Below are 56548 nucleotides of genomic sequence, written 5' to 3' on the forward strand. Positions count from 1 at the left end.
GGCCAGGAGGATGCAGCCATCCCCCTCGACCTCGCAGCCGCCCTCGCCGACACCGACGGTTCCGAAGTGCTCACGGTGGTGATCGGCAACCTGCCCGAGGGCGCCCGCCTCTCGGCCGGCCTCAACAACGGCAATGGATCCTGGACCCTTACGCCCGGGCAACTGATCAACCTGGAGCTGATCCCGCCTGCCAACTGGAGCGGCACCGCAACCCTCACCGTGCAGGCTCACGCACGCGAGACCTCCAACGGCAGCGTCGCCACCACCGAAGCCACTCTGCAGGTTCAGATCGCCGCCGTGGCCGATGCACCGCGCATAGAGGCGAGGGATGTGACAGGTCGGGAGGACACGACCATCACGCTCGACTTGTCGGCGGCCCTTACAGACGCCGATGGATCGGAGACCATGATCGTGAGCATCCTCGGCATTCCGGACGGCTTCACGCTGTCCGCCGGCACCGCACGCGGCGAAGGCGAGTGGCGTGTGCCGGCCGGAGATCTGCAGGGCCTGAAACTGATGCCTCCGGAGGACTGGAATGGCACGTTGAACCTGACGATCCAGGCCACCAGCACCGAGACGGGTTCCTCAGGCTCCGCCATGGGCAGCAAGCCGTTCACGGTGACGATCGATCCGGTGAACGATGGGCCGGAGCTGACCCTGACCGCCGCGGAGCATGCGGAGTCCGGTGACCACCAGGCGGAGGCCATCGGCATTGCGCATGCACAGGATATCGACAGCACGCAGCTCAAGGGCGCCGTCATCACGCTCTCCGGAGCGCAGCCGGGCGACAGGCTCGATCTCGAAGGCTTCACCCTGCACAGCGAGAACGGACACACGATGATCGGTGGCACCGGGATCGAGCTGATTGGGGGAGCCTATGCGGACGGGTCGGGGACCCTGACCCTCAGCGGTCATGCCTCCCCCGAGACCTACGCGGCCGTGCTGCAGTCCCTGATGCTCGAGAGCGGGGATCGATCAGGACTGGCCGCCGGCACCCGCAGCATCGGGGTCGTGCTGTTCGACAGCGATGGCGCTTCTTCGGCGCCGCAATCCGTGGATGTGGTGGTCGACGAGGCGAAACCTGTGGAAGCGCAAGGGCAGGACATCGCCGCCCCGGGCTTCGAGACGACGCAGAACGGTGCCGGATCGGACATCATCCTCCTGATGGCCGATGAAGGCACCGACATGAGCCAGGGCGCGAACGGTTCATGGACGGAGCAGATCGACAGCGATCACTCCTCGGGTGCCTCCCACTCCGTGGCCAGCTTCGACCAGCCAACTGCGGACGGCATCCAGGGGATCGATGATCTCCAAGCCGACGCATCTCGGATACACTGGGCCTGATCATCGGCAGGCGGAGCGGCGCATGCGAGGGCGCCACTCCGCCGAAGCAGCCTCATTGGGTGCCTGGGGTCGGCACGATTGGCACATCCGCAGGTGCGGTTTTGTCGTCGGAGGGCGTGTCGTCCTCCAAAGGTTCGAGAGGATCCAGCGAAGGCAGCTCGGGCAGGGGCCCCGGAACATCGGGCGGTTGCTCTGAAGGCTTTGGCGTATCGGACATGGGATCTCCATTCACGGGGTTGCTCCCTTGGGAAAGCGCAGGCGCCCGACGCGTTCCCCTTGAAAGGCATATTGTCGCCGATCGAGGGCACTGGCGTGTCATGCAAGGCGTGCCGGAACCCTGGTCGGACTGAGCCGTTGCCTCACGTTCACTGCCGAACAATGCACCCGTGTGCCCGCTGCGTTGATGCTCTGTGCGGCGGTCGTGTCACCTTAGCCTGATTGCTCTCAAGCGGGGCGGTCGGTCTCTGCCGTGCCGAGGGAGGTCCCGATTGAGTGCAAGCCAGAATCAGCCATCGCCCGCGCTCGAGAAGATCCCGATCACCCTCACGGTCAATGGTGAGGCCAGGACTGTGGAGGTTCTGCCCTGGACTGTCCTTCTCGATCTCCTGCGCGATCATTTCGGTCTGACTGGGACCAAGAAGGGTTGCGATCATGGGCAATGCGGCGCCTGCACGGTGCTGGTCGACGGCAAGCGGATCAATTCCTGCATGGCGCTTGCGGTGATGAAGGATGGAGCGAGCATCACGACCATCGAGGGGCTCGCCGCAAACGGAGAGCTGCATCCCCTGCAGCAGGCTTTCGTCGATCATGATGCGTTCCAGTGCGGCTATTGCACACCAGGCCAGATCTGTTCCGGCGTTGCTCTCATCCAGGAGGGGAGGGCGCGCACGCGGGACGAAATCCGCGAATGGATGAGCGGCAATCTCTGCCGATGCGGCGCCTACAGCAACATCGTCGATGCCATCGAGCAGGTGTTGGGCTCGAACACGGAGGCCGCGCGATGAACCGCTTTTCCTACCTGCGGGCCGCCAGTGTCGAGGAAGCCGTGAAGGCGGCAGCCGCCGATGCGTCCGCCCGCTTCATCGCCGGCGGCACGAACCTCGTCGATCTGATGAAGTACAATGTGGAGCGCCCGACCCGTCTCATCGACATCACGCGCCTTCCCCTGAACAGCATCGAGGAGACCGAGAGCGGCGGGCTGCGCCTCGGCGCCATGACGACCAACGACGAGGTGGCTCACGATGCCCGCGTGCAGAGCCGCTATCCGCTGCTCGCCAGCGCGATCCTCGCCGGCGCCTCGCCGCAGCTGCGCAATGCGGCGACGACCGGCGGCAATCTTCTCCAGCGCACCCGGTGCTATTATTTCTATGACACGGGCACGCCCTGCAACAAGCGCGAGCCCGGCGCGGGCTGTCCGGCAACCTTCGGGCGCAATCGCATCCATGCGATCCTCGGCACGAGCGACCACTGTATCGCGACGCATCCCTCCGACATGTGCGTGGCCCTTGCCGCTCTGGAGGCTGTCGTCCACGTCACAGGACCGGACGGCGAGCGCGCCATCCCCATATCCGAGTTCCATCGTCTGCCGGGCGACAGGCCCGACATCGACACGACCCTGCGGCATGGGGAAATCATCACGGCTGTCGAGCTCCCGCCGGCGGATTTCGGACCCCATCACACCTATCTGAAACTGCGCGACCGGCTGTCCTATGCTTTCGCGCTGGTCTCCGTCGCGGCCGCGCTCCGCCTGGATGGCGACACCATCGGTGAGGCGCGGCTCGCCCTCGGCGGCGTAGCCCACAAGCCGTGGCGCGACAGGGATGCGGAGGCCATGCTGCACGGGCATCCTGCCGAGGCTGGAAGGTTTGCGGCTGTCGCCGATCACATCCTGCGCCATGCCAGGGGCTTTGAGGACAACGCCTTCAAGATCGATCTGGCCCGGCGCGGGATCGTCCGTGCGCTCTCGCAGGCTGCTGCGGGAACGCCGCAATCCCAGACCGACAAGAGGATCAGGTAAGGACGAAGCGGATGCTGAAAGCTCAGGGTTACGTTGGCTCCCCGCAGAACCGGGTCGACGGGCACGCCAAGGTCACGGGCGAGGCACGCTATGCGGCGGAGTTCGATGCGCCGGACCTCGCCTTCGGGATCGTCATTTCGAGCGCCATCGCCAAGGGGCGCATCAAGTCGATCGATGCCTCTGCCGCCCTGGCCGTTCCGGGCGTGGTCCAGGTCTTCACCCACGTGAACCGGCCCCGCACCGCCTGGTTCGATCACAGCTATCGCGACGACGTCGCTCCGCCCGGTTCCCCCTTTCGTCCGCTCTATGACGATCAGGTGATCTATAGCGGCCAGCCGATCGCCCTCGTTGTCGCGGACGAATTCGAGATTGCGGCCCACGCTGCTTCCCTCGTGCGCGTTGAGTACGAGACCGACACGCACATGACCGACCTCGAGATCAAGCAGAGCGAAGCCTACGTACCGCCCAAAAAGCGGTCAGGCGTCACGCCGCCGCCTAGTCCGCGCGGCGATGCCGAACAGGCCTTCGCGCAGGCGCCTGTGAGGATTCAGGCTGAGTACCGGATTGCCATCGAGCACCATAACCCGATGGAGCCGCATGCCTCGACGGTCGTCTATGAGGATGGTAAGCTCACCGTCCACGACAAGACGCAAGGCGTGCAGAACAGCCAGCGTTACATTTCAAGCGTGTTCGGCCTCTCCAGCGACCAGGTGCGCGTTGTCTCACCGTTCGTCGGCGGGGCTTTCGGCTCGGGCTTGCGTCCGCAATATCAGCTCTTTCTCGCCGTCATGGCAGCCCTGCAGCTCGAGCGCTCGGTCAGGGTGGTGCTGACCCGCGATCAGATGTTCAGCTTCGGCTATCGGCCGGAGGCCATCCAGACCATTTCGCTGGGCGCAAATCCTGACGGGACTCTCTGCTCCATCATGCATGATGCCGTCCAGGCGACCTCTTCCTTCGAGGATTACCAGGAGGTCGTCGTCAACTGGTCGAACCTTCTCTACCATTGCGACCACGTCAAGCTGACATACAGGCTGGCCCAAGTCGACACCTATACACCCAGCGACATGCGTGCGCCCGGAGCGGCGACCGGCGTCACCGCCATCGAGACGGCGATGGACGAGCTTGCCTATGCTGTCGGCATCGATCCTGTCGAGCTGCGCCTCAGGAACTACACCGAGGTGGACGAGGCCAACAAAAGGGATTTCACCAGCAAGGAACTGAGAGCCTGCTACCAGCTCGGCGCGGAGCGCTTCGGCTGGTCCAAGCGCAATCCGCAGCCGCGTTCCATGCGGGAGGGGCGGGAACTCGTCGGATGGGGCATGGCGACCGGCGTTTGGGAGGCATTCATGCAGAAGACGGCCGCTCGTGCGGTGCTGACCGCCGACGGCCATCTCGATGTCTCGACTGCCACGTCCGATATCGGAACGGGTACCTACACGATCCTGACGCAGGTTGCCGCCGATACTTTGGGGCTGCCCATGGATCAGGTAACGACGCGCATCGGCGACTCGAGCCTGCCGAAGTCCCCGGTCCAAGGCGGGTCCTGGACAGCGGCCTCCGCCGGGACGGCGGTGCAGGTCGCCTGCCGGAGCGTACGGGAGACTCTGTTCAAGTACGCCCGTGAGATGGATGGTTCGCCGCTGGCGAATGCCAGCCTCGAGCATGTCAGCTTTTCAGATGGTCGGATCGTGCTGACGAACGATCCGCAGACGGGAATCTCATTCGCCGACATCATGCGCGCGCGGGGCATCGACAAGGTCGAAGCGGAGGAGAAGGCGAGCCCTGGCATGATGACCAGCATGCGCTATTCCGGCTACTCGCATTCCGCCGTCTTCGCCGAGGTGAGGGTGGACGAGGACCTCGGCATCGTCCGGGTGACGCGGATCGTCAACGCGGTGGCCGCCGGCACCATTCTCAACCCGAAGACGGCGCGCAGCCAGATCATCGGCGGAGTCGTGTTCGGGATCGGCATGGCTCTGGAGGAGGAGTCGCTGCTCGATCACAACCTCGGACGGTTCATGAACCACAACTTCGCCGAGTATCACGTGCCGGTGAATGCGGACATTCACGACATCGACGTGATCTTCGTGTCCGAGCACGACAACAAGCTCAATCCCATGGGGATCAAGGGGCTGGGCGAGATCGGCGTCGTCGGCACTGCCGCGGCGATCGGAAATGCGATCTTTCATGCCACGGGCAAGCGGATCCGCCACTATCCGATCACCGTCGACAAGCTCCTCGGATAGAGAGGGATCACCGGCCGGGCAGCGACGCGCGCTGAGCGCCCTCACACTTGCGTTACGCCGTTGAGGTCGTCCAGACCTGTCCTGGTCGCATGGCCGTGAACCGCCGCGCAGGGATGCTCTTCGTCTGCAGCGCCCGGGCGAGGTCCCGAGGGGGCTGGTCAGCCCCCTCGTCGGTGAGCCTGAAGGTTCCCCAGTGATAGCCCAAGGCCGACTTGGCCCTGAGAATTCCGAACGCCCGAACCGCATCCTCGGGATTCATGTGGTTGGGCGCCATGAACCAGCGCGGCTCATAGGCGCCGATGGGCAGCAGGGCCACATCCGGGCCGGCATGCCGCGATGCGATGGACTGGAAGTGTCTGCCGCCGGCAAAGCCCGTATCGCCGCCGAAGTAGACGGAGCGGCCGCCGCCTCGCAGCATGAAGGAGGCCCAGAGCGCATGATTGCGGTCGTTCGTGGCGCGGGCCGACCAATGGTGCGCCGGCTCGGCGAACAGCTGAAGATCGCGCGCGAGCGAAAGGCGGTCGCCCCAATCCATAACCGTGACGGCGATGCCCGGATCGTGCGCCCGGATGATCGCGTCGTTGCCGAGTGGCGCCACGATCCGCGGGCGGTCGCGCTGCCACAGGCGCGCGAGGGTGGGCAGGTCCATGTGGTCGTAGTGGTTGTGCGAGACGAGCACCGCATCGATCCGGGGCAGCTGATCGAAGGGAATGCCTGGCGGATTGTAGCGTCGTGGTCCGGCGAACGGCACGGGGCTCGCCCGCTCCGACCAGATCGGGTCCGTGAGAACGTTGTGGCCGGCGATCTGGATCAGGAAGGTGGCATGCCCGACGAAGCTGATGCGCAGGTCACGCCCTCCGACACGGGCCGGAGGCGCGTCCTGGAACGGGCTCGGATAAGGATCGGGCCACGGCGCCGCGCTCTTGGTGAGCCGCCAGCGCAGGAAGTCGCCAAAGCCGCGGGAGGGCTCGCCGCCGGGATTGAAGAAGCGCTGGCCGTCGAAGTGATCGCTCGGAGGACCGCTGTAGTAGAAGCCGCCTTCCCGGGCCTTTGCTCCCGAGGCGGTGCCGATGACCGGGAGGGATCCGATCAGGTGTACGACTTGTCTGCGCGACAGCACGTCCTGCTCCAGCGGGAATGCGACGGTGACAGGAGCTTACGGTCTGGCGGTGGCTTGCACAATCACAAGGAGGAGAGCGAGATCGTCCGCTCCTGGACCTGTCCGATCATGCACTGAAGAGTTCCGGGTGCTCCGCTTCGACCCGCGGCAGGGCCCGCAGGATCTCCGTGAGATGGCGGCGCATGGCGTCCGCGGCGGCATCCTCGTCGCGGACGTCGATCGCAGCCATGATGGCGCGGTGCTGGTCGATCAGGGGCAGCATCGCCTCGGGGCCCGGAAGGGTGAGCTGGCACACCCGGTCCATATGCGCCTTGATGTCCTGAACCGCCTCCCAGGCTAGGGGGCAGCCAGCCCCTTCCGCAAGGGCAATGTGGAAGAGTTCGTCATAGCGCTGGAAGGCCGCGTGGTCGTCCCGGCGGGCCGCCTGATCCTGGAGTTCCAGAAGGTCGTCGATCCTTTCCCGGCTCTGCGTATCGAACGACGAGCAGGCCCGGCGCACGACCGCTGTCTCGATCGCCTCCCGAACGAAGCGCGACTCCATCATCTTCCGAACCGAGATCTTCACGACCGTCGTGCCGCGCTGGGGCTGTATTTCCACGAGCCGGGTCTTGGCCAGGCCGATCAGGGCCTCGCGGACGGGCTGACGGGAGACGCCATGGCGTTCGGCGATGTCCTGCTCTGAGAGACGGCTGCCCGGGGGGAGCTCCAGGGCGATAATGAGGCGGCGCAACTCGTTTTCGATGCGCTGGGCTGCAGAGCCATGGCCGACAGGGAAGGGGCTATTCACGATCGATCTCATTCTAATGTCGAGTTGCTACATATATTAGTGTATACTACCATACAATCGTCGACCAGAGGGCTGCGATAGACAGCTGCTGGCTCCATCCCGAGGGCCAAGGAGGCTCCCAGGATGGGTGACGATCCGGCCGAAGGTTGGGTCTGAAACAAGAAAACATCAGAGGAAGCTCAAGGAGAAGGACGATGCTGACGAAAAGGACATTCGCCGCTGCTGCGCTTGGTCTGTTCACCGCGCTGCTGAGCGGCACGGCCAGCGCTCAGACCACGCTGCGTTCGGCTGACATTCATCCGGATGGATACCCAACGGTCGAGGCAGTCAAGCATTTTGGCTCCCTGCTGGAGAAGAAAACCAACGGCCGGTACAAGGTCCAGGTCTTCCACTCCGCCCAGCTGGGTCAGGAAAAAGACACCATAGAGCAGACCCGCTTCGGCGTCATTGACCTGAACAGGATCAATATGGGTCCGTTCAACAACCTGATTCCTGAGACCCTAGTCCCTAGTCTGCCCTTCATCTTCCGGTCCGTCGACCATATGCGCAAGACCATGGACGGGCCGATCGGCGAGCAGATCCTCAAGGCCTTCGAGCCCCACGGCCTCGTGGCGCTGGCCTTCTACGATTCGGGCGCCCGGTCCTTCTACAACTCCAAGCGTGCCATCAACACGCCGGCCGATCTGAAGGGCATGAAGGTCCGGGTGATCCAGTCCGACCTCTTCCTCGACATGGTCAATGCCCTGGGCGCCAATGCGACGCCGATGCCTCCGGGAGAGGTCTACTCTGCACTGCAGACGGGTGTGGTCGACGGGGCCGAGAACAACTGGCCGAGCTATGATTCCTTCCGTCACTTCGAGGTGGCGAAGTATTACTCCCTGACTCAGCATTCCATGTCGCCGGAAGTGCTCGTGATGTCGAAACGATCCTTCGACAAGCTCTCGCCCGAGGACCAGAAAGCCGTGCGCGAGACCGCCAAGGAATCCGTGGCGAAGATGCGTGAGCTCTGGGAGGCTCGTGAGAAGGAAGCCGAGAAGAAGATCCGGGCGAGCGGCAGCCAGATCAACGATGTGGACAAGCAGCCCTTCATCGACGCGATGAAGCCCGTCTATGAAAAGTACGCCAAGGACGCGAAGGTGAAAGACCTCGTTTCCCGCATCCAGGCGATGAACTGAGTTCGGTCCTCCCGAACCAACCTGGGCCGGCTTCGGCCGGCCCTTTTTTCCCGCTGGAGATTTTGATCGATGCGCGATGGTCTTGCCGCGCTGTCCCGGATTCTCGCTGCCATAAACCGAGCGGCGCTTTGGATTTCCGGGGCCGGGCTCATTTTGATGACGGTCTTCGTCGGATGGCAGGTGTTCGGACGCTATGTGCTGAACCAGTCCCCGAGCTGGACCGAGCCCGCCTCACTGCTGCTGATGAGCTGGTTCATCCTTCTCGGCTCTGCCGTAGGCGTGCGCGACGGAAATCATCTCGGCTTCGAGATTGGTCTCCACTATGCTCCGCAAGGATTGCGGCGCATCATGCTCGGCATTACCGAGATTCTGGTTTTTATTTTCGGCGTGGCCATGGCCTGGTACGGCACTGAGCTTGCCGTGGAGACCTGGTCTGCGGCCATGCCCGGTTTGCCGATCCCACAGGGCTTGGACTATGTCCCTCTTGCGGTCGGCGGTGCTCTGATTGCTGTCTTCTCATTGGAAAAGTTCGTTCGCCTCCTCGCTCTGGGAGAGGATGTGCCCCTGGTGCGCGTGGACGAGCCTCATCTTGTTGCCGTGAAGGATTGACGCCATGGAGATGTGGGTTCTGTTCGGCGTCTTCACGCTGCTGCTTCTCATCGGCACGCCGGTCGCGTTCTGCTTGGGCATCGCTTCGCTCGCGACCATTCTCTACATGGAATTGCCGCCCGTCGTGGTGTTTCAGCAGATCAATTCCGGCATGAACGCCTTTGCCATGATGGCGATTCCGTTCTTCATCTACGCCGGTGATCTCATGATGCGGGGCGGCATCGCTGACCGCCTGATCCGTCTTGCCGCGGGCTTCGTCGGACATCTGCGTGGTGGGCTGGGCCAAGTCAACGTTGTGGCGTCGACCCTTTTTGGCGGCATCTCCGGTTCCGCCATTGCAGACGCGTCTGCCATCGGCGGCATCATGATCCCGCAGATGGAGAAGCGCGGATACGCAAAGGATTACAGCGTCAACGTGACGGTGAACGCCGCCATCATCGCGCTCCTGATCCCGCCGTCGCACAACATGATCATCTACTCGATCGCAGCCGGCGGCACGATCTCGGTGGCAGATCTCTTCACGGCAGGCGTCGTGCCCGGCTTCCTGCTCGCGGCTGCCCTGATGGTCACGGCCTATATCGTGGCGGTCCGCCGCGGCTATCCCGCCGATCCCTTCCCTGGCTTTCGGATGCTGGCCTACTTCTTCGTCTCCGCGGTGCCGGGAATCCTGCTGATCTTCATCATCTTCGGGGGGGTGCGCTCCGGTGTGTTCACCGCAACGGAGAGTTCGTGCATCGCGGTGGTGTATGCCCTGCTCGTGACGCTCTTCGTCTATCGCGAGATGAACTGGGAGAACTTCGTCGAGGCGACCCTCGGGGCCGTGCGCACCACCGCGATGGTTCTACTCGTCATCGGCACCGCCAGCGCCTTCGGCTGGCTCATGGCCTTCCTGCAGGTGCCGCAGGCGACGATCGCCCTGATGAAGGCGGTATCGGACAACCCGATTGTCGTCCTGCTCCTCATCAACGTCATCCTGCTGGTGCTCGGCACCTTCATGGACATGGCGCCGATGATCATTATCTGCACGCCGATCTTCCTGCCGGTGATCAAGGCGTTCGGGATCGACCCGGTCCATTTCGGCGTGATCCTGATCCTCAACGCGGGCATCGGGCTCAACACGCCGCCCGTCGGCTCCGTTCTGTTCGTCGGCTGCGCGGTCGGCAAGATCTCCATCGGCGAAGCCATGAAGACCATCTGGCCGTTCCTGGGGGCAAGCGTCTTCGTGCTGCTCCTCGTCACCTATATCCCGGGCTTGTCGCTCTGGCTGCCGGCCCTGTTCCGCTGATCCATTTACTGAAAGAGGCAATGATGACCATCGAAGTCCGGCAGGTATGCCATCCCGAGGCCGTGCGCCACTTCAGTTCGGCCGAACTGCGCCGCCACTTCCTGATCGAGACGCTCTTCGTTCCGGGCGAAGTGAAGCTGACCTACAGCCATATCGATCGCCTGGTGGTCGGCGGCGCCACTCCGGTGTCCGGGGCCATCAAGCTGGAGTCGCACAAGCAGATCGGCTCTCCGAATTTCCTGGACCGGCGCGAACTCGGCGTGGTCAACCTCGGTGGTGCGGGCCGCGTCCAGACGGATGGAGACGTTCACGATCTCGGCCCCCGGGATGCCCTCTACATCGCCATGGGCACGAAGGACGTCCGCTTCGAGAGCCTCGACGCCGCCAACCCGGCCAAGTTCTATCTCGTCAGCACCCCGGCGCATGCGCGCTTCGAGACGGTGAAGATCGGCCTCGACCGTGCCCGGCGCGTGGATCTGGGTGATGCGGCGAACGGCAATGTCCGCACGATCTTCCAGATGATCCATCCGGAGGTCTGCCGCTCCGCTCAGCTCGTTCTCGGCATGACGCAGCTCAAGCCGGGCAGCATGTGGAACACCATGCCGGCCCACCTCCATGACCGCCGCTCCGAGGTCTATGTCTATTTCGACATGCAGCCCGAGACCCGCGTGTTCCACTTCATGGGCGAGCCTGACGAGACCAAGCATCTTGTCGTGTCCAACGAGCAGGCGATCCTCTCGCCCGGCTGGTCGATTCATTCCGGCGTCGGCACGAGCAACTACACCTTCGTCTGGGCCATGGGCGGCGACAACCAGGACTTCACCGACATGGACATGGTGCCCATGGACGCCCTGCGCTGAGGACATGGCGATGACGTTCTCCTTCGATCTGACCGGCAAGACCGCTCTCGTCACCGGTGCCAACACGGGCCTCGGCCAGGGCATCGCAGTGGCGATGGCCCAGGCCGGCGCCTCCATCGTGGCGGTCGGCCGCTCGAGCATGGACGAGACGGAGCGCCTGTGCCGCGAGGCGGGCGCCGCGTTCCACAGCGTGCAGGCGGACCTGTCCTCCCTCGAGCCGATCGAGCGCATCGTCGGTGAGGCCGTCACCCTCAACGGCCGGATCGACATCCTGGTCAACAACGCCGGGATCATCCGCCGGGCCGATGCCATTGCGTTTACGGAGAAGGATTGGGACGACGTCATGAACGTCAATCTCAAGTCCACCTTCTTCCTGTCCCAGGCGGTGGCGCGGACGATGATGGGCGACGAGCAGGGCGGCAAGATCATCAACATCGCCTCGCTCCTGTCGTTCCAAGGCGGGATCCGGATTCCCTCCTACACCGCGAGCAAGAGCGGGCTTGCCGGCCTCACGCGGCTGCTGGCCTGCGAATGGGCGTCGAAGGGCATCAACGTTAACGCCATCGCACCGGGCTATTTCGTCACCAATAACACCGAGGCTCTGCGCAACGACCCGAAGCGGAGCAGTGAAATTCTCGGGCGCATTCCCGCAGGACGTTGGGGCGACCCGGCGGATCTCGGTGGCGCTGCCGTCTTCCTGGCCTCGCCTGCAGCAGACTATATCCATGGCATCGTTCTGCCCGTCGATGGCGGATGGCTCGCCCGGTAAATCATTTCGGAGACGCTCATGACTCGCAAAGGTTTGGCCTTCGCTTTCGACCGTGAGACCGCCTGGGAGGCCGCAGGCGAGGGGATCCGCCGCAAGGTTCTGACCTACGATTCCGGCGTGATGATGGTCCGTGTAGCATTCGAGGCGGGAGCCGTCGGCGCCGCCCATTCGCACCCGCATGTTCAGTGCAGCCTCGTCGAGCAGGGTGTTTTCGACATCACGATCGACGGCCGCACCGAGCGGCTGCGGCAGGGAGACAGCTTCCTCGTTCCGCCGGATGCCGTGCATGGAGCGGTCGCCATCGAAGCCGGCATTCTCCTCGATGTCTTCACCCCCATGCGAGACGACTTCGTCGCATCAGGCGCGTGAGCAGGTGTATGTCCCGGCAGCCGGACAGTTGAGTGCTGCTGCCGGTCTTTGCTCACGGTCCTTCGGATAGCTCCAAAAGCCAGCCCAATCCGTCCTCGGTGCGGCCCCGCGGCCTGTACTCGGCACCGATCCAGCCTTGGTATCCCAAGCTGTCGAGTGTTCGGAAAATCTCCCGATAGTTCACCTCGCCCTCGTCCGGCTCGGCGCGACTCGGAACTGCGGCGATCTGCACATGGCCGAGGAGGTTCAGGTGGGCTCTCAGCCGCGTGATCAGATCGCCCTGGGTGATCTGCACGTGATAGCAGTCGAACATGAGCTTGATGTTGCGGCGCCCGGCTCGTCCGATGACGGCGGCAGCCTGCTCCACATGGTGGAGAAGGTACCCCGGCCTGTCGCGGGGGTTCATCGGCTCGATCAGGATCGTCATGCCCGCCTCACCGGCCCTGTCGGCCGCAATCTGCAGGTTGGCAATGAAGGTGCGCTCGGCAGCCCCATTGTCGGCGGGAGAGACAATCCCGGCAAGGCAGTGGATCGCTGACGCTCGGATCGCGCTGCCATAGGACAGGGCTTGATCGAGAGCATGCAGAAACTCGCTCTCCCGGCCAGGTGCGGCGGCCAAGCCAAAATCTCCAGCGGCGGCGTTCCCGACAGGCATGTTCAAACCGAGCATGGTCATGTTGTGGGCTGCCAGCGCGTCACGCATGTGGCGTGCGGGCACGTGGTAGGGCCAATGCATCTCGACGGCCTTGAAGCCACAGGCTGCAGCGGCAGCGACCCGTTCGATCTCGGGGCGATCGGAGAAGAGGAATCCGAGATTGGCTGAGAAACGGGGCATGGTTCGTGGCTGCCTGGACGTTCATGATGCGGAGCATTCCCGTCGCACTGAACAGCAGCCTTAGGCAGGATTCAATGGTCTCAGACGTGCGCTTCTGCCTATGGGCCTGGCAAGCTCACGCTGAGCGGTCCAAGCTCAGATATGCTATGGCTCACCGCTGGGAGCAAGCTTCGGGAGCACGGGGATGTCATCGGCGGTGATGCAAAAGATCGTCATCCATCGAGCCGGCGGCTATGAGGAACTGAAGGTTGAAACCCACCCTGTGCCCGAGCCGGGCGATAGACAGGTCCTGATCCGCACGCAGGCCGCGGGGGTGAACTACGCCGATATCTGCGTTCGCTGGGGCGTGTACGAATCGGCGCGCCGCTTCGTCGGCTGGCCAATCACGCCGGGCTTCGAATGCTCAGGCTACGTGGAACAGGTCGGCCGCGGTGTCACCCATGTGAAGCCGGGCGATGCGGTGTTCGGGCTGACCTTCTTCAATGGCTATTCCACCCATGTGTGTGCCCCGGCAGACCTCGTCTGGCCCAAGCCTCATGCTTTGGATTTCGACGCCGCCGCAGGGTTTCTGGCCGTCCACCTGACGGCTTATCACGGATTGCTGCAGAATGTGGTGATCCGCCCCGGCATGAAGGTCCTCGTGCACTCGGCGGGAGGCGGGGTGGGATCGGCCCTTGTCCAGTTGTGCAAGCTGCACGACCTCGACGTGGCCGGGGTCGTGGGAGCAAGCCACAAGATCGAGTATGTGCGGGCGCTGGGGGCAGATGCCGTGATCGACAAATCCCGGCAGCCGCTCTGGGAGGAGGCAAGGCGGCTCTGCCCCGAAGGATACGATCTTGTCTTCGATGCGAACGGCCCTGAAACCCTCGGCCAGAGCTACGCGAATCTGAGGCCGACCGGGAAACTGCTGGTTTACGGCTTCCACACCATGCTGCCCAAGCAGGGCGGGCGTTTCAGCTATCTCAAGGCCGCCCTCGGGCTGCTGAGGATCCCACGGTTCAAGCCTCTCTCCATGACGAGCGAGAACAAGGGCGTGGTGGCGTTCAACCTGTCGTTTCTGTTCGACCGCGCCGATCTCCTGCGCTCCGCCGTGGACGACCTCGCGGCATGGGTGGAAGAGGGCCGCCTTCAGGTGCCGCGGGTCGAGGCTTTTCCATTAGCAGATGTTGCCCGAGCACATCAGACCCTCGAATCCGGCAATACGGTGGGCAAGTTGGTGCTGCGGACCGCGCCCGCCTTCGATGCGACCGGCCCGAGCGCTTGAGAGAGCGACCTCGGGCGAAAGCCGGAACCGGGGTGAGTTGCTATCTCGCTCGATGGGGAACTGCCGTATTCATGGACCCGATTCGGGGATGAACGACTTGAGGCCGGTCTCTCGACTTGCATCAGAGAAGCGGTATCTAGTTCCCATGTTCTCATCGCGTAGTTACACCATTCGCCAATGTCTGATGGCGTTTGGCGCCATCCTTGTGCTGCCTGGCCTGCTCTTCGCGGCTGTTCTGCTGTGGCGTTACGCTGTTGCGGAGCGAAGCAATTACGAGGAGGAGGCCCTCGGGACCGCCCAACGCATCATGGCCTCGGTCGACCGCGAACTCGTCGGAATCCAGGCTGCCGCTCAGGCCCTCGCAACCTCCTCGACCCTGCTCGAGGGCAATTTCGAGGCGTTCCAGCGCCAGGCCCAGATGACTCTTCAATCCTGGTCGCGGGCGAGACCGAACGACTATGCCATCGTGGTCCGCGACGCCATGGGCCAGCAGGTTGCCAACACGCGTCTCCCCTGGGGCTCGCCGCTGCCGAAGGGAGCCAACCTTCCGATTGACCAGCAGGTGATCGCAACAAAGCGTCCCATGGTCCAGGACCTCTTCACGGGCGCAACGGCCGGCCGGTCCATCATCAGCGTCCGAGTCCCTGTCCTCAGGGACGACACGGTCACCCACGTGCTGTCCATGGCGGTCGAACCCCGGAGGATTGCGGATGTCCTGCAGGCTGAAGGCCTGACCGGCCAGTGGGTTGCCACGGTGATCGACAGCGCGGACCGCGTGGTGGCCCGATCCCGTCGGCACGAGACTTTCACCGGGACGCCCGCACCTGACGAGTTCCTCAAGGCCGCCCAGGATGCCGACGGCATCTGGGAGGGACGCAATCTCGAAGGAACCGAGGTTCTCGGAGCCTATGCCCGTTCCGAACTGTCGAATTGGACGACCTTCGTGGGCGTTCCCGCCGAGATCGTCCAAGCCCCCCTGCGCCGCTCCCTCTGGACCATGTTCGGACTGGGGATGGGTTTGCTGGTGCTCTCCTTCATCCTTGCCAGCGGGTTCGGGAAGCGCATCGCCGATCCCGTTCAGGGATTGGTCAACCTGGCGCAGCGCCTCGGTCGTGGCGAGCCGATCGCCGCGGCATCGACCGGGCTCACGGAGATCGATCGGGTCGGTGAAGCGCTGACGGGCGCCTCAGCGGAATTGCGGAGCCGCGAAGCCGCGCTGGCTCAAAGCGAGGCCCGCTTGCGGGCGACTCAGAACAACGCGGCAGTGGGGATCGCCGAAGTGGACAGGGATGGGCGATTCGTCTCAGTCAACGAGGCACGCTGCAGATTGACCGGCCATACCCGTGAGGAGCTGATCGGCCTGCATTTCGGCCACGCGGCCGAGTCTCCTACCCTCGAACAGGATTTGGATCTGTTCAGCCGGCAGGTGGCAGGTGAGTTCGACACCTATACGACCGACAGCAGGTTCCGCCGCAAGAATGGCAGCGGCGGCTGGGCGCGGGTGACCAGCACGGCGGTCCGGGATGCCGGGGGAGAGTTCCTCTATGCCGTGCGCGTGGTCGAGGACATCACGGAACGCAGGGAGGCCGACCGACGCCAGAAGCTCCTCATCGACGAGCTGAATCACCGGGTGAAGAACACGCTCGCAACAGTGCAGTCGCTGGCTTGGCAGGCTGCCCGTTCGGGAGTGCCGCCGCAGGTGGCGCAGCAGCGTTTCCAGGAGCGCCTGCTGGCGCTCTCACGCACACACAATCTCCTCAATGAAACGCACTGGGAAGGAGCCTCCCTCAGGACGATCCTGGAAACCGAGCTCCAGCCCTACGCAACCGCTCCCTCGCGCATCCGGCTCCACGGCCCGGAGGTGCAGCTTTCCCCGAGATCGGCAGTGGTGCTGGGCATGGCAATTCACGAGCTAGCCACCAACGCCGTCAAGCACGGAGCCCTGTCCCTGATATCCGGACAGGTGCAGGTGGACTGGAAGGCCGACGAGACAGGCGACGAGGCGATTCTCACCGTCGAGTGGCGCGAGATGGGCGGCCCCCTGGTCGAAGGTCAACCCAATCCCGGATTCGGCTCGCGCCTGCTGCGGCAGACGATCGTCCAGGAGCTCGCGGGTGAATTGAGTGTCAGGTTCGAGCGTGAAGGGATGTGCTGCACGATCACTGTTCGGATCGGATCGGCCAAGCAGCAGGCGGCCTGAGTGGAAAGGCGCTGGCCGCCTGCCTTCATCGACGCGCCGGAAAGTCCCTTTGCTCAAGCAACGGCATGGTAGTCCACAACCTGTCCCGCATCCTCTCGAGCCGATCCGTTGGGCGGGATCATCGGTGCCATGATCCCGCCCGCTCAGAGAACCTCCCTGTCTATTGCCGGGGCGCATTCGGCGCAGTGTTGCCGGGGGTATTCACGTTCTGCGGAGGCGGGTTGGTGTTGCCCGCGGCGCCCGCCCGGTTGGCATCCGTGCTGTAGCGGAACTCGGGTGCGCTCTGCAGGTCGGCCTTGGTCATTTTCACCATGGCGCGGGCAGGGGTGTTCGGATCGCTTCCACCTGCTGTCGTACCCGCTCCGGCCGTCGCGCCACCTGTTCCTGCGCCGCCCAAGGTTCCGGCCGCTCCGGGCGAGCCGGCGGTGCCTGCGGCCGTGCTGCCGGTGGTGGCCGGCTGGCCCGCTCCGCCGGTTGCGGTGCTCGGCACAGTGGTATCGGCCGTAGTCGTGCTACGCTGGCCCGTGTTGGCGGAGGCTTGAACCTCCTGGTTCGACATCCACTGCACCTGATCGAACGGAATGGCCACATCCTTCTGGCCGATTCCCAGGAAGCCGCCGACACCCACGACGAGGCCGTGGATCTTGCCCTGGCGGTCCACCAGAACCTCGTCGATGTCGCCGATCTTCTGGTTGTCGGCCCCATACACGTCGATACCCATCAGCTGTGAGCCGCGCATGAGGTCCCGCGGCATCTGGGTCATGACCTGACCAGGGCCGGCGGGTTGCGTCGGCGCCGTCGTCTGGGCCAGGGCCGATCCGGCCAACAGGGCGGCTGCGGCAAGGCCCGCTGCAAGCTTCATCCTCAGCATGTCTTCCTCCTTCGAACAGGGCGTCCACAGACGCTCGCAAGGGGAACGGACAATTTCGAACAAGGTTCTGCATCATCGCAGCACTTTGTGCCGCGGTCCGGTACAGGAGTTTGGTCTCTCCACGATCTCTCGCGAGGCTGGGCTTCCCCCAGAGTCTGCCGGCAACCGCATGTGACTACGCAAGACCTCGCCTGCAGAACCAATGGCCGCTGGTTCTGCGACGCTCTCAGGAACGTGCCATCGCGGGGATCATGGTGACCCTCATTCGTGAGCGGATGCGGGTGTCTAGGCCAGGACGTCTGAACAGGCCCTGTACAGACCTTTCAGGTCCCCCGCGAGCCGGAAAGGGAGGTCCAGCAACCGGGCAGATAGGGGCGTGGGCCACAAAGCCTGCCTTCCTCACCCCGGCCAGCAGAGACCATGTTCCAACAGCATGTCGGCCACCGATGTCCGCTTCCATCGGAACGGCCTTCGCCGCCGCAACGTTTCCTGTCGAGGAGAGCGCCATGCCAACGAAATTGCCAGACGAGAGACAGCTTCGCGAGCCGGGGACCATGGAGCTCGATCCTTCCGGAGAGGGCATGGCCATGGACGAGACGCGGCGTCTGATCGCCTCCAGCAAGGTCGAGGGCACGCCCGTGTTCAACAGGGCAGGAGAGCAGCTCGGCACAGTGTACAACTTCATGGTCGATAAGGTCTCCGGTCAGGTCGCCTACGTGGTCATGAGCTTCGGAGGGTTTCTCGGCATCGGCGAGAGCTATCATCCGCTGCCGTGGCGTGCCTTGACCTACGACACCCGGCTGGGCGGCTATGTGGTGGACATCGACAAGGACCGCCTGACCGACGCGCCGAGGTATGGCGCCGATCAGGATCCGTTCGCCGACGACGAGTATGGTGCGAGGGTCGATGCCTACTACAGGACCGCCCCGACATCCTGATCGTTGGCCGGCGCGGTGGGCTTGTCAGAGAAAAGCTGCAGGCAGAGCACACCAAGCGTTCCGTTCAGGACGATCACGGCCGCGATGCGGGCTGCCAGAGAGCCTTGGTCATTGTTGCGGTCCATGGGGTTTCCTGCGGGGCTCCTGCCGTCGTTGTCCCCGATCTCGGCCTTCGTACCGTCGAGGGTCTGGTTACGCATCGCGCTCCGAAGGCCCGGACGCTCGGGCGACGCCAACAATGACCGCAAGGAACAGCCCAAGCACGACTTTCATGACGAGATATCCCCCTTGTCGGGTTGAGCCGTCGCCTTGTGGCCCCGTGGCTTGAGGGCCAGGAAATGCTGGACGAGCGGCGGCTCCGTTCCACGGTGGAAGCGCCGCGCCTCCGCCTGCATGTCGGCATCCGCTCTTGAGACCCGCTTGTGCTGGCGCAGGTGCTCGGCCCAGGACTCGACGAAGAACCACTCGGCGATGTGCTCGGGATCCGCCGCATCCTCGGAGACGCCCCAGGCATAGGCACCGTCGCGACGACGTTCCTCCGAAAGCCGATGCAGGGCAGCGAGGAAGGTGTCGCGATCCGCCGGAGAGACGCGATAGGTGACCATGACCAGCACCGGCCCCCGGTCATGGGCGACGGGTTCGGCCATCGCCGGCTCGGGCCAATGCTGAGACGGGGTCAGGTCACCCTCTCCGCTGGGCAGAGGAGCCCGGTGAGCCACCACCGCGATCAGGGCTAGGCCGAGACCCGAGATGATGAGTGTTCTGTCCGTGCCGATGCCCTGTGCCAGGAAGCCCCACCCCAGGCTGCCCGCCGCCATGGCCCCGTTGAAGGCTGTCAGATAGATCGCCAAGCCCCGGCCCCGGATCCAGTTCGGCAGGATGGCCTGCATGGTGCCGTTGAGCGTCGTCAGCATCGTGATCCAGGCGATGCCGAGCACGAAGGTCGCGATGAGCGCCACGACCTCCAGGTTCGTCAGCGCGAGCAAGGCGGTGGCGCCGGCCGTTACCAGCGACATCGCAAGCACGAGACAATCCTGTCCGAGGCGGGCACGAACCCGCGGCAGCACAACCGCACCCCCGATGGCGCCGGCTCCGACGCTTCCGAGCATCAGGCCGTAGAAGCTGGGGCCACCGCCAATCTCCTGGCGCGCCACGATGGGCAGGAGCGCCCAGACGGCGCTGGCGAAGGCGAAGAACAGCACGGCGCGCCACAGGACGCGATGGAGATCGCGGCTGGCCTGCGCATAACGGAGGCCCGCCCGCAGCGCCCCGCCAAAGTGCTCCCGCAGGCCGTCATCCGTGTCGGCCTCACGCCGCCACCACAGCAGGGCGGCCGCGACCACCAGATAGGTGAGGACATCAACACCATAGACCGTTGCGGCCCCAAATCCTGCCAGCAGAAATCCTCCCAGGGCGGGTCCGATGGATCGGGCGATGTTGATGCCGAGTGAATTCAGGGCAACGGCACCTTTCAGATCGGATCGCGGGACGAGCTCCGGGGTGATTGCCTGCCACGCCGGCGTGGCGAGCGCTGCGCCCACCCCGCCGAGGAACGTGAGAAGGACGAGGCTCTCCACCGAGATATTACCGGTCCATGCCAAAACGGCGAGAAGGGAGCTCACCACCGCAAGCGCGATCTGGATCACGATGAGAAAGCGACGGCGGTCGAGGATGTCGGACAGGACCCCTGCGGGAATGGCCAGGAGGAAAATCGGCAGGGTGCCCGCCGCCTGGATCATGGCGACTGTGGCGGGTGAGGCGGAGATCTCCGTCACCAGCCAGGAGGAGGACACGTCGCGCATGAAGGTACCGATATTGCCGAGCACCGTGGCGGTCCAGATCACCGCGAAGAGGCGGTGATGGAGCGGGGCGAACGTGCCGGGGGGAGGGGGCGGCACCGCGTTTGCGACGGTCGTGCTCTGGGTCATGATCGCCCACTCCGTCCACGGGCGAACAGGGCTGCGAGAGCAAGCCCACCCATGATGGCCGCCGCAACCGGAGTGGCGGGCTGCAGACCCAAGCCTGTGACCTCATCGACGGCTCCGCAGAAGTCGAGGAGCTTCGCGACACCGCTGATGAGAAAGGGCGACGCGAGCGCCAGGCGTACCAGGGCGTCAAGGCCGGGCAGGGTCAGCATCCGGTCAATGGAGCGGGGAACTGCGATGCCGGTCATGGCGCCCTCCATCAGAACGCCCAGCAGGAGCAGCCGAGCACGCCCCAGAACGAGCGCGCGTCCGACGCGGGTGTGTTCGCAGCCCAGGCGCCGGCATGAGCATGGCCATGCACCCCGCAGGAACTGGCACAGGCGCAGGCCGCCGCCGCGAAGGCGTACTTGCGGGCCTCGTCATTGCCGGCTCGCTGCCGGTAGCCGCCATAGCTGCGCACGGGCGACCAGTCCGGCATGGGCGGGGGAAGGGACGGCGCGAGATCCTTGAACTCGGCGTCGCCATGCACGGCCCTGCCGCCCAGAAGCGTCAGAACCGACGTGATGTCCTGGATCGCGTCCTCCGGCACGGCAAAGTAGTCGTCGGACAGCACCGCCAGATCGGCCAGTTGGTCTTGCCTGATTTGTCCTTTCTTGCCGGCCTCATTGGAGAACCAGGTGTTGGCCTCGGTCCACAGCCGCAGGGCGCTCTCCCGGTCAAGGCGATTAGCCGATGGGTAGAGCGTCAGTCCTCCCAGCGTCTTGCCGGTCACGAGCCAGGACAGCGACACCCATGGATTGTAGGAGGCAACACGGGTGGCGTCGGTGCCGGCGCCGACCGGAACGCCGGCATCCAGCATGCGCTTGATCGGCGGCGTGCGCTCGGCCGCCCTGCTGCCGTAGCGCTCGACGAAGTCCTCGCCCTGGAACGCCATGCGGTGCTGGACGGCGATGCCGCCGCCAAGCGCCGCGATGCGGTCGATGTTGCGGTCGTCGATGGTCTCGGCATGATCGAAGAACCAGTGCAGGCCATCGAAGGGAATGTCCCGGTTCACCGTCTCGAACACGTCGAGCGCTCGGGTGATGGTCTCGTTGTAGGTGGCGTGCAGGCGCCAGGGCCAGCGATTCTCGACCAGCAGGCGGACGACCGGCTCAAGATCCCCTTCCATGTTGGGCGGCATCTCGGGGCGCTCGACCTTGAAGTCCTCGAAGTCGGCGGCGGAATAGACCAGCATCTCGCCCGCACCGTTGTGGCGGTAGAGATCGTCGCCCTGACCCGGCTTGACCTGCTTGGCCCAGCTGTCGAAGTCCCTGAGCTCCTCCTTCGGCTTCTGAGTGAACAGGTTGTAGGCCAGGCGCACCGTGAGGTGTCCTTCGCGGTGCAACTCCTCGATGATCTGATAATCATCGGGATAGTTCTGAAACCCGCCGCCCGCATCGATCACGCCGGTCACCCCGAGGCGGTTCACCTCCCGCATGAAGTGGCGCGAGGAGTTCTTCTGATACTCGGGTGGGAGCTTCGGACCCTTAGCCAGGGTGGCGTACAGGATGGTGGCGTTGGGCTTTGCGATCAGCAGGCCCGTGGGGTTGCCGCGAGCATCACGCTGGATCTCGCCGCCGGGCGGGTTGGGCGTGTCCTTGGTATAGCCGACCGCCCGCAGGGCGGCGCCGTTGAGCAGGGCGCGGTCATACAGGTGGAGGATGAAGACGGGCGTGTCGGGCGAGACGGCGTTGATCTCGTCGAGGGTCGGCAGGCGCTTCTCGGCGAACTGATGCTCGGTGAAGCCGCCGACCACGCGCACCCATTGAGGGGCCGGGGTGCGGTCGACCTGCTCCTTGAGCATGCGCATGGCGTCAGCCAGGGAGCGCACGCCGTCCCAGCGCAGTTCCATGTTGTAGTTGAGGCCGCCGCGGATGATGTGCATGTGGCTGTCGATCAGCCCTGGGATGACTCGTCGTCCCTTGAGGTCGATCCGCTGCGTGGTTGGACCGGCGAGAGGCATTACCTCTGTTTCGTCACCGACGGCCGCGAAGCGTCCGTCCCGGATGAGGAGCGCCGTTGCTTCGGGCTTCTGGCGGTCAAGGGTCGTGACCCGGCCGTTGAACAGGATAAGGTCGGCGGGCATGGTCATGGGCTGCGCCTTGCTGGTTTCCGAGAAGGGCAGGCCGGTGGCCAATGCACCGAGCCCGGCGACGAATGTGCGACGGTCGGGGTCGCCCGCCATGGCATGCCTCCGCGGTCAGGCGCCCGCCGCAGGGCAGAGCGCATGGGAACGGGAATGGCTTCGGGCAGGGTCGGGATCACGAACCCCACCCGCCCGGGACGGGGCTCATTCCGCGGCGACCGCCGGCTGGGTCGCGTGGTCGCCTTCGCTCGCGCCGAACATCGTCTTGGCGTAGATGATGCCGAGGCCGTAGGCCCCGCCGAACTTTTTTGCGATCCCGGTGGTCAGGTCGTAGGTCTCGGCCCGCCCCCAGTCGCGCTGCAACTCCAGCAGGTACTGCAGCGACGTCATCGGACGCACCCCGGCCTGCACCATCCGCCCCATCGCGCGCTCGTGAGCCTCCTCCGAAACATCGCCGCAGGCATCGGCAATGACATAGACCTCGAAGCCCTGATCCAGAGCTGATAGGGCCGGACCGACGATGCAGACGGACGTCCACAGGCCGGCCAGCACGATGCGGTTCTTGCCGACAGCATTGATGCGCTCGACGACGCCGGCGTCCTCCCAGGCATTCATGGAGGTGCGGTCGACCATCTTCTCGCCGGGAAAGGCGTCGGTGATCTCGCTGAACATGGGTCCCGAAAAGCTTCTTTCCGCCACGGTGGTGAGGATGGTCGAGACACCGAACCCGGCGGCCGCGTGGGCGACGAGCGCAGCGTTGTTGCGCAGCATGACCCCGTCGATCGACCGGGTGGCGAAGGACATCTGCGACTGGAAGTCGATCATGATCAGCAGATGGTCGTCGGGCTTGATGAGCATGGTGCCCGGAGTCGGTGTTGCTTGGGCCATCAGGCGCCTCCTTGTGTTGGTGGACAGGGATTTCGATGACGCTCCACGGTATGTGTCCGCGTCCTGAGATGGTCAGCAGTGTCGACCGTTCGCCCCTAGGCATCTTGTCGGAACCTGCGTGACTTTTGCTTCGGATTGCCGTGGCATGCTTCCGGTGCCGGAATTTTCCTCAGGTCTGGCGGGTCCTTCTCCAGGCTCCCGGGCTGGTCCCGACCGCCCGTGTGAACGCCCGTGTGAAGTGGGCCTGATCCGCGAAACCGACGTCGAGCGCGATCTCGGCGATGGACATGCGGCTCGTCAGGAGGAGATGCCTTGCCCGGCGCAGCCTCGCCTCCAGCTGCCACTGGTGCGGCGCCAGGCCGGTTGAGGCCTTGAAGGCACGGCAGAAGTAGGCCTGGGAGAGCCCTGCGACGGAGCTCAGCTCCCCGAGCTCGATCCGGTCTCCGAGACGGTCGTCGATGTAGTCGGTCACGCGCCTGAGCTGCCACAACGCAAGGCCGCCCCGCCGCTGCGGTGGGCCCGGTCCCTCGAATGTCTCGGAGAGCGCGACCAGCATGGCCAGGAAGATGCTGTCTCCATAGAGCGGATTCGTCGGGCGCTCGCTCGTCAGCTCGATTTCGATGAGGCGGGCGAGGCCCAGCAGCCTCTGGTCGACAAAGGTGAGACGGGGGGTGACGAGAGCCAGCGGGTTGACCGCTTCCTCGCCCATCACCACCGCCGTCGCCGGATCGAACTGCAGGGCGACGTAGCGCATGTGGCGCATGTTCTCGCTATAGCCGAAGATCGGCGTGTCAGCCGGAACGAAGTGGACGGCCTCGCCGCTGGTCTTGGGCGCCGTGATCGCCTTGGCGGCCGTTTCCGCGAAGCGGATCGGGCCCCCCGCATGGGCGAGGCGCATCGTGAGCTGGGCGCAGGCCGCATGGGCGCCGCCCGAGTAGGGCCCCGACGTGCCCTCAAGGTCCTTGATGACGGCTGTCGCGCCGGCGAAGGTCCTATGCTGCCGCACGAGCAGGTCGGCGCCTCTGTGGGCCGTGACGAGGGGCTTCCTCCATGCCGGCGGTACACCCCCGGGCAGTCGAATGCCCTCGACGGCGCGCAGGGCGGATTTCGGATCGACGGGCTTGGACGCTTGATGACGCATCATTTCTGTCCTCCTCGGTCGTTCAAGCGGTTTAGCTGGCGCAGGACGCAACTAGCGGGGACTCGTGTCGGCGGTTTTCCGATTCGTCGCGTACAGAAAACAGCGGTCCGCGGCTGGTTTCAGCACAGAAGTGACATGCGGCCGGAGGAGGTCGGTCGATTTGGTCAGCCGTCTTCCACCGGCGGCAGAAACGTACAACCGGGGTGTGAGGGGCTCGGGTGTCGAGACTGGGCGGCCGGATGCCTCCCGGGAGCGTTGCAAAACCGCCAGAATTCAGGACTATGAAGCTTGAGGCTGGGACAGGCGCGGAGCTCTGGCATCGATGTCGGACGTTGCAGAGATCAACGAGCGGCCGTTCTTCGCGGCAGGGAAACGGCTCGACGCCGCCAACCAACTGCTGCTCAGAACCGTCGAGAGGGGCTCCCTTTCCATCGCGCAGTACCGGCGCGATCTGCCCGGATTCGGAACCACGGCCCCGAACCCGGTGTCGGACACATACATGGTGGTGGTGAAGCTCAGCAGCTTCGAGCCTCACGACATCTGGCGCGACGGTCACCATCTGCGACGGCCCGCGTTCCGAGGCGGCAGCCTGTCGATCCTCGACCTGCGCCACTCCTGGACCACGGACCTGCAGCAGCCGTTCCACACGATCAATTTCTTCGTGCCTCAGCATACCCTGGACGGACTGGCGGAGGACCTGCGCGCGCCGAAGATCGGGCGGCTGACATGTCCGCTCGACTCTGAGCAAAGGGATGACGTGATGCTCCACCTCGCCCTGTCCCTCCGTCCTGCGTTGGAACGCCCCTGGGAAGCGACCCGATTGTTCGCCGATCAGATCGCGGCCGCGATGAGCACCCACCTGGCCTTCGCCTATGGAGGTCTCACACCGGGCGGAGATCCGATCAAGGGAGGTCTGTCGCCAGTTCAGGAACGCCGGGTAAAAGAGATGCTCATGGCCGACCTGCGGGGGGATGTGAGCCTGTCAGATCTCGCGGCAGCCTGCGGGCTCTCCGCAGGCCACTTCTCCCGGGCCTTCAAGCGGACGACAGGGCTTCCTCCCCACCGCTGGCTTATGGAGCAGCGGCTCAAGCGTGCGAAGGCCCTGCTGCTCGATCCGAGCCGGACCGTTTCCGATGTGGCAATGGCGTGTGGTTTCGCGGATCAGAGCCATTTCACCCGGGTCTTCTCCGGCAGGGTCGGGGCCACGCCTGGCGCCTGGAAGCGCCTGATGGGAGGTTGAACGCCCCCGCGCCGCCGGCATTGCCGGGCTGGTCCAAGCGCCCGGAGCACGAGGGCAGTTTCAGACAAATTTGCCACCGCATCGTTCAAGAGGCTCCGGCATGGCTGATCTAGAACGTCAGCACCGCTCTGAAGATGGGGGTCGCCCATGTCGAGTCCTGATCGCCCCGGTCCCTCGGCGTCCCGACGCGATGTCCTGCTGGGCACCGTTGGAATCGTGGCCGCGGCTCACTTCGGTATGGGCCCTGGCCCGGCATCCGCCCAGACACGATCCCCATCCACTGAAGGAGCGAGAACGATGAATACCATCACGACGACGGACGGCACGGAAATCTTCTACAAGGACTGGGGCAGCGGACAGCCCATCGTCTTTCACCATGGCTGGCCGCTCAGCTCGGATGACTGGGACAGCCAGATGCTGTTCTTCCTTCATCAGGGCTACCGCGTCATCGCCCATGACCGCCGTGGCCATGGTCGCTCGACACAGACCGCTCACGGCAACGAGATGGACACCTATGCCGATGATGTCGTCCAACTGGCGAAAGCCCTTGACCTCAAGAGCGCGATCCACATCGGCCACTCCACCGGAGGCGGCGAGGTGGCTCGCTACGTTGCCCGCGCTGAGCCGGGACGCGTGGCCAAGGCGGTGCTGATCGGCGCGGTGCCGCCCATTATGGTCAAGTCGGACAAGAACCCCGGCGGTCTGCCGCTCGAGGTCTTCGATGGCTTCCGCGCGGCCGTCGCGGCGAACCGGGCGCAGTTCTACGTGGATGTGCCGGCAGGTCCCTTCTATGGCTTCAATCGTCCCGGTGCGAAGGTCTCACAGGGCGTGATCGACAACTGGTGGCGACAGGGCATGATGGGGGGCATCAAGCCGCAATACGACTGCATCAAGGCCTTCTCGGAAACCGACTTCACGGAGGACCTCAAGAAGATCGGGGTCCCTACGCTGGTGATGCATGGCGACGACGATCAGATCGTGCCTTTCGCGGATTCCGCGCCGCTGTCCGTCAAGCTCCTGAAGCATGGGACCCTCAAGGTCTACGAGGGGCTGCCGCATGGGCTCTGCACGACCCATCCTGACGTCGTGAACGCCGACCTCCTGGCCTTCATCAAGGGGGCGGCCTGAACTGCGGGCGCGTGTTCAGGGCAGCAAGTGATGGAATTCCGGGCTTCTGACCCGAGCCACGCATGAGACTCCGGTGGTTGGTGCCTGACCATCCACCGGACACGGTGCCAACGCCTATCCGGGAGCGTCCGATGGACCGCCAACGGCCTGATCCGTCCAAGACCAGCCTTGATCGGCGCCAGTTGCTGATGGCGGCCTCGACCTTGGTGGTGTCGCCCCTGCTGGCGGCGCGGGCACGCGCCGCCGCAACGCACAGCTTCAGGCAAGGCGATTTCGACATCACCGTCATCAGCGACGGCTTCATCACCCTGCCGATCAGTATCATCGCGCCGGAGGCCCCGCCGCAGGAACAGGCCGACATCCTCCGGCGGCTGGGCGGGACAGGCGACACCGCGCCCGTCAACGCCAACATCCCGCTGATCCGGTCAGGGCAGGATCTGATCCTCGTCGACAACGGCTCCGGCGACAAGTTCCAGGCCAGCGCCGGGCGGCTTGCCGCCAACCTCAGAGAGGCCGGGATCGATCCGGCTTCGGTCACGAAGATCGTCTGCACCCATGCCCATCCTGACCATGTCGGCGGGACGCTTGGACCGGACGGGCGCCTGATCTTCCCGGATGCGGCCTACTATGTGAGCGCCGCCGAATGGCAGTTCTGGATGGATCCGGACTATCGCACGTCGATGCCGGACGCGTTGCACGAGTTCGCCCGCGGAGCGCAGCGCGACCTCTCCGCCATCCGGGAGCGGGTGACCCTGGTGAAGCCGGGAGACGACATCGTCACCGGCCTGCGCGTCCTCGACACGGCAGGCCACACGCCGGGCCATGTGTCTCTTGAACTCGACGGCGGGGAGGGGCTCATCATCACAGGCGATGCGGCCACCAACGTCGTCGTCTCGTTCGAGCATCCCACCTGGAAGTTCGGGTTCGACATGCTGCATGACGTGGCGATTCCAAACCGCCGGGCGCTCCTGGAGCGTGCGGCGACCGACCGGATCAAGCTCCTCGGGTATCATTGGACCTACCCTGGCGTCGGCTATGCCGAGCGCCTGGGTAGCGCTTACCGGTTCGCCGCTGCATGACGCACCCACTCAGGCTCAACCTTGGAGAGACGCACTATGCAGGACGCACCCCGATTCAGCGCAATAGAGGCTCCCAACCAGTTCGCGGAGGCCGGCGGTCGGACGCTGGCCTACCGCTCCATCGGGGCGGGCAAGCCGCTCGTGCTCTGCACGCGCTTCCGCGGCACCATGGATGAGTGGGATCCGGCCTTTCTCGACGCGCTCGCGGGCCAGGGCTTCCGGGTCGTGACATTCGACTACAGCGGCCTCGGGCTCTCCACCGGCACGGCGACCTACAACCCTTTCGAGATGGCGAAGGACCCGCGCGACCTGATCAAGGCGCTCGGCCTGGAAGATGCCGTGATTGGCGGATGGTCGCTCGGGGGGCTGGCTGCCCAGGTGGTAGTCGCCCTGGATCCGGCAGGCATCAGCCACGCGGTGCTGATCGGCACGGGACCGCCCGGTTTCCTGGCGAAGACCGCCGAGCAGCTCTTCTATGACGTCGCCGGAAAGGCGGAGAACGACTTCGAGGATTTCGTCATCCTGTTCTTCGAACCCGCTTCGGAGACGAGCCGGGAAGCCGCCCGTCGCTCGGCGGAGCGCATCGCACAGCGCAAGCAGGGGCGCAGCCCCGCGGTGCCCACCGACTTCGCCCGGGCCAACCTCGGCGCCGGACCGCGAAATCCGATGTTCCCCGCCGACCCCGTCCTTCAGGCCCTGAAGGGCACGGCGATCCCGATCCTGCATGTCGGTGGCGATCACGACATCGTCTTTCCGGTCGAGAACTGGTACGCGCTCAACCAGGAGATGAAAACGCTCCACCTCGTCACCTTCCCGCAGTCGGGGCATGGGCCGCAGCACCAATACCCACAGATCAGCGCCGACGTGATCGCGAGCTTCGTGCGCAACACCTGAGGCGGCCTCTTTCCGGCAGGCATGACGGCATGACGAAGGAGACGTATCATGTCCAAGACCATCCTCCTGATCCACGGCGCCTGGCTCAACGGGCACAGCTGGGAAGGATTCAAGACCCGCTACGAGGCGAAGGGCTACCATGTGGCTGCGCCATCGTGGCCCCACGACGAGCGCTCCCCGGCCGAGCTGCGCGCGTCCCCGCATGAGGACCTGCGCAACGTGGGCATCCGGCGGATCATCGACCATTACGAGGGCGAGATCCGCGCCCTGCCGGAAGAGCCGATCATCATCGGCCACTCCGCCGGAGGGGTGTTCACGCAGATGCTGCTCGACCGCGGCCATGGCGTTGCGGGCGTCGCGATCAACCCCGCCCCGACAGCCGGCGTGCCGCTCGGCCGCCATGCCATCGTGTCGGCCCTCCCGGTCTTCCTCTCCTTTGGCAGTTGGCGCCGCGTCATGACCATGTCGCGCCGCTTCTTCGGACGGCGCTTCGCGCAGACCCTGCCGAAGGACGAACAGGACGCCGCCTACGACCGCTACATCGTGCCCACGCCGGGAAAGGTGTACTGGGATGGCATCGTCAGTCCCGGAAAGATCCGCTGGGACAACCCGGACCGCGCGCCGCTCCTGCTCATCGGCGGCGGTCTGGACCTGATCGCCGACGCCACAATGACCGAGGCGATTCACCGGAAGCAGAAGCAGGCTGGGTCGCGAACCGACCTGAAGATCTTTCCCGACCGCTCGCACTGGACGTGCCTGGACCGCGGCTGGGAGGAGGTGGCGGACTACGCGCTGGACTGGGCCGTGCAGAACGCCCGCTCCAACGCCAGTAATGCCAGGCCGCTCGGTGCAGCCCGTACGGCCTGATCAGGCCGCATGTCCGGGCAGCGCGCCTTCGATGAGCTTGCGCTGCTTGCCGACGAGGGTCTCGCGTGGATTGTCAGTGGCCCGGATCGCCACGTCCGCATCACGCTTGGACAAGTTCAGCTCCTGACTGGCCAGCACCACATCGAGGCGCACGTTTCGGCATGCCTTACGGAACTGCGTGAAGAAAGGCGTGAGCAGGTGGATCAGGAGCGGGTCGTAGGTGGTCACGCGCAGCTCGCCTGCGGGAGCGATCTCCCGTCCCGCACGTGGGCCTGGTAAGCCGGGGTCTAGAAGGCGATGGCGGAGAGGGGGTGTCCGCCTGAGACTCCGAGAAAACACCATAGTCACTCTTAATCAAGCTACCTCAACCCAGAGATGGGCAAGATTCTCCTTAGTAGCCTCGCAAAAGCTTAGGGGTGCCTAAAAACTTTTGCGCTTGCAATTAGGACGTTAGCGTATACGTTAACTTATATGACGTTCGGATACGTAAGCGGATATGAAACCAGCAAGCCTTCCAAAATCCATATCTGAGCCGCCCGCAGGAAAGTCGGCGGAGCGTTCCGCCCATGTGGCATACGCTAAGATCAAGCAGCGCATTTTGGACAACGATTACGCACCAGGGATCGCTGTTCTCGAGCAGGCGCTTGCAGATGATCTGGGGCTCTCGCGTACGCCGATCCGGGAGGCGCTCGTCAGGTTGGAACAGGAAGGCCTCGTCCAGGTCGTTCCGCGGCATGGCATGAAAGTACTGCCGCTCTCACCGCGAGATATGCGGGAAATCTACGAAATCATGATCAGTCTTGAGCTTACCGCGACTGATCTTCTTGCGAAGCGAAGGCCGTCCAAGGAGGAGATCGCGCCGCTTATGCAGGCATGCGATGACATGGAAGCGGCTCTTGAGCGCGATGATCTAAGGGCGTGGGCGAGTGCCGATGAGCGCTTCCACTTTTCCCTTGTCGAGCTCTGCGGAAACAGGCGCCTTGCAGCTATGGTGATGGGTGTCTGGGAGCAGTCGCACCGTGCCAGAATGTTTACGCTCCGGCTTCGCCCCAAACCCGTCGATTCGACGCGCGAGCATCGGGATGTTGTCAATGCGATCCTCGCAGGTGACGCTGTCCAAGCCAGACGCCTCTACCGCGACCACCGTGAGAAGGCTTCGAACGGTATGGTTGCGATTATCGAGCAGTTCGGGCTGACCCGGCTGTGAGGAGCCTGACAGCTCACTTCTCGTCTCCGAAGGCCGCGCCAACGGCCCGGACGGCGATTGAACCGACCAACCGGCCAGCCGCGAGCGTGGTCGGGACGTACAAAAGTCCGGACGGCAACATTTCGGAGGAAGCCCATGATGCCCACGCGCGTCGTCATCGAGGTCTGCTGGAGCTCAAACCTTAGTATATTCCGCCTGCGCCGGCGGCATCGGATGGGAGGAGCGGTATGACGCTTCCCCTCTCCGGAATCCGCGTCCTTGACGTCAGCCAAGTCATGGCCGGTCCATTTTGCTGCATGCTTCTTGGTGACATGGGCGCTGATGTCATCAAAGTTGAGCCTCCTGGGGTTGGCGACCAAACGCGACGGGCAATGGGCTTCCGTCTCCAGAGCGACGACAGTCCAGGCTTCCTAGCACTCAATCGCAACAAGCGAAGCGTCGAGATCGATCTTAAGAGTGAAGCAGGACGTGCAGTCTTCTACAAACTGGTTGAGACGGCTGACATCCTCGTCGAGAACAATCGCCCGGGCGTCACATCCCGGCTGAAGATCGACTATACTACCCTCAACAAAATCAATCCTCGCTTGATCTATGCCAGCATTTCGGGCTTTGGGCAGACAGGGCCGTGGTCGCAGCGACCTGGATTCGATCTTATCGCGCAGGCAATGTCAGGCGTCCTCAGTGCTACAGGTTTGCCTGGCGGCGAACCGGTGAAGTGCGGAGTGCCGATTGCTGATCTCGGATCGGGCATGTTGGCGCTCTATGGTATCCTGAGCGCCTATATCGGCCGTGAGAAGACCGGGTTGGGGCAGCACATCGATGCCTCGTTGTTCGAGACCGCACTCGCCCTCTCGATCTGGGAAGTGACTGAGTACTGGGGAACGGGACGGACGCCCCAGCCGCTCGGCACGGCGAACCGCATGAGTGCGCCTTACCAGGCGATACGCGCCTCGGATGGCTTCTTCGTCGTCGGGGCTGCAAACCAGAAACTCTGGATAAGTCTATGCAACGTGATTGGCCAGCCGGAGCTGATAGACGATCCCCGGTTTAGGGACAACGTGGGGCGGTTAAAGCACAGACAAGAGCTTATCGACGCAATTGAGCCGGCGTTCAGGAAGAAATCCGCCGCTGAATGGGTAGACGAACTCTTGGCCGTCGGCGTTCCGGCGGCGCCAGTCTATGACTTTGCCCAAGCTCTCGCAGCGGAGCACACCCTCGAACGGAAAATGGTGATGCAGATCGATCACCCGGCTGAGGGATCAATCAATTCCCTCGGCTTCCCGGTCAAATTGAGTAGGACGCCTCAAGAAGTGCGGTACCCACCCCCAATGCTCGGGCAGCACACTGAGGAGGTGCTGAAAGAGCTCGGCCTGCCAGCGGACGCCATGCGTGAGGCCAGGAACGAGGGGGCCACGGCCGCATGAGCGAGGGAGCCGTCACGTACCATCGCGAAGGCGTTGTCGGATGGGTTGTCTTCAACCGGCCCGAGGCGCGTAACGCGATGACTTGGCCGATGTACCGGCAACTGAAGGAGGCCTGCGAGACGATTGCCGCAGATCCTGAGGTCCGGTGCGTGGTATTCCGTGGGGCGGGTGGCAAGGCTTTTGTGGCCGGAACCGACATCGCTCAGTTCCGCGATTTCTCATCGGCTGACGATGGGATCGCGTACGAGAGGCAGATGGAAGTCTACCTTTCGACCATCGAGAGCCTCCCAGTTCCAACACTAGCGGTCATTGAGGGGTGGGCCATCGGCGGGGGGCTGGCGATAGCGGGCGTTTGTGATCTCAGGATCGCCACACCCGGATCCCGGTTCGGGGTGCCAATTGCCCGTACCCTCGGCAACTGCCTGTCGACGGAGAACTATGCGCGCCTTGTCGCCGGGTTTGGTGCCTCGCGCGTCAAGAAAATGCTGCTGATGGCTGAGCCTCTACACGCTGAGGAGGCGCTCGCGAGCGGATTCCTGAGCGAGATCGTCGAGCCGGAAGCACTTGGTGGCAGGGTTGCCGAGATTTGTGACCGTCTCGCCGTCAATGCTCCAATCACCATGCGAACCGCGAAGGAGGCTATCCGCCGCCTTCTACATTCGGCCATGCCGCCCGGCGACGACCTCGTCGCCCAGAGTTATGGCAGCCGTGATTTCCGCATTGGCGTAGAGGCATTTGTGGCCAAGACGCAGCCTAAGTGGGAGGGGCGCTGAGCACGAAAGGGCTTGCCACCCCGAGGCGTTCGAGAAGCCGCTACACGGGCCGAAACGGGTCCGAATGATAAGCCGGGCGGCAGACCAGAAGCCGGATACAACGGAGGAAATCCAATGACTCATAACGTCACAAGACGCGCCGCGCTGGCTATCGCCGCATCGGTCGCATTGCTCGCTGCCCCTGCCGCTCACGCCCAGCAGGGCCAAGCGCGCGAAATCGTCTTCGTCCTCGGCAACAACCTCTTCAGCGTGCCGGCCTTTGCGGCGGTCGAGAACGGGTACTGGGCAAAGCAGGGGCTCAACGTCAGACTCAAACTGGTTGCCAGCGGCCGTGAAATCACCCAGGCCCTGAATGCCGGCGAGGCCCAGCTCGGTGGAGCCAATATGGGAACCACCACCGCTAGCGCGCGCGCAAGCGGCAACATGCTCAAGGGCGTGATCCCCTACTACAATGACGCTGCCTTCATAGCTGTGGCCGGCGGACGCGGCATTATCGGCCGGGCCGACCGTGGCATCTCAAAGGAGGCCAAGTCCCTGGTCGGCAAAAAGATCGGCAGTCTCGCAGGCAGTACGCAAGAGGTCTACCTGCGCGAGTACCTCGCCCAGAATGGCCTCGACATCAAACAGGTCCAGGTCGTCAACGTGCCGGTGCCTGATATGCCAATCTCGCTCTCGCAGGGTTTGGTTGACGCTACCGTCCCTTGGGAGCCCTACCTCTCGCAGAGCCTTCGAGAGCTCGGGGAGAACGCAGTAGCCGTCAGCCGCGGCGCGCCGGGTTTGGTGGCGGATGTGATCGGCGTCCTCGCCAATGAGAAGTACATTGCCGAGAACAAGGGCCTCCTTGAAAAATTCGCGATTGGCCTGGCGGAGGGAACGCAGTTTGTCCGCAAAAACCCGGAGGAGACCGCCAAAATCGCTACCTACCACCTCGATGGCCTAAATCTCGCGGACGCGGTTGAGGGCATCAAGCATATGGCCTGGGATCCGCGCATCTCCGTTTGCACCGAGGAGGGCCTCCTCAAGACCGGCAACGACATGGTCAAGGAGGGGCTGATCAAGGGTGCAGGCTTCAAGTCCGCCGGCGAGTTCGCCGAGCGCAGCATCCTCGACAAGGTCACGAAGGAGCATCCTAATCTCTTCGACGACCTCCCACCAATTCCAACAAGCGTCACCGATTGCAAGGGCACCCTGAAGTAGCGCGCCCGCGCACCTCACTTGCCACCTAACAGGAGAAAGAAATGGTTCCCTACGAGAAGCAGGTCGTCACGGTCGTCCGCCAGGGCAGCATCGGGACGGATGTGACCTACGAGCCACCGCTGCGGATAGGCTTCGGCATAAGCGACAAGACCGTAGACAATCCCAATGCGACGATGGGGCGGAGCATTCTCGTCCCGGGCGCGGGGCCGAACCCGACCCACTATCATGCTGAGAACGATGTCGTCTGGTACATCCTCTACGGCAAAATCAAGCTATGGCACGCCAGAAGCGACGCCAGTGAACGGCAGGAGGTCATCCTGGAGGGCGGCGACTTCGTCTACGTCCCTGCCGGCGCCATTCACGTCATCGCAAACGCATCGGAGACCGAAGAGGCCTCCTTGATCTTCTGTTACATCGGCGTGCCCAGCACCGACGCGGCCAAGACCATCTGGCTCAGCGAGGACGGCAAGACCCGCCTTGAGCCCGAATCCGAACTGGCCTGAGAGGAGTGACTGTCATGGACGAGACCACCACAGACAAGATCATCGTCGAGGGCTTCCAGCACTTCTTCGAGACGGCTGACGGTCCCGTCCAGGCGACGGGGCAGATCGACCTGAAAATTCCCTCGGGCCAATTCGTTACACTGGTTGGCCCGAGCGGATGTGGCAAGACCACCCTACTCAAAGCCATTGCGGGCTTTATCACCCCCACGAGGGGGAGAATTATCTGCGACGGCAAGCTGGTGACTGCTCCAGGACGCGATCGTGGTGTCGTGTTCCAGGAGTTAGCCATTCTCCCCTGGAGGACTGTGCGCAGGAACATTGCGCACGGACTCGAGATCGTCGGAACCCCGAAGGCAGAAAAGGACCGCGTCGTCGAGCGTCTCATCGCGCTCACCGGATTGAGAGGCTTCGAGGACCGCTATCCCCACGAGCTCTCCGGTGGCATGCGCCAGCGCGTCGCCGTCGCAAGGACATGGGCGGCGGATCCCGATGTCATCTTGATGGACGAGCCGTTTGCAGCCGTCGATGCCATGACCAGGCTCACGCTCCAGGAAGAGCTCGCGAGCCTCACCTTCAGCACCAAAAAGACTGTGTTCTTCATCACCCACAGCGTGGATGAGGCGGTTTTCTTGGCAGACCGGGTACTCGTCATGAGCCGTCGTCCGGGACGGATCAAGGCCAGCATTGAGGTGCCGCGCCGTAAAGCGGGCGGACGTGATTGGGAATCCTTCACGACCGACCCCGAGATGCAAGCGATAAGTGAGCAGGTGCTGCGGCTGGTCCGTGACGAAAGGATTGACCCTGAGACGCGTGCTGCGGCGCTGAAGGAGGCGTCATGAACGTGGTTGTCGCTTCGACCGGAACAGCGCCCGTTGCGCTTGTGCAAGCTAGTGGAACAGCCCTGAGGGGAATGTTCCGCAAAACGAGATTCCTGATGCCCTTCGTTGCGCTCGTCGCAATCTGGTGGGCAGTCAAAATTACCTTCGACCTCTCCGACCGCGTCTTAGTATCTCCGGCGCAGGTCGCAGTCGCGATGTGGACGCTCTTCTCACGGGGCATTCTAGCTGATTACGCCGCTTCAAGTCTCTACTTGATCGGGATAGGAGTGCTCGTCTCGGCTGTGATGGGCATTCCGCTGGGCTTTGCAATCGGGTCCAACAAGTATATGGCCCGATCGCTCGGTCTGTTTCTGCGGTTCTTTCAAGGCGTGTCAGGCATTTCCTGGCTTCCTCTGGCTGTCATTTGGTTTGGGTTCACCGACACTACCGTCCTGGTGATCGTTGTTTACACGCTGGTCGTCCCGGTGATCTTCAACACGATGCTCGGGGTCAGGGCGATCCCGAAGGACTATGCGCTGGCGCTGCGCTCGCTCGGGGCAAGCCGCATGCAGATCGTCAAGGACGTCTATCTCCCAGGAGCACTGCCGAGCATCGTTGTCGGGCTCCGGCTCGGGATGGGATATGGCTGGCGCGCTCTGATAGCGGCGGAGATGCTCGTCCGGCAGGGTGGGCTGGGGGACCTGATTTTTGGTGCCCGGACCTTCGGCCAGATCGACCGTATCATCAGTGGCATGATCGTGATCGGCGTCCTCTATATCGTCGTGGACCGCCTAATCATTCAGCCAATCGAGAACCTCACCTTCGCACGCTGGGGAGTTCTGAGGCGATGAAAGACAACATCGATACTACTTCCCGCTCGCTGTCGGTCGAAAGGGTCGTCTGGCAACTCCTTCCGGCGGCACCCTTTCTCGTCCTACTCTTCGCCTGGTCAGCGTACTGGCTGTACGCCCGCCCGGCGGAGGGGACGCTGCCGCCGGCATGGTCGGTAGCCGAGACCCTCTGGGGTCTTGCCGCTAGCGGTGAGCTTTGGGGGCACGTGACAGCTAGTCTTGGACGCCTGCTCCTGGGGACCGCTGTCGGGGTAATCACCGGTGTCATTGGGGGCTTCCTCGCCGGTCTCAATCGGAACATTTCCGAATTTGTCAGCCCACTGGTGATCTTCTTCAACGCGATCTCCGGAATCGTCTGGTTGCCCCTGGTAATCGGCTGGCTTGGAATCGGCACGGCGCTTGTAGTCTTCCTGATATGGAACACGGTGTTCTTCCTCGTATTCCAGAACACGGTCCTCGGCGTTCAGTTGGTCCCGACCGTTCTCGAGCAGGGTGTCCGAACTCTCGGCGCGGGCCGCATGCACACAGTGCTCACGGTTACGCTTCCAGGGGCGCTTCCATACATTCTCTCGGGCATCCGTTCAGGTCTCGGATTCGGCTGGCGTGCTCTGATCGCCGCAGAACTTGTGGGGGCATCTACCGGCCTCGGGCACATGATCTTCCGGGCAGCCGAGTTCCACCGCGCTGATATCATCATCGGAGGATGTGTGGTGATCGGCTCCATCGGCCTTCTAATGGATCGGTATCTGCTAGTGCCAATCGAGCGCCGCACGATCGAGCGGTGGGGCCTGGTAACTACAACGAAGGGAATTTGACATGAGCGTGTCAGCGACCGCCACACCTCAGGCATCGATGAGGCGCAAGCTTCCAAAGGCCGAAATCACGAGGCTGCTCCTAGGCGTTTTGATTGTGCTCGGCATCCTCTATGGGCAGCATGTCTTTGGAATAATAACTCGAAGCTCTAGGATCGACCCTGCTATCCAACGGGACGGTATGGTGGACATTATAGCCGTACTCAACTTTGAGCCTGAGCGGTTTCACAATGAACGTCTCGCAACCTATGGAATGTTCAGCGGACGCGACGGTTCAGTAAGCCGCATTCGTCTGCGGCAGGTCTCGCAGGAGCGCTTGCAGGCCCTCGCGAGCCTCCCTTGGATTGATCACCTGGAACCGCTGCGGTGAGCGGAGTAGGGACGGGCCGTCGCGCACTGGCGATGTCGGTCGTCGCTCAGACGCTCACCATCTTGCCCGTCTTCCTTGTCGGAAGTCTCTCGACGCTAATGAGCGCCGACCTTCTCATGAGCCCATTTGATCTAGGCCTAGCAGTCGCGGTCTTCTACACCCTGTCGGCTGTAGGCTCGGCTGGTCTCGGACGTGCCTCTGACTCGATGGGCGCATGGACCGCCACGAGGGCGGGCCTGATAGCCACTGTCGCGGCACTCGCCGGAATTGCCGCGCTGATTTCTAGCGCCAGCGGGCTCATAGGCCTCCTCGCGCTTGCCGGGCTTGCCAATGGCTGGGTCCAGCCTTCCACGAATCTAGCCGTCTCCCGAAACGTCAGCGGAAGCCGGCAGGGCTTTGCATTCGGAGTGAAGCAGTCCTCAATCCCAATCGCCACGATGGCCGGCGGGATCGCGGTGCCGGCTATCGGTCTGACCCTAGGCTGGCGTTGGGCGTTCGGCTTTGCCGCCCTAATCTCTCTCACCGCTCTCCTCAACCTTCCGAAGGATGAGACCACGACCGCGCGCCCGCGCACGTCGGGAAGACTCGGGATCTCGCGCGGAACGCTGATGGTACTTGCCGCAATGTCGGGTTGTGGAGCCGGCAGCGCCAACGCGATGGCCGCATTCCTAGTGTCCTCGATCATAGCCTCCGGACATCCGGAGGCTATGGCCGGCATCATGCTAGCCATAGGCAGCCTCGTCTCCATTATCGCCAGGGTTGCGCTCGGTGCGGCGGCCGACGTGGGACGGATTCCCCTACTGAGGTCAGTCGCCGTCCTCTTCATGGGAGGAGCTGTGGCCTACGCTTGTCTCGCTGTCGGCTCCGGGTGGATCCCAATTCTCATTGGCACCGTGTTCGCCTTCGGCATGGGGTGGGGCTGGTCCGGCTTATCAATCTTGGCGATCGTCAGAGCCAGTCCGGGAGCCGCTGGCGCCGCGACAGGTATCACACAGGCCGGCGTGTTCGCCGGTGCCGTATTCGGTCCACTCTCGTTCGGCTGGATCGTACAGCACGGATCCTATGCGGCGGCATGGTTAGCCATGGCTGCGGTCGCGGCCGCGGCGGCCGCTCTCGCTGTTCTTGGACATAGGCTTCTCGGACAGCCCAGTGAGGTTCTGACAAGGGTCGGACCGGCACGAGAGGAGAACGCATGACAACGATCGATGCGCACCAGCATTTCTGGCGTCTCGGACAGCGGAACCATCGGTGGCCAGAAGCAGCCCGACCTGTTCTGGAACAGGACTTCACGCCTGAGGATCTTTGGCGAGAGATGGATCGCGCGGAGGTCGACGGTACGATCCTGATGCAGTCTCTGAACGATCTCGATGAGACGGCCGAATTACTAGAACTGGCTGCAGGGATGGGCAGGATCGTCGGGGTGATCGGATGGGTTCCCCTGACTGGCCCAGATGCGACGGCGCGCTCCCTCGATGCCCTGCATCTGAGCGATAGCCTTGTCGGCGTGCGGCACCTAATCAACTTTGAGCCGGATCCGCGATGGCTGCTGTCCCCGAATGTACAAGAATCGATTGATGTAATCGCCTCTAGGGGGCTGGTCTTTGACTCCGTTCCGAACGACCCCGTCCGCCTCGAAGCCGTCTTGGCGACGGCGGAGCGCAGACCCGGGATGCGTGTCGTGATCGATCATCTCGGCCGCCCTCCGGTTGCCGCGGCAGGATGGGAACCTTGGGCTTCGCAGATCTCCCGCGCCGCCGAGCTGCCCAATGTCAGCATCAAGCTTTCCGTAGGGTTAGATGTCGCTCTTGGCTGGACTTGGTCGACTGATGACCTGCGACGGTATGCTGACCACACACTTGACTGCTTTGGACCTGAACGGGTGATGGCCGCGAGCAACTGGCCGGTTTCGACTCTCGCCGGCAACTACAGTGCGATCTGGGAAGGTATCCGCATCCTGGTTTCCGGTCTGACGCCCCCTGAGAGGGAAATGGTGCTCGGGGGAACCGCGCGGCAGGTGTTCGGCCTTGCAGATGCGGGCCGGTCCGTTCTCGCCGAAGCGGGTGAGAGCAGATGAGCTTGTTCGATCTCAGTGGGCGCGTAGCCGTCGTAACTGGAGGTGGGCGCGGACTGGGCCAGGCGATGGCGCTTGGCCTCGCTAGCGCGCAAGCTAAAGTCGTCGTCGCGGGACGTGGGGGCACCGAACTCCACGAGACTGTCGCAAGAATCGAGGAGGCCGGCGGACGCGCGTCCGCAATCTCCATCGATCTTTTGGACCCAGCAGGCGCCGATCACCTCATCGAGCAAGCTGTCACCCGGCATGGAAAGGTCGACGTGATGCTGCATGCTGCCGGATCCCAGGTTCGTAAGCCAGCAGTCGACATTGCCGTGGAGGAGTGGACACAAGTCACCGACATCCACCTCAAGGCCGCTTTCCTGCTGGCGCGAGCGACAGCGCGGCACCTCATTGGACGGGGCGCACCTGGCAAGGTGATCTTCGTCGGATCACTGAATTCGCATATTGGGATTCGCAACGTCTCCGCCTATGCCGCCTCGAAGAGCGGGGTATCCGGCCTTGCTCGGGTGCTCGCCAACGAATGGGCTCCGGACGGCATCTGCGTCAATACGATAGTGCCTGGCTACTACCGCACTCTCCTGACGGAAGACCTATTTGCCGACCCGGTCAAACACGACTGGGTGATGTCCCGCATCCCTATGCGGCGCCTGGGGGAACCCTCCGACCTTGCCGGCGCAGCGATCTTCTTCGCGTCGGCGGCGTCTGACTATGTCACCGGGGCGGAGATTAGAGTCGACGGTGGATGGCTGGCGACATGAATGGGCACGAGATGCCCTCGGAAGCAGGAAACCAATTCAACCGACCCTGTGGGGTCAACTAAAAAAGAAGGAGTAAGACAATGTTCCGTCACATGGCTATCCTGAAGTTCAAGGCCGATGCCGACCCAGCCGCGATCCAGCGCTACTTCGAGAACTTTCCGAAACTCGCCGAAAGTCTGCCCGTCATTAGATCCTGGTATCTCGGCCGCAATGAGGGATCGGGCGGAGAGTCCCACGTGAAGCGCCACGGGCACAAGCCGAACTACGATGTAGGCCTCGTCCTCGAGTTCGACGATCAGACGGGCTACCGCGATTACGCTGAGTCGCCCGAACACCAGTCCTTCTTTGAGGAGTTCTGTACGCCGATCTTCGCCGAACGTGTGGTGGTTCAGTTCCACCCCAAGTGAGTGGTTTAGCGGGGCTCGTTCGGCGAGCCCCGCTAAGTTTCAACGGCGGAAATCCCAATGGTGACTTCAATCGAAAAGGAGGTCAGCGCTGAGCTGCGCAACCTTCTGGGACCGCGCGGGGTCCTGGTCGGCGCAGACATCCCTGAGCGCTACACGCGCGATTGGAGCGGTGATTTTTCCTGCGTACCCCTCGCGGTGCTGCGGCCGGCAAACACGGCCGAGGTGGCTGAGGCACTGCGTCTCTGCCGAAGGGCTGGCCTTCGGGTGGTGCCTCAGGGCGGCCATACCGGCCTAGTGGGTGGCGGCACACCTGATGGACCAGACCAGATCGTGCTTAGCCTTGAACGGCTGAACCGTATCCGGGGCATTGATCCCCTCGGAATGACGATTACGGTGGATGCCGGCTGCATCCTACAGGATATCAAGGATGCGGCGCACGAGCAGGGCTGCCTGTTTCCGCTGACGCTCGGGGCGCAAGGAAGCTGCCAAATCGGGGGAAATATCGCGACGAATGCGGGCGGGCTGAACGTGCTCCGGTATGGAATGACCCGGAGATCCGTTCTTGGTCTGGAAGTCGTCTTACCCGACGGGGAGCTTCTCTCGGATCTCCGGCCGCTTCACAAGAACAACACCGGCCTTGACCTAAAGCAACTTTTCATCGGCAGCGAGGGAACACTCGGAATCATCACGGCAGCGACTCTGAAACTTTATCCACGCCCTCGCCATGTGGAAACAGTCTGGATCGCGTGCGAGAGCGTAGCGGCCGTTATGGAGGTCTACGCGCTTTTCCAGCGCGAGGCCGGCGAGATGCTCTCCGCCTTCGAGTTGATCACCGCACCCTGTCTCGAGCTTGCCTTCGATTTTGACCCGGGAGCCTCACTGTTGCGGCACCTAGCCGGATATCCTGCCCACGCCCTGGTGGAGTTGTCCTCCAGTGGAGGGCCGCCTCTCAAGGACTGGGTAGAGAACCTGACTGGGTCAGCCTTCGAGAAAGAACTCGCCGTCGACGGGGTGATCGCGCAGAGCGAGGCGCACGCCCAGCAGTTCTGGCGGGTCCGAGAGATGATGGTAGAGGCGCAGCAGAAGAGAGGGCTGCATCTGCGATCCGACGTCTCTGTTCCCATCTCCTCAATTGCCGCGTTCATCGACGCCGTCGCCGATGCGCTCTGTGCGGACCTGCCTGGTCTCCTTGTCCTGAGCTACGGGCATGTGGGGGACGGAAACGTCCACGTGAACGCACTTCCCCCGCACGGAATGGATGCTGCCGGTTTTCGGCCCTGGTTAGGGCCCCTAACCAGTCGCCTGAACGATGTTGTTGACACTTTCGAGGGTAGCATCAGCGCTGAACATGGAATCGGGCTCTCGAAACGTGCGGCACTCGACGCTCGGCTGAATGATGTCGAGAGAGACGTTATGAGGACTATGAAGCGGCTGTTCGACCCAATGCAGATGCTTTCCCCGGGCCGCGTGGTTATTCCATAGCGCAGTCAGTTGGCGTGGCTGATTGTTTCACCGCCTGCGTGATGGCTTTGTTTGGTTTTGCTGTCAGGGCCAGCCGATTGGGACCGTTTCATCGTCTGCAGAACCACGAGTAGTAACTTTTGGCCAGAATTGCTGTTACGGCCCATGTTGGGGCAAGTCGAGCCGCCGAGCAAAATAAATTAATCTCACCAATAACTTAGTAGAGATTAATGGCGGAGAGGGGGATGATAGAAGCCTTAAAATGACCTGATGGCCATGTAGGCAGCCCGCTAGATAAACCTGCAGCCTGAGATCAATAAGGGTTTCGCTCGATCATCCAATTTGGACTGCCATGGCGCGTCCATGAAATGCAATACCAACCATGGCTGAATGAACCAGCACGCAAGAGCGTTCAGAGCTACTATTCAAGCCAAAGACTAGGGAAACGCTGTTGTATCTCGCGCTTGGCTTTGCGGGATTCGATAATGAGGCTGCGAAAGGCGCGTAGAGCGTTAGCAAGAATCATAGCTGGTTCTTTGATCAAGGTTTGATGACGTACCAAAGGTTATGGTTCGTAGCGCCTGCAAAAGGGGATAGGCCTCTGAGAAGAGGCGCCCAATGCAAGCTTGATAGGTTTATGCATTTATTTGGTGCGCTGCAGTATATAGGTCAGCACACGTGACCTATGCTCTTGGTGCATGGAGAGGGCACATAGCTAGCTTGACCCAAAGAGTTGCAGCGGCGAGCGCCAGCATCCCTAGGAGGACTAGAGCCTTGCCTCTCGTCCGAGATAGCTGAACCGTAAGGCGTCGCGGATAGAGTAAGCTCTCTTGAATGCAGTTAGCGCCGCCCTCTGCCTACCCTGTCCGCGATCTTTTCCAGGGCGTCAAAAAGATGGATCCGGTTAAACGCGCTCCAAAACCGAGAAGTGAAGCCATTGACCAAAAACGCACGGACGACATGGAATGCCGTCACAAGCCCGACGGATAAATGAAGGGTTTGCGCCGTGATGGCCATCTCAGCGAGACCACCGGGAGAGGCTCCCAACGCAGCACTGGCGAGGTCCAAGCCGGTAACGATCGAAAGTAGCACGGCGTAGCCGAACAAGCATGCGGCAAGAACAAGAACAAACAGGGCGCTTGTGGCGAAGAGGCGCGGCAGACGAACGACGATCTCGCGCCTGAAGCGTGCACCGATGGAAATCCCAATCAAAAATTGCCCGAACCAGTAGAGTGGAGGCGGGATCTTGCCAATGAGCAGCCCCGTGGCGGCTGTGGCACCGGCGCCGACGAGAGCGCCTATCATCCATGGATTGTTGAGCCGCAAAAGCCGGGCCACGCCGACGCCCGCGATCCCCAGAGCCAGGGCGGTGAACGTGTGAAAGGCACTCAGCGACTGCTGGAGAGCAGTGTCGAGCGCGGTGCCGTGGATGTCGAGGCTTACGATCAAAGGCGGGAGAAAGCACACGAGCAGCGCAACGCGCAGCGCCTGCGACACGGCAATCGGTTCGCTCTGGGCGCCGGCGGCCGCCCCGAGGTTCGCCATCTCGGACAAGCCGCCCGGCATCATGGCGTAGAATGCGGTCTTGCGGTCGAGCCCACCCATCCTGGCGAAGGGCACCGAAACGATTGCAGCGAGAAAGATCGCAATGATGGCCGTGGCCACCATTATGGGAAGCCAAAGGCTGATCGTCACGAGGACCGGTGCAGTCACATTGAGGCCGATGCTGGTGCCAATGGTGACCTGGCCAAAGCGTCGCCAGGCAACAGGGGTAAAGGTCGGTAGGCCGGCAATGGCAGCCAGTGCCGTCGCCAGCAGCGGGCCAAGGATCCAGGCGAGGGGAACCTGGGCAACATGAGCCGCCGCGCCCGCAGCCGCCGCCAGAGCGTAGCCAATGAACGCTCCAGCGGGCGGCACGCTGACGAGCGCTCTCTTGAGGAACGCTCGTGCCCTTGTCGTCCTCACGAGGTGGCGCGGCTGAGGGAAGGCGCTGTCGACAGAAGCTCGACGAGGCGGGTCGCGCTGTCCAAGTGTTCCATCCGAAGAACCGCCTCGACGAGTTCACTCTGCTGGCTCTCTGGCAGGACATGCCGCGTCAGCTTCCGGAACTTCGACACGATATCGGCTTCCGAGGCAAAGGACTGCTCGCTGCCCCGCGGCGCCTCACGGGTTTCCCGCTCGACGCTGCCGTCGCGCAGATGCACTTCGACATGAACCTTGTGGCGGAACTTGGAGCCGAGCGCCGTGATCTCGGGGTCGTGACGTACCTCGACACGCTGGGACAGGGCGATCCGTTCGGGATTGGTCACGCAGGCTTCATCGAACTGCTCCACGAACACATCCCCTTCGAGGAGCAGGGTCGCGACGCAGAACGGCAGGTTGAGCTGCGCTGACGTAAGGCCTTCGGGCCGGTACGGCCAGCCCACATGATCGGCGGTGACCTGCGAGCCGTAGACCACGATACGGTCGAGGTCGTCGAGGCTGAACGGGCGCCGCTCCTGAATGGCCCGGATCGCATCGAGGGTGGTGTGATTACTGCCCACGCAGGAATAGAATTTGAGCGAGATGCGCATCGTCTCGAATCGGTCACCGAGATCCTTATCCAGCTCCTCGAGCTTGAAGCGGTCCTGCGAGCGCGAGAAGGTCGTGCAGAAGCCGCCGTAAGGGGCCTCGAAGACGTCCACGATTCCGGTGAAGCCATTGCGCGCCAACAGGGCCCCGTAGAGGCCGCTTTGCGAGGAGCGCCCCGCGTGCATGCGTTTCACCATGGCGCCGTATTGCGCCGCCATGAGGCCGGCGGCCTGAGTGCCCGCGATGCCGATGGCATGAACGGTTTGCTCGTCGGACAGCCGCAACGCCCGGGCAGCGCCGGCGGCCGCGGAGAAGACCCCGACCGTGGCTCCGGAATGCCAGCCTTGTCCGATATGTTCCTGCCCCATGCAGATGCCGACCCGGGGGCCGATCTCGTAGCCCGCCACTGCGGCCGCCACGAAATCGCGGCCGGTGAGGTTGGACTTGGGGCCGATAGTCGCCAGCAGGGCGGGCAGGGTCACGGCACCAACATGCAAGACGCCCTGGCGGTGGACGTCGTCGAGCTCGAAGCCCTGGATTTGGGTGCCGTTCACGAGAGCTGCGTGCGGGGCAGACAGGCTCTCGGCCGTTCCCCAGACGGGAACCGTGCGTGTCGCGTCCGTCTCTGCCAAAGTCGCCCGCAAGATCCGTGTCCAGGGGAGATCGGCGCCATAAAGGCCGCAGCCGAGCGAATCGAGAATGAGAAGCTTGATCCGCTCCCGCACCTCGTGGGGAATCTGGTCATAGGTCAGCGATGAGACGAATGTAGCAATGGCACGGGTGTGCCGATTGTCCGATGCATGAGCAGCCATCGGGCGTGTCCTTCCTCGTTCGGGCGTGGTTGTCTGGTTAGGTCGGCAGGACCGTCTGTGCGATCTGTGCGTCCAGCTTCTCGTAGTCGAAATAGCCGATGCGGTCGTAGAGCTCGGCCCGTGTCATCATATCGGGCAGGGCTTCGGCGGCGCTGCCGCGGGCCGAGAGCGAGCCGTAGAAGCGCTCCATGGCCCGCGCGGCGATCCGGAGGGCCGAGACCGGGTAAATGACCAATTCGTAGCCTAGCGTCTCCCACTCCGAGAGCGGGATCTGGGGGGTACGTCCGAACTCCGTCATATTGGCGAGCAGGGGAGCACGTACCTCGGCGCGCACGCGCCGGATATCCTCGATGGTGGTGAGCGCTTCCACGAAGATGATGTCGGCCCCTGCCTCCACATACCTGTTGGCGCGGCTGATGGCTTCGTCGAGTGAAACGGACGCAGCGTCCGTGCGGGCGCAGATGGCCATCCTGTCCGCGGCGCGACGGGCGGCAGAAACCTTGCGGCACATGTCGTCGGCGGAGATGAGACGCTTGTCGTTGAGATGCCCGCACTTCTTCGGAAAATGTTGATCCTCGATCTGGATACAGGCAACGCCGACAGACTCGAGTTCTCGGATCGCGCGCATGACGTTCAGCGCTTCGCCGAAGCCCGTATCGCAATCGACGATCACCGGCAATCCAGAGGCCCGCACCACCGTGCGCGCCGCGCGCCAGACGTCGTCCAGGGTAAGCAGCCCAAGATCCGGCAGCGCCATTGAGGCCGAAAGAGCAGCCCCGGAAAGATACAGCGCCTTGAAGCCGGCCTGGGCGGCAAGGGCGGCGGATATCCCGTCCCAGGCCCCGGCCACGGCGACGGATCCTTGTTGGGACCCGAGCGCCCTCAGGTCCAGACTCGGGCGTCCTGCTGCATCTGCTCCGTCAAGCCATTTCGCTGTCATAGTTACCTCGATTTGAGCCGGTTGTTCTTGCTAGCGTTTGTTTGCATCGCCGACAAAAGGTTGTCCCTCGATGCACGAATGTGCTGGGCCATGAGCAGAGAAGCGAAGTCTGCATTGCCGGCCACGATTGCTTCAGCGATCCAACGATGCTCTTGAAGCGCCCGGTGACCGCGCCCGGGGCTGGAACCGTGCTGATTGCGCAGGAGCGAGAACATATCGCGAAGCTCGTCGCCACAGATCCGCCAGATCACGGCGTTCCGGGCTCCCTTCAAGATCAGCAGGTGAAAGTCCCAGTCGGAGCCGCCGCGCGGATAGCTGGTGGAACTGGCCTCCGTCATCCTGGCATCATGCTCGTCGAGGGTAGCAATGAGGGTTTCGCGCTCATCGTCCGTCATGTGGTGCGCCGCGAGACCCGCCGCCCGCGCCTCGAGCGCTTCGCGAACCTCGTACAGCTGCGCGACGTCACCGATGTCTAGGGAGACGACCCTGGCGCCGGCATTCGGCTCGTAGATGGCTAGTCCGGAGGAGGTCAGGCGCCGGATGGCCTCGCGAACGGGGCCGCGGCTGATGCCGAGATGCTGGGAGATTTCGAGCTCGTTAAGTCTACTCCCGGGCCCCAAGACCCCGTCGGCCAGCTGCGTTCGGATGTAGGCGTAGGCCCGGTCGGCAAGAAGTCCGCCATCCTTGGAGAGGACGCCTTTCTCCCCAAGATTGATGACACCATTTGACCGATTGTCGACAATAGCCATGAGAAAAAGTCCTGGTCTCAGGTCATTAGGCACTATTTTGCAAGTAATGACCACTTGTAAGTGCCAGATTGCCCCGAAGGATGATTCATATCGACCATAATCGAGATTTTTGGTGTAGACAATCCAGAAAACAGGTGTCTACAATTGGTGAAACTCAGGGGTGCTGCTGGGTTATGGAGGGATTCGTGAGGCTGTCCGGGTTCTTGGCTTCAGGACCTTGCCGTCACGCGATCCGCAGAGGTTGGTCGGATGTTGTTGGTTCAACTCGCAGAGCTTGCATTGCAGATCCGGATCGACAGGGTTCCGGACGAGGCGGTCCGCACGGCTCAAGAGGCGATTCTCGATACCGTCGGCGTCACCCTGGCCGGATCCCGGACCGATTGCGTCGCGGCGGTTCGTGCTGCCGTCGCAGAGATGTCCAGCGGGCCGTCAACACTCTTCGGCGACAGGGCCCGTGCCTCGGCCCTTGATGCGGCGATGATCAACGGCACGGCTTCGCATGCCCTCGATTTCGATGATTGCAGCAACACGATGGGCGGGCACCCTTCGGCGCCGATCCTCCCCGCCCTGTGGGCTCTGGCCGAGCGGCAGGGTAGTTCGGGCCAGGACCTGCTCGAGGCCTATGTCACAGGCTTCGAAGTGGAAACGAAGCTGGGTCGTGCGGTGAATTTCCACCATTACGAAAAGGGCTGGCACCCGACCTCGACCCTCGGCACCTTCGGTGCCGCGGCCGCCTGCGGGCGTTTGTTGCGGCTCGATGCGGAGCACCTGGCCCGGGCCCTCGCCATCGCCGCATCCATGGCGTCGGGCATCAAGGCCAATTTCGGCACCATGACAAAGCCGTTTCATGTTGGGCACTGCGCTCGCAGCGGATTGGTGGCCGCGCTTCTGGCCCGCGAGGGTCTGACGGCGAATGCGGGGGCGCTGGAGGACCCGCAGGGCTTCTTCAATGTCTACAATGGTCCTGGCACTTTCGATGCCGATCGTCTTCTGGCCGATTTTGCTGAACCCCTTGACCTCATCGAGCCTGGGGTCGCGTTCAAGCGGCATCCCTGCTGCGCGAGCACTCACCCTGCGCTCGACGCGCTTCTCAAGATCATGAGCGAGAACCGCATCGCGGCGCAGGATGTTGCGGCGATCCGCTCGTGGACTCATCCACGCCGGTTGCGGCACACAAACCGTCCTGATCCAAAGTCCGGTCTCGATGGAAAGTTCAGCGTTCAATACGTGCTGGCCCGGGCTGCTCTCGAAGGGGCAGTGCGCCTCGACCATTTCAGCGACGCGGCCGTGCACGATTCCCAGGTGCGAGCGTTCATGAGCCGTATCGAGGCGCAGCCCCATCCCGACGCCATTATGGAGACGAGCGAGCATTTCTTCGCGCAGGTGCGCGTCACGACCAGGGACGGCTCCGTGTTCGAAGCCTATGTGGATAGGCCGCTCGGTCGCGACAGGAAGCATCCTCTTCCGCTCGGCGCTCTCGAAACAAAGTTCCGGGACTGTGCGAACCTCGTCCTGGTGCCTGCGGCGACGGACGCCATTGCCGATGCCATCCTTGATCTCAGATCGGTCGGCGATGTGCGGCCTATCGGCGTCTTGATGCGCGACGGACTTCGCCAGGACGAGCGCCAGAAAACCATTGTGGGATGAGCGCCGAACATCGCCGCGCGAAACAAAGATTTCAGGAGAGGACATGACTCAGCAGGAAGCCATCAACACCGAAGATTTGCTCCGGTCGCGCTATGATGTCGTCGTGGTCGGCGGCGGCAACGCAGCGCTCTGCGCAGCGATCTCCGCGCATGAAAACGGTGCTCGGGTGCTGGTGCTCGAAGCGGCTCCGTACGAGGAGCGGGGTGGCAATTCGCACTACACGGGCGGCGCCTTCCGCTTCGCCTATCGGGGTGTCGAGGATCTCATGCAGATTGCACCCGGCATGTCGAAAGAGGAACTCGAGAATGTCGACTTCGGCTCCTATTCCGAGGAGCAGTTCCTCGAGGACATGTTCGAGCTCACCGGATATCGCACTGATCCGGAGCTTTGCGAGCTCCTCGTGCGTTCGAGCTTCGAAACGGCAAAATGGATCGCGTCGCAAGGCGTGAAGCTGCAGCCCGGCCTGGGCAGGCAGGCCTACAAGGTCGACGGCAAGTTCAAGTTCTGGGGCGGCCTTGCTCTGCACATCTGGGGCGGGGGTGAGGAACTGCTCAAGGCGCTTTATGCCAATGCCGCGCGGCGCGGGATCTCGATGGCCTATGAAACGCCAGCCCTCGATCTTCTCCAGGAGGACGGCCGTGTGGTGGGCGTCAGGGCCCGTTCGCAGGGCCGTCCCATCGAGATCCGGGCCGGTGCCGTCATCCTGGCCTGTGGGGGGTTCGAGTCGAACCCCGAGATGCGCGCGCGCTACCTGGGGCCCGGCTGGGACGCCGCCAAAGTGCGCGGCACCCGCTTCAATATGGGCGAAGGTCTGATGATGGCGTTACGCGCCGGCGCGCGTCCCCACGGCAACTGGTCGGGCTGCCATTCGGTGGCGTGGGATGTAAATGCCCCGCCCTTCGGTGATCTCACGATCGGTGATCAGTTCCAGAAGCACAATTATCCCTTCGGCATCGTCGTGAATGCACGCGGCGAGCGGTTTATCGACGAGGGCGCGAACTTCCACAGCCACACCTACGCCAAGTACGGCGGGGAGATCATGAAGCAGCCCGGCATGTATGCCTGGCAGGTCTTCGACGACAAGGTCACGCACCTTCTGCGCAGCGAGTACCGCATCCGGCGCGTCACAAAGGCCGAGGCACAGACGCTCGAGGAACTGGCGGGCAAGCTCACGGGGGTCGATCCTGATGCGTTCCTGCGCACCGTTCACGCCTTCAATGCCGCCTGCCGCACCGACATCCCCTTCAATCCAAACGTTCGCGACGGACGCTCCACGGAAGGACTGGGGATCAACAAGACGAACTGGGCCAATCCGCTCGATAAGCCGCCCTTCCATGCCTACCATGTGACGACGGGCGTCACCTTCACCTTCGGCGGGCTGAAGGTGACGGAGAATGCCGAGGTCGAAGGTCTGTATGGCGGGACGGTGCCGGGTCTCTATGCGGCGGGCGAGATGGTCGGGGGACTGTTCTACCAGAACTACGCCAGCGGCACTGGGCTCATGTCGGGCGCCACCTTCGGGCGGTTTGCCGGGGCACACGCGGCTCAGCACGCGGCGGGTGGAGCACTGAAACAGGCCAGCTGACAACAGCCATGAACCGGGCCAACCGGTCGGACGAGAGGTGCCGAGAGACTGTCGGAGCAGACAGCGCGGCGCGAAACACAGGAGAGGAAATAACCATGCAAAACCAAAAGAGCCTTCGATTGGGAGCGCTGCTCGGAGCCATTGCTGCGCTCGGAACCGTGACGCTGGCGGCACCGGCGGCCTCCGCCCAGGACTTTGCCGGCAAGCGCATTACGATGATCATTCCGTACCAGGAGGGAAGCGGGTCGACCATTCACGGCCGCCTGTTTGCGATGGCCCTGGAAAAGACCCTGCCGGGCCAGCCTACGATCGTCATCCGCAACATCGACGGGGGTGGATCGGTCCGCGGCATCAACCAATTTCACAAGGATGCCAAGCCTGACGGGTTGACGATCGCGGCGATTGCGACAGGAACCTTCTTCCAGTACATCCTGAAAGACAAAGCGGTTGCCTATCCGCTGCCGGAGTTCAAGCCGTTCCTAACCTCTCCCTTCGGGCTCCTCGCTTATGCGCGAAACGACTTGGGCCTGGGCAAGGATCCGGTTGAGAACATCAAGAAACTGATTGCTAATCCGCCGGTATATGGCGGCTCCGGCCCGACCTCGTCCGACCTTCCGGCTCTCCTGAGTTTCGACCTTCTCGGCATCAAGCAGAAAGGCGTCTATGGCCTCAGCAATGCGGAATCCCGGGCCGGATTCGAACGGGGCGAGTTCAATTTGAAGTATGACAACGCCGCGTCTTGGAACGAGGAAGTGAAGCCCCTCGTCGATGACGGTGTTGCAACTCCGATCTTCACCTTCGGCTTTGAGCAGGAGGACGGTAAGATCGTGCGCGATCCCATGCTGCCGGACGTGCCGACCTTCCTGGAACTCTACGAAAAGATCCATGGCAAGCCGCTCTCAGGCATCGAGTACGAAGTCTGGAAGGCTTTGTTCAATGTGCGCGTGATGGGTTCAAAAATGCTCGTCCTGCCCCAGGGAACGCCGAAGGAGATCGTTGATGTCTATACGAAGGCCACCGAGGCTGCCCTGAAGACGGATGTGCTTCAGAGCCCCCAGGCAAAGCTCGTGTTGAGCGTCTACCCGCAAAGCACGGGCGCTGCCTCCGAAGCGATCTTCAAGGGCGGGCTGAGCATGACGGAAGAGCAGCAGAAGTGGCTCAGAGAGTGGCTGCGCACCCGTCACAGCATCACTGTGAACTAAACAGCGAACTTTAGGAGCCGGCCGCGCCTTTCGATAGAGGCCGGCTCCTTTGCCCGCGACAGCTCAAGCGTCCTGATCGCCGGACGCTGTGTGAATCTGGCTGCTGCCCTTCAGCTCGACTTTGGACACCGCGAATGGATTTCTCTGTCCTTCAGCATGCCGGACCTGCCCTGGTTCAACTCCTGACCGGCCCGCACCTGCTTTTTCTGCTGCTGGGTGTTGGTCTTGGGATGATCGTCGGCATTCTTCCCGGAATCGGCGGACTGTCCGGGATGGCGTTGATCCTGCCGTTCATCTTCGGCATGGATCCAGGCCCGGCACTGGCCATGATGGTCGGACTGACCTCGGTTACGGCCACATCGGATACCTTCAGCTCGGTGCTGATCGGTGTACCGGGAGGCGCGGGCACCGCAGCCACCGTGCTCGACGGATTTCCTATGACGCAGCGGGGCGAGGGCGCCCGTGCGCTCAGCGCGGCCTTTGCGGCGTCTTTGGTGGGCGGCCTCATCGGCGCTTTTGTCCTCACCTTCGCGTTCGTCGCCGCTCGCCCGATCCTCCTGGCCATCGGCTTTGGCGAGCAGCTGATGCTGGTGATTCTCTCCTTGACCCTCGTTGGCATGTTGACGGGCGCCAATGTCGTGAAGGGGCTGGCCTCGTGCGCACTGGGGTTGCTGATCGGCACCATCGGATCATCCCAGGCAACCGCTGAGTACCGGTTCACCTTCGATACAATCTATCTTTCCGATGGAGTGCCGCTTGTCATCATTGCCCTTGGGGCATTCGCTCTGCCCGAGATTGTTGACGTTCTGCGCCAGCACCATGCCATCGCCCAGAAGGAACTCGTTGGATCCGGCTGGCTTACTGGGATCAGGGATGTCCTGAGGAACTTCGGCCTCGTTGTTCGCTGTTCCGCGTTGGGGGCCCTTACCGGCATCTTGCCTGGTCTCGGCGGCGGCGTCGTTGGCTGGATCTCGTACGGCCACACCGTGCAATCCTCGCGCGACCGCAGTCAGTTCGGCAAGGGCGACGTGCGCGGGGTCATCGGGCCTGAGTCCGCCAACAACGCTAAGGATGGCGCGGACCTGATACCGACCTTGTTCTTCGGGATTCCGGGGTCGGGCACGATGGCGCTGTTTCTGGGGGGGCTCGTCGTCATTGGTGTCACCCCAGGCCGGACGATGGTGACGAACCAGGCCGACCTGATCTACCTCATCATCTGGTCCCTTGCACTGGCCAACGTGCTCGCCACCGGCGTCAGCATGGCCTTGGCCCGCCCGATTGCGTCACTCACGGCGATCAAGTTCACACTCATCGCTCCGTTTATCATCGTTATGGTCTTCATGTCTGCTTACCAGGCGAAGACGGACTGGGGCGATCTGATCGCCCTGCTGGTTGTCGGCGTGGTCGGCATGTACATGAGGCGGTTCGGGTGGTCGCGGGCGGCACTGCTGATTGGTCTGGTGTTGTCCCAGCGCCTCGAGTCCTCGCTCTACCGAACCGTCCAGATCTACGGCCTCGACATCTTTCTGCGACCGATCGCTATCGTCATTCTCATTCTGGCCGTGATCTCGATCGGCTTCGCGATCCGCACCAAATCGCGCACGTCGAGCGAGGACCGCGAGATCTCCATTGCATCCAGAAAGAACATCTGGCCGCAGGTGGCCTTCGTGGCGCTTCTTCTGGGTTTCGTGATCGCCATCGCCATCGATGCAAGCCAGCTGAAGTTCCTCGCGAGCGTCTTCCCCCTGAGCGTCGCTGCCATCGCGGCGGCCCTTCTCACGATCACGGCCGTCAGGATGGTGCGGAGAAGCAAGGCGCCCGGTCTGCTGTTCGATGCCGATGCCGAACTCGCAGCCAGTGAGACCGGAGCCAATGCGACGTTCTATCTTGTTGGCCTTCTGGCCGCATTGCCAGCGCTGGCGGCTATTGTAGGGTTCTACCTTGCCGCCCCTATTTACGTGTTCTTCTTCCTGCGCATCCTGGCTCAGGCCTCGATACGCTTCAGCCTGGCGCTCGCCCTCGGCCTTGCGGTCTTTCTCGCCATCATCAATCTGGTGCTGGAAGCCCAGTTTGCCCCCGGGCTCCTCCAGCAGTTCATCTCACTGCCACGGCCTTTCGGCTCATGACCCTGTTTGACCGCGATTACCTTCGATGACGCTCCTTCTCGATAACCATGAGCTGGCCTCCCTGATCTCCCCAGCGGAGTTCGTCGATGCCTTGGACAAGGCCTATCGGGCGTTCGCACACGGGGCGGGGATATGCCCACCTCGGATTGACGTGCAATCGGGTGCGGCGGGGATTGATGGCAATTACCAACTCGGGCTCGCCGTCGGCATGTCGGGCGACTACGCTGCCCTCCGGATCAAGTCGGACGTTGTATTCCAGCAGCTCGTCGAGGGGCGCTCCCGCAAGAATAAGTATTGCGTGGAGCCGGGAACTTACATGGGCCTCGTTCTGCTCTTTGATCGAAGCAATGGCGCGCTTCTCGCCATCATGCATGACGGCTTGCTGCAAAAGATGCGCGTTGGCGCGGATTCCGCGCTCGGCGTACGGTACATGGCGAGGGAGGATGCTAGCGCTTTGGGCATTCTCGGCGCAGGCGGCATGGCCCGCGCGCATGTCGCGGCCATCGCCAGAGTCCGCCCGATCTCCCATGTGAAGGTTTTTAGCCCGACGCAGACGAACCGCGAGGCATTCGCGCGGGAGATCGCCGACACGTACGGACTGGACGCATGTGCCGTGGACGATCCGAAAGCAGTCTTCGCCGAGGCTGACATCGTGTCGTCCTGCGCCAGCGCGATCGGGCCGGTAATTTTCGGCCGGGATCTTGAACCGGGCATGCATCTGACCTGCATCGGGGGAACCCTTGATACGGAAGCCAGCGCAAGGGTGGACATCGCGCTCCGGTTTGGCCTTGCTCCAGCTCCAGCGGAAGCGCCGGAATTCCGGATCGAGGACGAGTGCCTGACCTTTGCTGAGGCTGGTGTGAAGGCTTCCCATGGCGGTACTCGCCGCTACGCGGATGTCCCCCCGGAGCGCCGCATCAGCTTCGCTGATCTCCTCGCAGACCCGTCGCGAGGGCGGACGGCACCTGAGCAGATCACATTCTCCGAACGCGGGAACATTCATGGCGTTCAGTTCTCCGCCGTAGCGGGGCTGCTCTATGAGCGTGCGCAGGCGGCGCAGGTCGGGCGCCACCTGCCTTCCGAGATGTTTCTGCAGTCAGTAAGAAATTGAAAGGCCATTCCGATGAAGAAGAGCATCCGCGCGCTCCTACGGGAGCACCCGATTCTGGTGTCTCCCGGCGTGTACGATGGCTACAGTGCACGGCTCGCGGAGCGAGCGGGCTTCTCCCTTCTGTCGACAACAGGCGCTGGCCTCGTGAATTCGAGGCTGGGGCTGCCAGACGTCGGCATCTTCTCATTCAGGGACAATGTCGAAGCGTGCCGTGCCATTGTCAGCGCGACAACATTGCCCGTCTCGGCAGACGCCGAGACCGGATATGGTAACGCCGCGACGGTCCACTACGTTGTTAAGGCTTTCGAGGAGGCGGGGGTCTCTGCAATCAGCATCGAAGATCAGCTTGCCCCTAAGCGCTGCGGACATGTGGCCGGCAAGGAAGTGATCTCCACCGAGGAGATGGTTGGAAAGATCAGGTCGGCCGTTGCAGCCCGCTCAAGCGACGACTTCATGATCATCGCCCGGACGGATGCCATTGCCGTTGAGGGGATCGATGGGGCCGTCGAGCGTGCGAAGGCGTATGAAGCTGCAGGCGCAGATGCGATCTTTCCTGATGCTGTCCGTGGACAGGACGATATCGAAAAGATCATCGGTGCGGTGACGATTCCCGTGCGCATCAACATGGGTTTCGGTATTCGCACCCGCTCGACCACGCCACTAATGTCGATCCAATCCCTGAGGGCGCTTGGCGTTCGCTGGGTTAGCCTCTCGCGCATGCTTCCAGCTGCCGCAATCCACGGCATGCAGCAGGCGCTGGAGGTCATGCGGCAAGCCATGGAGCAGGAGGCGATCGTGGAGAGGCCCGATCTCGTGGCCGACATGAGCACGATCACCGACCTGATGGGCTATGCGGAGTACCTGGAGATCGAGCGCCGGTATCTGCCGGAAGCACAGATCGGGCGGAAGTATCAGAAGGACGGGGCTCACTGATGGGCGCCGATGCACCTGCGCAGCAGCCATCCGCTGCTGAAATCCTAGCGACCTACGTGGCTGGCATTCGGCCGGCGGACCTAACGCCCCCTGTAACACGGGTGGCGAGGCTCTGCCTGATCGATGCGGTTGCCTGCGCGATCCATGGCAGCCGCCTGCCGTGGTCGCGGGTGCTCGCAGATTATGTCGAGTCCGTAGCAGGCGAGGGGCCTTGCAGCCTCCCCGCCGCGCTGGGCAGGGG

At 63.2% G+C, this 56548-nt stretch carries 52 protein-coding genes and 1 pseudogene (1 of these 53 cut by a window edge); 38 read left to right on the plus strand and 15 right to left on the minus strand.

What is annotated here, in order from left to right; translation table 11 throughout:
• From AC0QTX_RS16120 to AC0QTX_RS16135, 4 genes and pseudogenes are all read left to right on the plus strand, one after another.
• Nucleotides 1-1344, plus strand: a pseudogene (locus AC0QTX_RS16120) (hypothetical protein); the annotation flags it as partial.
• A gap of 488 nt (nucleotides 1345-1832) precedes the next feature.
• Nucleotides 1833-2348, plus strand: coding sequence for a (2Fe-2S)-binding protein (locus tag AC0QTX_RS16125; RefSeq protein WP_474604832.1), 516 nt, complete (start codon nucleotides 1833-1835; stop codon nucleotides 2346-2348).
• Nucleotides 2345-3361 carry an FAD binding domain-containing protein gene (locus tag AC0QTX_RS16130; protein ID WP_474604833.1) on the plus strand — a complete coding sequence of 339 codons (1017 nt, stop codon included), beginning with the start codon at nucleotides 2345-2347 and terminating at the stop codon, nucleotides 3359-3361. The genes AC0QTX_RS16125 and AC0QTX_RS16130 overlap by 4 nt, the downstream gene beginning before the upstream one ends.
• Nucleotides 3362-3372: 11 nt before the next feature.
• Nucleotides 3373-5607 carry a xanthine dehydrogenase family protein molybdopterin-binding subunit gene (locus tag AC0QTX_RS16135; RefSeq protein ID WP_474604834.1) on the plus strand — a complete coding sequence of 745 codons (2235 nt, stop codon included), beginning with the start codon at nucleotides 3373-3375 and terminating at the stop codon, nucleotides 5605-5607.
• 52 nt (nucleotides 5608-5659) lie between these two features.
• On the opposite strand, the gene AC0QTX_RS16140 is transcribed toward AC0QTX_RS16135, so the two are convergent.
• A complete protein-coding gene (locus AC0QTX_RS16140) occupies nucleotides 5660-6724 on the minus strand; it encodes an MBL fold metallo-hydrolase (RefSeq protein ID WP_474604895.1) in 1065 nt (354 codons plus the stop codon).
• Between the two features lie 109 nt (nucleotides 6725-6833).
• A complete protein-coding gene (locus tag AC0QTX_RS16145; protein ID WP_474604835.1) occupies nucleotides 6834-7514 on the minus strand; it encodes a GntR family transcriptional regulator in 681 nt (226 codons plus the stop codon).
• 194 nt (nucleotides 7515-7708) lie between these two features.
• Between AC0QTX_RS16145 and AC0QTX_RS16150 the strand changes: the two genes are divergently transcribed.
• The 6 genes from AC0QTX_RS16150 (at nucleotide 7709) to AC0QTX_RS16175 (ending at nucleotide 12581) form a co-directional block, all read left to right on the plus strand.
• Nucleotides 7709-8689 (plus strand): TRAP transporter substrate-binding protein, encoded by a 981-nt coding sequence (locus tag AC0QTX_RS16150; RefSeq protein WP_474604836.1) that lies wholly within the window; start codon nucleotides 7709-7711, stop codon nucleotides 8687-8689.
• A 69-nt stretch (nucleotides 8690-8758) separates the two neighbouring features.
• Nucleotides 8759-9298, plus strand: a complete 540-nt coding sequence (locus AC0QTX_RS16155) for a TRAP transporter small permease (protein WP_474604837.1) — start codon at nucleotides 8759-8761, stop codon at nucleotides 9296-9298.
• 4 nt (nucleotides 9299-9302) lie between these two features.
• The gene (locus tag AC0QTX_RS16160; protein WP_474604838.1) at nucleotides 9303-10583 is read left to right on the plus strand and encodes a TRAP transporter large permease; all 1281 of its coding nucleotides are present in this window, start codon (nucleotides 9303-9305) and stop codon (nucleotides 10581-10583) included.
• A gap of 23 nt (nucleotides 10584-10606) precedes the next feature.
• The gene (gene kduI, locus AC0QTX_RS16165; RefSeq protein WP_474604896.1) at nucleotides 10607-11443 is read left to right on the plus strand and encodes a 5-dehydro-4-deoxy-D-glucuronate isomerase; all 837 of its coding nucleotides are present in this window, start codon (nucleotides 10607-10609) and stop codon (nucleotides 11441-11443) included.
• A 10-nt stretch (nucleotides 11444-11453) separates the two neighbouring features.
• On the plus strand, nucleotides 11454-12212 hold the full coding sequence (kduD, locus tag AC0QTX_RS16170; protein ID WP_474604839.1) for a 2-dehydro-3-deoxy-D-gluconate 5-dehydrogenase KduD: 759 nt from the start codon (nucleotides 11454-11456) through the stop codon (nucleotides 12210-12212).
• Nucleotides 12213-12230: 18 nt separating this feature from the next.
• Complete coding sequence (locus tag AC0QTX_RS16175; protein ID WP_474604840.1) at nucleotides 12231-12581, plus strand: cupin domain-containing protein; 351 nt, start codon at nucleotides 12231-12233, stop codon at nucleotides 12579-12581.
• Between the two features lie 52 nt (nucleotides 12582-12633).
• Here the strand turns inward: AC0QTX_RS16175 and AC0QTX_RS16180 are convergent, their stop codons facing one another.
• On the minus strand, nucleotides 12634-13416 hold the full coding sequence (locus AC0QTX_RS16180) for a hydroxypyruvate isomerase family protein (RefSeq protein ID WP_474604841.1): 783 nt from the start codon (nucleotides 13414-13416) through the stop codon (nucleotides 12634-12636).
• A 184-nt stretch (nucleotides 13417-13600) separates the two neighbouring features.
• Between AC0QTX_RS16180 and AC0QTX_RS16185 the strand changes: the two genes are divergently transcribed.
• Nucleotides 13601-14680 (plus strand): synaptic vesicle VAT-1 family membrane protein, encoded by a 1080-nt coding sequence (locus AC0QTX_RS16185; RefSeq protein ID WP_474604842.1) that lies wholly within the window; start codon nucleotides 13601-13603, stop codon nucleotides 14678-14680.
• Between the two features lie 184 nt (nucleotides 14681-14864).
• Nucleotides 14865-16880: a sensor histidine kinase gene (locus tag AC0QTX_RS16190; RefSeq protein ID WP_474604843.1), complete on the plus strand. Its 2016-nt coding sequence runs from the start codon at nucleotides 14865-14867 to the stop codon at nucleotides 16878-16880.
• 160 nt (nucleotides 16881-17040) lie between these two features.
• Here AC0QTX_RS16190 and AC0QTX_RS16195 read toward each other — a convergent pair whose 3' ends face one another.
• Nucleotides 17041-17751, minus strand: a complete 711-nt coding sequence (locus tag AC0QTX_RS16195) for a PRC-barrel domain-containing protein (RefSeq protein WP_474604844.1) — start codon at nucleotides 17749-17751, stop codon at nucleotides 17041-17043.
• 506 nt (nucleotides 17752-18257) lie between these two features.
• On the opposite strand from AC0QTX_RS16195, the gene AC0QTX_RS16200 reads away from it, so the two are divergent.
• On the plus strand, nucleotides 18258-18689 hold the full coding sequence (locus AC0QTX_RS16200; protein ID WP_474604845.1) for a PRC-barrel domain-containing protein: 432 nt from the start codon (nucleotides 18258-18260) through the stop codon (nucleotides 18687-18689).
• Here AC0QTX_RS16200 and AC0QTX_RS16205 read toward each other — a convergent pair.
• From AC0QTX_RS16205 to AC0QTX_RS16230, 6 genes are all read right to left on the minus strand, one after another.
• Nucleotides 18665-18889: a hypothetical protein gene (locus tag AC0QTX_RS16205; protein ID WP_474604846.1), complete on the minus strand. Its 225-nt coding sequence runs from the start codon at nucleotides 18887-18889 to the stop codon at nucleotides 18665-18667. The two genes, AC0QTX_RS16200 and AC0QTX_RS16205, sit on opposite strands and share 25 nt — an antisense overlap.
• A 69-nt stretch (nucleotides 18890-18958) precedes the next feature.
• Entirely contained in the window at nucleotides 18959-20617 is a 1659-nt protein-coding gene (locus AC0QTX_RS16210; protein WP_474604847.1) for an MFS transporter, read from the minus strand.
• The gene (locus tag AC0QTX_RS16215) at nucleotides 20614-20862 is read right to left on the minus strand and encodes a DoxX family membrane protein (RefSeq protein WP_474604848.1); all 249 of its coding nucleotides are present in this window, start codon (nucleotides 20860-20862) and stop codon (nucleotides 20614-20616) included. The genes AC0QTX_RS16210 and AC0QTX_RS16215 overlap by 4 nt, the downstream gene beginning before the upstream one ends.
• 11 nt (nucleotides 20863-20873) lie before the next feature.
• Complete coding sequence (locus AC0QTX_RS16220) at nucleotides 20874-22838, minus strand: amidohydrolase (RefSeq protein ID WP_474604849.1); 1965 nt, start codon at nucleotides 22836-22838, stop codon at nucleotides 20874-20876.
• Nucleotides 22839-22943: 105 nt separating this feature from the next.
• Nucleotides 22944-23627, minus strand: coding sequence for a hydrolase (locus tag AC0QTX_RS16225; protein WP_474604850.1), 684 nt, complete (start codon nucleotides 23625-23627; stop codon nucleotides 22944-22946).
• Nucleotides 23628-23796: 169 nt separating this feature from the next.
• The gene (locus tag AC0QTX_RS16230; protein ID WP_474604851.1) at nucleotides 23797-24771 is read right to left on the minus strand and encodes a helix-turn-helix domain-containing protein; all 975 of its coding nucleotides are present in this window, start codon (nucleotides 24769-24771) and stop codon (nucleotides 23797-23799) included.
• Nucleotides 24772-25090: 319 nt separating this feature from the next.
• Between AC0QTX_RS16230 and AC0QTX_RS16235 the strand changes: the two genes are divergently transcribed.
• The 5 genes from AC0QTX_RS16235 to AC0QTX_RS16255 all read left to right on the plus strand — a co-directional run bounded on the left by AC0QTX_RS16235 (nucleotide 25091) and on the right by AC0QTX_RS16255 (nucleotide 29976).
• Complete coding sequence (locus AC0QTX_RS16235; RefSeq protein ID WP_474604852.1) at nucleotides 25091-26008, plus strand: helix-turn-helix domain-containing protein; 918 nt, start codon at nucleotides 25091-25093, stop codon at nucleotides 26006-26008.
• A 297-nt stretch (nucleotides 26009-26305) separates the two neighbouring features.
• Complete coding sequence (locus AC0QTX_RS16240; RefSeq protein WP_474604853.1) at nucleotides 26306-27136, plus strand: alpha/beta fold hydrolase; 831 nt, start codon at nucleotides 26306-26308, stop codon at nucleotides 27134-27136.
• Between the two features lie 131 nt (nucleotides 27137-27267).
• A complete protein-coding gene (locus AC0QTX_RS16245) occupies nucleotides 27268-28215 on the plus strand; it encodes an MBL fold metallo-hydrolase (RefSeq protein ID WP_474604854.1) in 948 nt (315 codons plus the stop codon).
• Between the two features lie 36 nt (nucleotides 28216-28251).
• Nucleotides 28252-29109, plus strand: a complete 858-nt coding sequence (locus AC0QTX_RS16250) for an alpha/beta fold hydrolase (RefSeq protein WP_474604855.1) — start codon at nucleotides 28252-28254, stop codon at nucleotides 29107-29109.
• Nucleotides 29110-29157: 48 nt separating this feature from the next.
• A complete protein-coding gene (locus AC0QTX_RS16255) occupies nucleotides 29158-29976 on the plus strand; it encodes an alpha/beta fold hydrolase (RefSeq protein ID WP_474604856.1) in 819 nt (272 codons plus the stop codon).
• Here AC0QTX_RS16255 and AC0QTX_RS16260 read toward each other — a convergent pair whose 3' ends face one another.
• Entirely contained in the window at nucleotides 29977-30204 is a 228-nt protein-coding gene (locus AC0QTX_RS16260; protein WP_474604857.1) for a hypothetical protein, read from the minus strand.
• A 268-nt stretch (nucleotides 30205-30472) separates the two neighbouring features.
• Between AC0QTX_RS16260 and AC0QTX_RS16265 the strand changes: the two genes are divergently transcribed.
• The 13 genes from AC0QTX_RS16265 (at nucleotide 30473) to AC0QTX_RS16325 (ending at nucleotide 42652) form a co-directional block, all read left to right on the plus strand.
• A complete protein-coding gene (locus AC0QTX_RS16265; RefSeq protein WP_474604858.1) occupies nucleotides 30473-31183 on the plus strand; it encodes a GntR family transcriptional regulator in 711 nt (236 codons plus the stop codon).
• Nucleotides 31184-31410: 227 nt separating this feature from the next.
• The gene (locus AC0QTX_RS16270) at nucleotides 31411-32607 is read left to right on the plus strand and encodes a CaiB/BaiF CoA transferase family protein (RefSeq protein WP_474604859.1); all 1197 of its coding nucleotides are present in this window, start codon (nucleotides 31411-31413) and stop codon (nucleotides 32605-32607) included.
• A complete protein-coding gene (locus AC0QTX_RS16275; protein ID WP_474604860.1) occupies nucleotides 32604-33380 on the plus strand; it encodes an enoyl-CoA hydratase/isomerase family protein in 777 nt (258 codons plus the stop codon). The genes AC0QTX_RS16270 and AC0QTX_RS16275 overlap by 4 nt, the downstream gene beginning before the upstream one ends.
• A 114-nt stretch (nucleotides 33381-33494) precedes the next feature.
• Nucleotides 33495-34577, plus strand: coding sequence for an ABC transporter substrate-binding protein (locus AC0QTX_RS16280; RefSeq protein WP_474604861.1), 1083 nt, complete (start codon nucleotides 33495-33497; stop codon nucleotides 34575-34577).
• Between the two features lie 41 nt (nucleotides 34578-34618).
• Nucleotides 34619-35080, plus strand: a complete 462-nt coding sequence (locus tag AC0QTX_RS16285; protein ID WP_474604862.1) for a cupin domain-containing protein — start codon at nucleotides 34619-34621, stop codon at nucleotides 35078-35080.
• Nucleotides 35081-35094: 14 nt separating this feature from the next.
• Nucleotides 35095-35919, plus strand: coding sequence for an ABC transporter ATP-binding protein (locus tag AC0QTX_RS16290; protein ID WP_474604863.1), 825 nt, complete (start codon nucleotides 35095-35097; stop codon nucleotides 35917-35919).
• Between the two features lie 95 nt (nucleotides 35920-36014).
• Nucleotides 36015-36749, plus strand: coding sequence for an ABC transporter permease (locus AC0QTX_RS16295; RefSeq protein WP_474604864.1), 735 nt, complete (start codon nucleotides 36015-36017; stop codon nucleotides 36747-36749).
• Nucleotides 36746-37564, plus strand: coding sequence for an ABC transporter permease (locus AC0QTX_RS16300; RefSeq protein ID WP_474604865.1), 819 nt, complete (start codon nucleotides 36746-36748; stop codon nucleotides 37562-37564). The genes AC0QTX_RS16295 and AC0QTX_RS16300 overlap by 4 nt, the downstream gene beginning before the upstream one ends.
• Before the next feature lie 399 nt (nucleotides 37565-37963).
• Complete coding sequence (locus AC0QTX_RS16305; protein WP_474604866.1) at nucleotides 37964-39127, plus strand: MFS transporter; 1164 nt, start codon at nucleotides 37964-37966, stop codon at nucleotides 39125-39127.
• Nucleotides 39124-40005, plus strand: a complete 882-nt coding sequence (locus tag AC0QTX_RS16310; protein ID WP_474604867.1) for an amidohydrolase family protein — start codon at nucleotides 39124-39126, stop codon at nucleotides 40003-40005. Before AC0QTX_RS16305 ends, AC0QTX_RS16310 begins: the two co-directional genes overlap by 4 nt.
• Nucleotides 40002-40763 carry an SDR family oxidoreductase gene (locus tag AC0QTX_RS16315; protein ID WP_474604868.1) on the plus strand — a complete coding sequence of 254 codons (762 nt, stop codon included), beginning with the start codon at nucleotides 40002-40004 and terminating at the stop codon, nucleotides 40761-40763. Before AC0QTX_RS16310 ends, AC0QTX_RS16315 begins: the two co-directional genes overlap by 4 nt.
• Nucleotides 40764-40843: 80 nt before the next feature.
• Nucleotides 40844-41170 carry a Dabb family protein gene (locus tag AC0QTX_RS16320; protein ID WP_474604869.1) on the plus strand — a complete coding sequence of 109 codons (327 nt, stop codon included), beginning with the start codon at nucleotides 40844-40846 and terminating at the stop codon, nucleotides 41168-41170.
• Between the two features lie 57 nt (nucleotides 41171-41227).
• Nucleotides 41228-42652: an FAD-binding oxidoreductase gene (locus AC0QTX_RS16325; protein WP_474604870.1), complete on the plus strand. Its 1425-nt coding sequence runs from the start codon at nucleotides 41228-41230 to the stop codon at nucleotides 42650-42652.
• 819 nt (nucleotides 42653-43471) lie between these two features.
• On the opposite strand, the gene AC0QTX_RS16330 is transcribed toward AC0QTX_RS16325, so the two are convergent.
• Genes AC0QTX_RS16330 through AC0QTX_RS16345 form a run of 4 tightly spaced genes read right to left on the minus strand, consistent with a single transcriptional unit; the run spans nucleotide 43472 to nucleotide 47703 of the window.
• Nucleotides 43472-44548, minus strand: coding sequence for an AbrB family transcriptional regulator (locus AC0QTX_RS16330; RefSeq protein WP_474604871.1), 1077 nt, complete (start codon nucleotides 44546-44548; stop codon nucleotides 43472-43474).
• A 44-nt stretch (nucleotides 44549-44592) separates the two neighbouring features.
• Nucleotides 44593-46014, minus strand: a complete 1422-nt coding sequence (locus AC0QTX_RS16335) for an MmgE/PrpD family protein (RefSeq protein WP_474604872.1) — start codon at nucleotides 46012-46014, stop codon at nucleotides 44593-44595.
• A gap of 37 nt (nucleotides 46015-46051) precedes the next feature.
• Nucleotides 46052-46954, minus strand: a complete 903-nt coding sequence (gene prpB, locus AC0QTX_RS16340) for a methylisocitrate lyase (RefSeq protein ID WP_474604873.1) — start codon at nucleotides 46952-46954, stop codon at nucleotides 46052-46054.
• A 2-nt stretch (nucleotides 46955-46956) separates the two neighbouring features.
• Nucleotides 46957-47703 carry a GntR family transcriptional regulator gene (locus AC0QTX_RS16345; protein ID WP_474604874.1) on the minus strand — a complete coding sequence of 249 codons (747 nt, stop codon included), beginning with the start codon at nucleotides 47701-47703 and terminating at the stop codon, nucleotides 46957-46959.
• 249 nt (nucleotides 47704-47952) lie between these two features.
• Between AC0QTX_RS16345 and AC0QTX_RS16350 the strand changes: the two genes are divergently transcribed.
• The 7 genes from AC0QTX_RS16350 to AC0QTX_RS16380 form a co-directional block, all read left to right on the plus strand.
• The gene (locus AC0QTX_RS16350) at nucleotides 47953-49350 is read left to right on the plus strand and encodes an MmgE/PrpD family protein (protein WP_474604875.1); all 1398 of its coding nucleotides are present in this window, start codon (nucleotides 47953-47955) and stop codon (nucleotides 49348-49350) included.
• 43 nt (nucleotides 49351-49393) lie between these two features.
• Nucleotides 49394-50935, plus strand: coding sequence for an FAD-dependent tricarballylate dehydrogenase TcuA (tcuA, locus tag AC0QTX_RS16355; protein ID WP_474604876.1), 1542 nt, complete (start codon nucleotides 49394-49396; stop codon nucleotides 50933-50935).
• A 95-nt stretch (nucleotides 50936-51030) separates the two neighbouring features.
• Nucleotides 51031-52137: a Bug family tripartite tricarboxylate transporter substrate binding protein gene (locus AC0QTX_RS16360; protein WP_203272285.1), complete on the plus strand. Its 1107-nt coding sequence runs from the start codon at nucleotides 51031-51033 to the stop codon at nucleotides 52135-52137.
• Nucleotides 52138-52271: 134 nt separating this feature from the next.
• Nucleotides 52272-54263 carry a tripartite tricarboxylate transporter permease gene (locus AC0QTX_RS16365; protein ID WP_474604877.1) on the plus strand — a complete coding sequence of 664 codons (1992 nt, stop codon included), beginning with the start codon at nucleotides 52272-52274 and terminating at the stop codon, nucleotides 54261-54263.
• A gap of 25 nt (nucleotides 54264-54288) precedes the next feature.
• A complete protein-coding gene (locus AC0QTX_RS16370; protein ID WP_474604878.1) occupies nucleotides 54289-55374 on the plus strand; it encodes an ornithine cyclodeaminase family protein in 1086 nt (361 codons plus the stop codon).
• Nucleotides 55375-55386: 12 nt separating this feature from the next.
• A complete protein-coding gene (locus AC0QTX_RS16375; RefSeq protein WP_474604879.1) occupies nucleotides 55387-56307 on the plus strand; it encodes an isocitrate lyase/PEP mutase family protein in 921 nt (306 codons plus the stop codon).
• Nucleotides 56307-56548, plus strand: the 5' end (the start) of a protein-coding gene (locus AC0QTX_RS16380; RefSeq protein WP_474604880.1) for an MmgE/PrpD family protein. It continues 1132 nt past the right edge of the window; the window shows 242 of its 1374 coding nt (coding positions 1-242); its start codon is at nucleotides 56307-56309; its stop codon lies beyond the right edge, outside the window. Before AC0QTX_RS16375 ends, AC0QTX_RS16380 begins: the two co-directional genes overlap by 1 nt.

The organism is Microvirga sp. jy35 (genome assembly GCF_056148915.1).

Coding starts and splice junctions, on each gene's coding strand:
- AC0QTX_RS16250 (WP_474604855.1), top strand. CDS start 28,252: ATGCAGGACGCACCCCGATTCAGCGCAATAGAGGCTCCCAACCAGTTC.
- AC0QTX_RS16155 (WP_474604837.1), top strand. CDS start 8,759: ATGCGCGATGGTCTTGCCGCGCTGTCCCGGATTCTCGCTGCCATAAAC.
- tcuA (WP_474604876.1), top strand. CDS start 49,394: ATGACTCAGCAGGAAGCCATCAACACCGAAGATTTGCTCCGGTCGCGC.
- AC0QTX_RS16365 (WP_474604877.1), top strand. CDS start 52,272: ATGGATTTCTCTGTCCTTCAGCATGCCGGACCTGCCCTGGTTCAACTC.
- AC0QTX_RS16225 (WP_474604850.1), bottom strand. CDS start 23,627: ATGGCCCAAGCAACACCGACTCCGGGCACCATGCTCATCAAGCCCGAC.
- AC0QTX_RS16210 (WP_474604847.1), bottom strand. CDS start 20,617: ATGACCCAGAGCACGACCGTCGCAAACGCGGTGCCGCCCCCTCCCCCC.
- AC0QTX_RS16150 (WP_474604836.1), top strand. CDS start 7,709: ATGCTGACGAAAAGGACATTCGCCGCTGCTGCGCTTGGTCTGTTCACC.
- AC0QTX_RS16285 (WP_474604862.1), top strand. CDS start 34,619: ATGGTTCCCTACGAGAAGCAGGTCGTCACGGTCGTCCGCCAGGGCAGC.
- AC0QTX_RS16315 (WP_474604868.1), top strand. CDS start 40,002: ATGAGCTTGTTCGATCTCAGTGGGCGCGTAGCCGTCGTAACTGGAGGT.
- AC0QTX_RS16335 (WP_474604872.1), bottom strand. CDS start 46,014: ATGGCTGCTCATGCATCGGACAATCGGCACACCCGTGCCATTGCTACA.
- AC0QTX_RS16235 (WP_474604852.1), top strand. CDS start 25,091: ATGTCGGACGTTGCAGAGATCAACGAGCGGCCGTTCTTCGCGGCAGGG.
- AC0QTX_RS16370 (WP_474604878.1), top strand. CDS start 54,289: ATGACGCTCCTTCTCGATAACCATGAGCTGGCCTCCCTGATCTCCCCA.
- AC0QTX_RS16345 (WP_474604874.1), bottom strand. CDS start 47,703: ATGGCTATTGTCGACAATCGGTCAAATGGTGTCATCAATCTTGGGGAG.
- AC0QTX_RS16205 (WP_474604846.1), bottom strand. CDS start 18,889: ATGCGTAACCAGACCCTCGACGGTACGAAGGCCGAGATCGGGGACAAC.
- AC0QTX_RS16360 (WP_203272285.1), top strand. CDS start 51,031: ATGCAAAACCAAAAGAGCCTTCGATTGGGAGCGCTGCTCGGAGCCATT.
- AC0QTX_RS16180 (WP_474604841.1), bottom strand. CDS start 13,416: ATGCCCCGTTTCTCAGCCAATCTCGGATTCCTCTTCTCCGATCGCCCC.
- AC0QTX_RS16190 (WP_474604843.1), top strand. CDS start 14,865: ATGGCGTTTGGCGCCATCCTTGTGCTGCCTGGCCTGCTCTTCGCGGCT.
- AC0QTX_RS16215 (WP_474604848.1), bottom strand. CDS start 20,862: ATGACCGGCATCGCAGTTCCCCGCTCCATTGACCGGATGCTGACCCTG.
- kduI (WP_474604896.1), top strand. CDS start 10,607: ATGACCATCGAAGTCCGGCAGGTATGCCATCCCGAGGCCGTGCGCCAC.
- AC0QTX_RS16160 (WP_474604838.1), top strand. CDS start 9,303: ATGGAGATGTGGGTTCTGTTCGGCGTCTTCACGCTGCTGCTTCTCATC.
- AC0QTX_RS16325 (WP_474604870.1), top strand. CDS start 41,228: ATGGTGACTTCAATCGAAAAGGAGGTCAGCGCTGAGCTGCGCAACCTT.
- AC0QTX_RS16300 (WP_474604865.1), top strand. CDS start 36,746: ATGAAAGACAACATCGATACTACTTCCCGCTCGCTGTCGGTCGAAAGG.
- AC0QTX_RS16275 (WP_474604860.1), top strand. CDS start 32,604: ATGAGCGAGGGAGCCGTCACGTACCATCGCGAAGGCGTTGTCGGATGG.
- AC0QTX_RS16270 (WP_474604859.1), top strand. CDS start 31,411: ATGACGCTTCCCCTCTCCGGAATCCGCGTCCTTGACGTCAGCCAAGTC.
- AC0QTX_RS16255 (WP_474604856.1), top strand. CDS start 29,158: ATGTCCAAGACCATCCTCCTGATCCACGGCGCCTGGCTCAACGGGCAC.
- AC0QTX_RS16350 (WP_474604875.1), top strand. CDS start 47,953: ATGTTGTTGGTTCAACTCGCAGAGCTTGCATTGCAGATCCGGATCGAC.
- AC0QTX_RS16185 (WP_474604842.1), top strand. CDS start 13,601: ATGTCATCGGCGGTGATGCAAAAGATCGTCATCCATCGAGCCGGCGGC.
- AC0QTX_RS16245 (WP_474604854.1), top strand. CDS start 27,268: ATGGACCGCCAACGGCCTGATCCGTCCAAGACCAGCCTTGATCGGCGC.
- AC0QTX_RS16230 (WP_474604851.1), bottom strand. CDS start 24,771: ATGATGCGTCATCAAGCGTCCAAGCCCGTCGATCCGAAATCCGCCCTG.
- AC0QTX_RS16195 (WP_474604844.1), bottom strand. CDS start 17,751: ATGCTGAGGATGAAGCTTGCAGCGGGCCTTGCCGCAGCCGCCCTGTTG.
- AC0QTX_RS16265 (WP_474604858.1), top strand. CDS start 30,473: ATGAAACCAGCAAGCCTTCCAAAATCCATATCTGAGCCGCCCGCAGGA.
- AC0QTX_RS16220 (WP_474604849.1), bottom strand. CDS start 22,838: ATGGCGGGCGACCCCGACCGTCGCACATTCGTCGCCGGGCTCGGTGCA.
- AC0QTX_RS16310 (WP_474604867.1), top strand. CDS start 39,124: ATGACAACGATCGATGCGCACCAGCATTTCTGGCGTCTCGGACAGCGG.
- AC0QTX_RS16200 (WP_474604845.1), top strand. CDS start 18,258: ATGCCAACGAAATTGCCAGACGAGAGACAGCTTCGCGAGCCGGGGACC.
- AC0QTX_RS16135 (WP_474604834.1), top strand. CDS start 3,373: ATGCTGAAAGCTCAGGGTTACGTTGGCTCCCCGCAGAACCGGGTCGAC.
- AC0QTX_RS16305 (WP_474604866.1), top strand. CDS start 37,964: ATGTCGGTCGTCGCTCAGACGCTCACCATCTTGCCCGTCTTCCTTGTC.
- AC0QTX_RS16175 (WP_474604840.1), top strand. CDS start 12,231: ATGACTCGCAAAGGTTTGGCCTTCGCTTTCGACCGTGAGACCGCCTGG.
- AC0QTX_RS16320 (WP_474604869.1), top strand. CDS start 40,844: ATGTTCCGTCACATGGCTATCCTGAAGTTCAAGGCCGATGCCGACCCA.
- AC0QTX_RS16290 (WP_474604863.1), top strand. CDS start 35,095: ATGGACGAGACCACCACAGACAAGATCATCGTCGAGGGCTTCCAGCAC.
- AC0QTX_RS16130 (WP_474604833.1), top strand. CDS start 2,345: ATGAACCGCTTTTCCTACCTGCGGGCCGCCAGTGTCGAGGAAGCCGTG.
- AC0QTX_RS16280 (WP_474604861.1), top strand. CDS start 33,495: ATGACTCATAACGTCACAAGACGCGCCGCGCTGGCTATCGCCGCATCG.
- AC0QTX_RS16295 (WP_474604864.1), top strand. CDS start 36,015: ATGCCCTTCGTTGCGCTCGTCGCAATCTGGTGGGCAGTCAAAATTACC.
- prpB (WP_474604873.1), bottom strand. CDS start 46,954: ATGACAGCGAAATGGCTTGACGGAGCAGATGCAGCAGGACGCCCGAGT.
- kduD (WP_474604839.1), top strand. CDS start 11,454: ATGACGTTCTCCTTCGATCTGACCGGCAAGACCGCTCTCGTCACCGGT.
- AC0QTX_RS16375 (WP_474604879.1), top strand. CDS start 55,387: ATGAAGAAGAGCATCCGCGCGCTCCTACGGGAGCACCCGATTCTGGTG.
- AC0QTX_RS16240 (WP_474604853.1), top strand. CDS start 26,306: ATGAATACCATCACGACGACGGACGGCACGGAAATCTTCTACAAGGAC.